The sequence below is a fragment of the Indolivaga macrotermitis genome, assembly GCF_900128985.1.
GTDB classification, from domain to species: domain Bacteria; phylum Bacteroidota; class Bacteroidia; order Bacteroidales; family Dysgonomonadaceae; genus Dysgonomonas_A; species Dysgonomonas_A macrotermitis.
In genome coordinates, this window is the sequence record NZ_FQUC01000019.1 from 1 (window position 1) to 57,671 (window position 57,671).

The 57,671-nt window shown below is 38.8% G+C and carries 54 protein-coding genes and 3 tRNA genes (1 of these 57 running past the window's edge); 27 read left to right on the forward strand and 30 right to left on the reverse strand.

Features of this window, described 5'->3' with window-relative positions:
- The first annotated feature begins 334 nt into the window (after nt 1-334).
- From BUC12_RS17645 to BUC12_RS17655, 3 genes are all read left to right on the forward strand, one after another.
- Complete coding sequence (locus BUC12_RS17645; protein ID WP_062178785.1) at nt 335-1,123, forward strand: aspartate dehydrogenase domain-containing protein; 789 nt, start codon at nt 335-337, stop codon at nt 1,121-1,123.
- Between the two features lie 159 nt (nt 1,124-1,282).
- A complete protein-coding gene (locus tag BUC12_RS17650; RefSeq protein ID WP_062178783.1) occupies nt 1,283-2,179 on the forward strand; it encodes a DUF2156 domain-containing protein in 897 nt (298 codons plus the stop codon).
- A complete protein-coding gene (locus tag BUC12_RS17655) occupies nt 2,176-3,003 on the forward strand; it encodes a GNAT family N-acetyltransferase (protein WP_062178781.1) in 828 nt (275 codons plus the stop codon). Before BUC12_RS17650 ends, BUC12_RS17655 begins: the two co-directional genes overlap by 4 nt.
- 11 nt (nt 3,004-3,014) lie before the next feature.
- Here BUC12_RS17655 and BUC12_RS17660 read toward each other — a convergent pair whose 3' ends face one another.
- From BUC12_RS17660 to BUC12_RS17670, 3 genes are all read right to left on the reverse strand, one after another.
- On the reverse strand, nt 3,015-3,842 hold the full coding sequence (locus tag BUC12_RS17660; RefSeq protein WP_062178777.1) for an MBL fold metallo-hydrolase: 828 nt from the start codon (nt 3,840-3,842) through the stop codon (nt 3,015-3,017).
- A 5-nt stretch (nt 3,843-3,847) separates the two neighbouring features.
- A complete protein-coding gene (locus BUC12_RS17665) occupies nt 3,848-4,795 on the reverse strand; it encodes an NAD(P)H-dependent flavin oxidoreductase (protein WP_062178773.1) in 948 nt (315 codons plus the stop codon).
- Nucleotides 4,796-5,326: 531 nt separating this feature from the next.
- Nucleotides 5,327-6,208 carry an EamA family transporter gene (locus BUC12_RS17670; RefSeq protein WP_062178831.1) on the reverse strand — a complete coding sequence of 294 codons (882 nt, stop codon included), beginning with the start codon at nt 6,206-6,208 and terminating at the stop codon, nt 5,327-5,329.
- Nucleotides 6,209-6,691: 483 nt separating this feature from the next.
- Here BUC12_RS17670 and BUC12_RS17675 point away from each other — a divergent pair, with 483 nt between their 5' ends.
- Complete coding sequence (locus BUC12_RS17675; RefSeq protein WP_062178770.1) at nt 6,692-8,032, forward strand: dihydroorotase; 1,341 nt, start codon at nt 6,692-6,694, stop codon at nt 8,030-8,032.
- 27 nt (nt 8,033-8,059) lie between these two features.
- Here BUC12_RS17675 and BUC12_RS17680 read toward each other — a convergent pair whose 3' ends face one another.
- Both BUC12_RS17680 and BUC12_RS17685 read right to left on the reverse strand, forming a co-directional pair.
- On the reverse strand, nt 8,060-9,034 hold the full coding sequence (locus BUC12_RS17680; RefSeq protein WP_062178767.1) for a Gfo/Idh/MocA family protein: 975 nt from the start codon (nt 9,032-9,034) through the stop codon (nt 8,060-8,062).
- Nucleotides 9,035-9,121: 87 nt separating this feature from the next.
- A complete protein-coding gene (locus BUC12_RS17685; RefSeq protein WP_157257511.1) occupies nt 9,122-10,531 on the reverse strand; it encodes an OmpA family protein in 1,410 nt (469 codons plus the stop codon).
- Nucleotides 10,532-10,789: 258 nt separating this feature from the next.
- Here BUC12_RS17685 and BUC12_RS17690 point away from each other — a divergent pair, with 258 nt between their 5' ends.
- The 5 genes from BUC12_RS17690 to BUC12_RS17710 all read left to right on the forward strand — a co-directional run bounded on the left by BUC12_RS17690 (nt 10,790) and on the right by BUC12_RS17710 (nt 17,865).
- Nucleotides 10,790-12,151 carry a DUF3329 domain-containing protein gene (locus BUC12_RS17690; RefSeq protein ID WP_139262113.1) on the forward strand — a complete coding sequence of 454 codons (1,362 nt, stop codon included), beginning with the start codon at nt 10,790-10,792 and terminating at the stop codon, nt 12,149-12,151.
- A 17-nt stretch (nt 12,152-12,168) separates the two neighbouring features.
- Entirely contained in the window at nt 12,169-13,053 is an 885-nt protein-coding gene (locus BUC12_RS17695) for a beta-1,6-N-acetylglucosaminyltransferase (RefSeq protein WP_062178757.1), read from the forward strand.
- Between the two features lie 124 nt (nt 13,054-13,177).
- Complete coding sequence (cysK, locus tag BUC12_RS17700) at nt 13,178-14,125, forward strand: cysteine synthase A (protein ID WP_062178754.1); 948 nt, start codon at nt 13,178-13,180, stop codon at nt 14,123-14,125.
- A 333-nt stretch (nt 14,126-14,458) separates the two neighbouring features.
- On the forward strand, nt 14,459-16,522 hold the full coding sequence (locus tag BUC12_RS17705; RefSeq protein WP_062178751.1) for a TonB-dependent receptor plug domain-containing protein: 2,064 nt from the start codon (nt 14,459-14,461) through the stop codon (nt 16,520-16,522).
- Nucleotides 16,523-16,527: 5 nt separating this feature from the next.
- The gene (locus BUC12_RS17710; RefSeq protein ID WP_062178748.1) at nt 16,528-17,865 is read left to right on the forward strand and encodes an HmuY family protein; all 1,338 of its coding nucleotides are present in this window, start codon (nt 16,528-16,530) and stop codon (nt 17,863-17,865) included.
- A 141-nt stretch (nt 17,866-18,006) separates the two neighbouring features.
- On the opposite strand, the gene BUC12_RS17715 is transcribed toward BUC12_RS17710, so the two are convergent.
- The 3 genes from BUC12_RS17715 to BUC12_RS17725 are packed head-to-tail and all read right to left on the reverse strand — an operon-like array spanning nt 18,007 to nt 20,378.
- Nucleotides 18,007-18,612 (reverse strand): type 1 glutamine amidotransferase family protein, encoded by a 606-nt coding sequence (locus BUC12_RS17715; protein ID WP_062178745.1) that lies wholly within the window; start codon nt 18,610-18,612, stop codon nt 18,007-18,009.
- 23 nt (nt 18,613-18,635) lie between these two features.
- Nucleotides 18,636-19,121: a DUF4251 domain-containing protein gene (locus tag BUC12_RS17720; protein WP_062178743.1), complete on the reverse strand. Its 486-nt coding sequence runs from the start codon at nt 19,119-19,121 to the stop codon at nt 18,636-18,638.
- Between the two features lie 57 nt (nt 19,122-19,178).
- On the reverse strand, nt 19,179-20,378 hold the full coding sequence (locus BUC12_RS17725) for an MFS transporter (RefSeq protein WP_062178740.1): 1,200 nt from the start codon (nt 20,376-20,378) through the stop codon (nt 19,179-19,181).
- A gap of 141 nt (nt 20,379-20,519) precedes the next feature.
- Here BUC12_RS17725 and BUC12_RS17730 point away from each other — a divergent pair.
- Nucleotides 20,520-20,592: transfer RNA gene (locus tag BUC12_RS17730), tRNA-Lys, on the forward strand.
- A 105-nt stretch (nt 20,593-20,697) separates the two neighbouring features.
- Entirely contained in the window at nt 20,698-21,213 is a 516-nt protein-coding gene (locus BUC12_RS17735) for a GNAT family N-acetyltransferase (RefSeq protein ID WP_062178737.1), read from the forward strand.
- A gap of 41 nt (nt 21,214-21,254) precedes the next feature.
- On the opposite strand, the gene BUC12_RS17740 is transcribed toward BUC12_RS17735, so the two are convergent.
- The gene (locus BUC12_RS17740; RefSeq protein ID WP_062178734.1) at nt 21,255-22,244 is read right to left on the reverse strand and encodes a DUF6268 family outer membrane beta-barrel protein; all 990 of its coding nucleotides are present in this window, start codon (nt 22,242-22,244) and stop codon (nt 21,255-21,257) included.
- 163 nt (nt 22,245-22,407) lie between these two features.
- Between BUC12_RS17740 and BUC12_RS17745 the strand changes: the two genes are divergently transcribed.
- On the forward strand, nt 22,408-23,274 hold the full coding sequence (locus BUC12_RS17745; RefSeq protein ID WP_062178732.1) for a helix-turn-helix domain-containing protein: 867 nt from the start codon (nt 22,408-22,410) through the stop codon (nt 23,272-23,274).
- Nucleotides 23,275-23,454: 180 nt separating this feature from the next.
- On the opposite strand, the gene BUC12_RS17750 is transcribed toward BUC12_RS17745, so the two are convergent.
- The 4 genes from BUC12_RS17750 to BUC12_RS17765 all read right to left on the reverse strand — a co-directional run bounded on the left by BUC12_RS17750 (nt 23,455) and on the right by BUC12_RS17765 (nt 26,755).
- Nucleotides 23,455-23,748, reverse strand: coding sequence for a hypothetical protein (locus BUC12_RS17750; protein ID WP_062178730.1), 294 nt, complete (start codon nt 23,746-23,748; stop codon nt 23,455-23,457).
- A gap of 716 nt (nt 23,749-24,464) precedes the next feature.
- A complete protein-coding gene (locus BUC12_RS17755) occupies nt 24,465-24,752 on the reverse strand; it encodes a hypothetical protein (protein WP_062178728.1) in 288 nt (95 codons plus the stop codon).
- Between the two features lie 114 nt (nt 24,753-24,866).
- Entirely contained in the window at nt 24,867-25,751 is an 885-nt protein-coding gene (locus BUC12_RS17760; RefSeq protein WP_062178726.1) for an AraC family transcriptional regulator, read from the reverse strand.
- Between the two features lie 65 nt (nt 25,752-25,816).
- Nucleotides 25,817-26,755, reverse strand: coding sequence for a YihY/virulence factor BrkB family protein (locus BUC12_RS17765; protein ID WP_062178828.1), 939 nt, complete (start codon nt 26,753-26,755; stop codon nt 25,817-25,819).
- A 133-nt stretch (nt 26,756-26,888) separates the two neighbouring features.
- Between BUC12_RS17765 and BUC12_RS17770 the strand changes: the two genes are divergently transcribed.
- Complete coding sequence (locus BUC12_RS17770) at nt 26,889-27,503, forward strand: hypothetical protein (RefSeq protein WP_062178724.1); 615 nt, start codon at nt 26,889-26,891, stop codon at nt 27,501-27,503.
- Nucleotides 27,504-27,577: 74 nt separating this feature from the next.
- Here the strand turns inward: BUC12_RS17770 and BUC12_RS17775 are convergent, their stop codons facing one another.
- From BUC12_RS17775 to BUC12_RS17790, 4 genes are all read right to left on the reverse strand, one after another.
- Nucleotides 27,578-29,434, reverse strand: a complete 1,857-nt coding sequence (locus BUC12_RS17775) for a hypothetical protein (protein ID WP_139262114.1) — start codon at nt 29,432-29,434, stop codon at nt 27,578-27,580.
- Between the two features lie 463 nt (nt 29,435-29,897).
- Complete coding sequence (locus tag BUC12_RS17780; protein ID WP_062178719.1) at nt 29,898-30,413, reverse strand: 5' nucleotidase, NT5C type; 516 nt, start codon at nt 30,411-30,413, stop codon at nt 29,898-29,900.
- Nucleotides 30,414-30,539: 126 nt separating this feature from the next.
- Nucleotides 30,540-30,613: transfer RNA gene (locus tag BUC12_RS17785), tRNA-Asn, on the reverse strand.
- 26 nt (nt 30,614-30,639) lie between these two features.
- Nucleotides 30,640-30,713 (reverse strand) — tRNA-Asn (locus tag BUC12_RS17790).
- A gap of 85 nt (nt 30,714-30,798) precedes the next feature.
- On the opposite strand from BUC12_RS17790, the gene BUC12_RS17795 reads away from it, so the two are divergent.
- The 3 genes from BUC12_RS17795 (at nt 30,799) to BUC12_RS17805 (ending at nt 34,521) form a co-directional block, all read left to right on the forward strand.
- Nucleotides 30,799-31,767, forward strand: a complete 969-nt coding sequence (locus tag BUC12_RS17795; RefSeq protein ID WP_062178717.1) for an adenosine kinase — start codon at nt 30,799-30,801, stop codon at nt 31,765-31,767.
- A gap of 427 nt (nt 31,768-32,194) precedes the next feature.
- Nucleotides 32,195-33,736, forward strand: a complete 1,542-nt coding sequence (locus BUC12_RS17800) for a glycosyltransferase family 39 protein (RefSeq protein WP_062178714.1) — start codon at nt 32,195-32,197, stop codon at nt 33,734-33,736.
- Between the two features lie 71 nt (nt 33,737-33,807).
- Complete coding sequence (locus BUC12_RS17805) at nt 33,808-34,521, forward strand: hypothetical protein (RefSeq protein ID WP_062178712.1); 714 nt, start codon at nt 33,808-33,810, stop codon at nt 34,519-34,521.
- A gap of 10 nt (nt 34,522-34,531) precedes the next feature.
- On the opposite strand, the gene BUC12_RS17810 is transcribed toward BUC12_RS17805, so the two are convergent.
- Nucleotides 34,532-35,053 (reverse strand): N-acetyltransferase, encoded by a 522-nt coding sequence (locus tag BUC12_RS17810; RefSeq protein ID WP_062178709.1) that lies wholly within the window; start codon nt 35,051-35,053, stop codon nt 34,532-34,534.
- Between the two features lie 215 nt (nt 35,054-35,268).
- On the opposite strand from BUC12_RS17810, the gene BUC12_RS17815 reads away from it, so the two are divergent.
- From BUC12_RS17815 to BUC12_RS17835, 5 genes are all read left to right on the forward strand, one after another.
- Nucleotides 35,269-36,108: a methylated-DNA--[protein]-cysteine S-methyltransferase gene (locus BUC12_RS17815; protein ID WP_062178705.1), complete on the forward strand. Its 840-nt coding sequence runs from the start codon at nt 35,269-35,271 to the stop codon at nt 36,106-36,108.
- 492 nt (nt 36,109-36,600) lie between these two features.
- Nucleotides 36,601-37,461: a hypothetical protein gene (locus tag BUC12_RS17820; protein WP_062178701.1), complete on the forward strand. Its 861-nt coding sequence runs from the start codon at nt 36,601-36,603 to the stop codon at nt 37,459-37,461.
- On the forward strand, nt 37,407-37,868 hold the full coding sequence (locus BUC12_RS17825; RefSeq protein ID WP_139262115.1) for a hypothetical protein: 462 nt from the start codon (nt 37,407-37,409) through the stop codon (nt 37,866-37,868). The genes BUC12_RS17820 and BUC12_RS17825 overlap by 55 nt, the downstream gene beginning before the upstream one ends.
- Entirely contained in the window at nt 37,852-38,082 is a 231-nt protein-coding gene (locus tag BUC12_RS17830) for a hypothetical protein (RefSeq protein ID WP_062178695.1), read from the forward strand. Before BUC12_RS17825 ends, BUC12_RS17830 begins: the two co-directional genes overlap by 17 nt.
- A gap of 6 nt (nt 38,083-38,088) precedes the next feature.
- The gene (locus BUC12_RS17835; protein WP_082141891.1) at nt 38,089-38,874 is read left to right on the forward strand and encodes a WG repeat-containing protein; all 786 of its coding nucleotides are present in this window, start codon (nt 38,089-38,091) and stop codon (nt 38,872-38,874) included.
- A gap of 241 nt (nt 38,875-39,115) precedes the next feature.
- On the opposite strand, the gene BUC12_RS17840 is transcribed toward BUC12_RS17835, so the two are convergent.
- On the reverse strand, nt 39,116-40,381 hold the full coding sequence (locus tag BUC12_RS17840; protein ID WP_062178689.1) for a DNA recombination protein RmuC: 1,266 nt from the start codon (nt 40,379-40,381) through the stop codon (nt 39,116-39,118).
- A gap of 175 nt (nt 40,382-40,556) precedes the next feature.
- Here BUC12_RS17840 and BUC12_RS17845 point away from each other — a divergent pair, with 175 nt between their 5' ends.
- From BUC12_RS17845 to BUC12_RS17870, 6 genes are all read left to right on the forward strand, one after another.
- On the forward strand, nt 40,557-40,907 hold the full coding sequence (locus tag BUC12_RS17845) for a hypothetical protein (protein WP_062178686.1): 351 nt from the start codon (nt 40,557-40,559) through the stop codon (nt 40,905-40,907).
- Between the two features lie 79 nt (nt 40,908-40,986).
- Nucleotides 40,987-41,835, forward strand: coding sequence for a bifunctional methionine sulfoxide reductase B/A protein (locus BUC12_RS17850; RefSeq protein ID WP_236689379.1), 849 nt, complete (start codon nt 40,987-40,989; stop codon nt 41,833-41,835).
- Between the two features lie 147 nt (nt 41,836-41,982).
- Complete coding sequence (locus tag BUC12_RS17855) at nt 41,983-42,534, forward strand: DUF5606 family protein (RefSeq protein WP_062178680.1); 552 nt, start codon at nt 41,983-41,985, stop codon at nt 42,532-42,534.
- Between the two features lie 113 nt (nt 42,535-42,647).
- The gene (locus tag BUC12_RS17860; protein ID WP_062178677.1) at nt 42,648-43,178 is read left to right on the forward strand and encodes a hypothetical protein; all 531 of its coding nucleotides are present in this window, start codon (nt 42,648-42,650) and stop codon (nt 43,176-43,178) included.
- Between the two features lie 8 nt (nt 43,179-43,186).
- A complete protein-coding gene (locus tag BUC12_RS17865; RefSeq protein WP_062178673.1) occupies nt 43,187-43,540 on the forward strand; it encodes an MGMT family protein in 354 nt (117 codons plus the stop codon).
- 2 nt (nt 43,541-43,542) lie between these two features.
- Complete coding sequence (locus tag BUC12_RS17870; protein ID WP_062178670.1) at nt 43,543-43,959, forward strand: Fur family transcriptional regulator; 417 nt, start codon at nt 43,543-43,545, stop codon at nt 43,957-43,959.
- 15 nt (nt 43,960-43,974) lie between these two features.
- Here BUC12_RS17870 and BUC12_RS17875 read toward each other — a convergent pair whose 3' ends face one another.
- The 11 genes from BUC12_RS17875 to BUC12_RS17925 form a co-directional block, all read right to left on the reverse strand.
- A complete protein-coding gene (locus BUC12_RS17875) occupies nt 43,975-44,865 on the reverse strand; it encodes a DMT family transporter (protein ID WP_062178667.1) in 891 nt (296 codons plus the stop codon).
- 71 nt (nt 44,866-44,936) lie between these two features.
- Nucleotides 44,937-46,145 carry an ABC transporter permease gene (locus BUC12_RS17880; protein WP_062178664.1) on the reverse strand — a complete coding sequence of 403 codons (1,209 nt, stop codon included), beginning with the start codon at nt 46,143-46,145 and terminating at the stop codon, nt 44,937-44,939.
- Nucleotides 46,146-46,157: 12 nt separating this feature from the next.
- On the reverse strand, nt 46,158-47,327 hold the full coding sequence (locus BUC12_RS17885) for an ABC transporter permease (RefSeq protein WP_062178661.1): 1,170 nt from the start codon (nt 47,325-47,327) through the stop codon (nt 46,158-46,160).
- Between the two features lie 6 nt (nt 47,328-47,333).
- Nucleotides 47,334-48,323: an HlyD family secretion protein gene (locus BUC12_RS17890; RefSeq protein ID WP_062178658.1), complete on the reverse strand. Its 990-nt coding sequence runs from the start codon at nt 48,321-48,323 to the stop codon at nt 47,334-47,336.
- Between the two features lie 13 nt (nt 48,324-48,336).
- A complete protein-coding gene (locus BUC12_RS17895) occupies nt 48,337-49,761 on the reverse strand; it encodes a TolC family protein (protein ID WP_062178655.1) in 1,425 nt (474 codons plus the stop codon).
- A 142-nt stretch (nt 49,762-49,903) separates the two neighbouring features.
- Nucleotides 49,904-52,375: a bifunctional UDP-N-acetylmuramoyl-tripeptide:D-alanyl-D-alanine ligase/alanine racemase gene (locus BUC12_RS17900; RefSeq protein WP_062178652.1), complete on the reverse strand. Its 2,472-nt coding sequence runs from the start codon at nt 52,373-52,375 to the stop codon at nt 49,904-49,906.
- A gap of 103 nt (nt 52,376-52,478) precedes the next feature.
- The gene (locus BUC12_RS17905) at nt 52,479-53,462 is read right to left on the reverse strand and encodes a GSCFA domain-containing protein (protein WP_062178648.1); all 984 of its coding nucleotides are present in this window, start codon (nt 53,460-53,462) and stop codon (nt 52,479-52,481) included.
- On the reverse strand, nt 53,462-54,562 hold the full coding sequence (locus BUC12_RS17910) for a hypothetical protein (RefSeq protein ID WP_062178645.1): 1,101 nt from the start codon (nt 54,560-54,562) through the stop codon (nt 53,462-53,464). Before BUC12_RS17910 ends, BUC12_RS17905 begins: the two co-directional genes overlap by 1 nt.
- A complete protein-coding gene (locus tag BUC12_RS17915) occupies nt 54,546-55,925 on the reverse strand; it encodes an MltF family protein (RefSeq protein ID WP_062178642.1) in 1,380 nt (459 codons plus the stop codon). The genes BUC12_RS17910 and BUC12_RS17915 overlap by 17 nt, the downstream gene beginning before the upstream one ends.
- 146 nt (nt 55,926-56,071) lie before the next feature.
- Nucleotides 56,072-57,103, reverse strand: a complete 1,032-nt coding sequence (gene trhO / locus BUC12_RS17920) for an oxygen-dependent tRNA uridine(34) hydroxylase TrhO (RefSeq protein ID WP_062178639.1) — start codon at nt 57,101-57,103, stop codon at nt 56,072-56,074.
- A 165-nt stretch (nt 57,104-57,268) separates the two neighbouring features.
- A protein-coding gene (locus BUC12_RS17925; protein ID WP_062178636.1) for an ABC transporter ATP-binding protein crosses the window boundary here: on the reverse strand, nt 57,269-57,671 show its 3' end. It continues 1,451 nt past the right edge of the window; the window shows 403 of its 1,854 coding nt (coding positions 1,452-1,854); the start codon falls outside the window, past its right edge — the gene reads right to left on this strand; the stop codon is at nt 57,269-57,271.

The window sequence follows — 57,671 nt, forward strand, 5'->3', positions numbered from 1 at the left end:
AATAGGAAAATTTGTATTTTAGAAAAATTCTGTTTAGTTAACGCAAGTGATGCGTCTCTCTCTCTCTCTCTCTCTCTCTCTCTCTCTCTCTCTAATATTTTAGCACACAACATCAAATCTAAACTGTTAAAATTTAGATTATTATCGATGTTCTTATGTGTGAAAACCTGAGTCATTCAGAGATTGTAATAGGTTGTTTACATGGCAAATATAAGAAATGTTTTGATTTTAACAAAAATACCCTTCGAAGTAGTACCTTCTCAATTTATCGTTATTGGTATATGAAATCGTATTACATTGACTTTGATAAATAACTTATGTATCTTTGTTTATTATGGAAAAACTGGTAATTGTAGGATGTGGGCATCTAGCCGAAATCGTAGTAGATGCAGTTATTAACGGCTTATTGCCCGAGTATGATTTAGTAGGGGTTTATTCCCGGACAAAAGCAAAAGCCGAATATCTGGCGAATAAGATGCAGCAGCAAGGAAGAACTTGCACCCCATGCAGTAGTTTAGTTGATTTGTTGGCGCTTAAACCCGATTATCTGGTAGAAGCAGCATCGCCTGCTGCAATGAAAGAACTGACATTGCCCGCTTTAAAAAACGGAACGTCTATCGTTACCCTATCTATAGGAGCACTGGCAGATACTGCTTTTTATAAGGAAGCAATAGAAACGGCAAAAGCAAATGGTACACGCATATATATAGCATCGGGCGCAACAGGTGGTTTCGATGTGCTCCGAACCGCTACCCTTATGGGCAATGCTTCTGCGCGCTTCTTTAATGAAAAAGGACAACGGGCTTTAAGAAGATCCGCTGTTTATGATCCGGCACTCGAAACAGAAAAGCGCATCGTTTTTTCAGGGACGGCCAGAGAAGCTATCGGAGTATTTCCTACGGGATTGAATGTATCGGTTGCCGCATCATTGGCATCCGTAGGGCCCGAAAAAATGCAGGTAGCTATGCAATCAACACCCGGATTTATCGGCGATACCCAAAGAGTAGAAATAAAAAACGATCAGGTACATGCTGTAGTAGATGTATACAGTGCCACGCCCGAGATTGCAGGCTGGTCTGTTGTCAGTACTTTGCAAAATATTGTTTCGCCCATAGTATTCTGACAATCAAGCTTAATCTATATGTTCTATATGAGATAGAGCATATAGATTGAAAATATTCCCCAATAAGAGATTAATAAACTTAATTTAGCATGGTTATTGCAACAACTTTCAGAAACCAAATGTTTATTTGGAAAACTGAGTAATTAGCTGAATTTTTTTATGATCAACTTTAAGCAAATAGAACTGACGGACAGAAAACAAATAGATTCTTGTCTGGAGAACAATACATACCGAGCGTGCGACTTTTGTTTTACCAACATGTTTACATGGAATGCTAAATTCAAAACACAGTACGATATAAAACACAAAACCCTGTTTTTACGATTCAACGAGATCGACGGTAAAACTTATTACATGATGCCCATAGGTCCGATGCCTGTGGAGGCAGCAATAGAAGAAATAATGGCAGATGCCGCCGCTTGTAAAATACCTTTTATGATGAAAGGAATTACCGAGGAGATGTGGCACGAAATAAATAAAGCCATGCCCGGCAAATTCGACTATTTCCACGAACGAAATAACGATGAATATATCTACCTTTCTGAAAAACTGATAACACTTTCCGGTAAGAAACTACAAAGCAAACGAAACCACATCAACCGGTTTATATCCGACAATCCCGATTGGGAATATTTCCCCCTGACCAGTAGAAAAGATCTGGATGAATGTGCTTTTATGCTCGATGAATGGGAAAACATCAAAGATGATAAAAATAAATCTCTCGCATACGACTATATAGCAACTAAACTGATGCTCGAACACTTTGATGAGTTGCAGCTTAAAGGCGGAGCGATAAAGGTGAATGGTAAAATAATCGCTTTTACGATTGGCGAACGGCTAACAAATGATACCTTTGTAGTACACGTCGAGAAGGCTTTTGCCGATATCAACGGAGCTTACACAATTATCAATCGCGAGTTTATCAAACACGAAGCTTCGGAATTTAAATATATCAACCGGGAGGAAGACATGGGATTGGAATCGTTACGACAAGCCAAATTGTCTTACCAGCCCGAAATATTACTCGAAGAAGGATTTTTATTACCTAAAAAATGATACAGTTTGCCAATACAGATACCACCCCTTTAGTACGTTCGATGTGGAAAACCTGCTTCGAGGATACAGAGGAATATCTGGATTTGCATTTCACCCGTAAGTATAAACCCGAAAATACCCTTCTATATTTTGAAGACGGAGTTGCCGTAGCTGCATTACAGATGCTACCCTACTCTATCCGTTTTTACGGTGAAGTTGTGTCCTTCTATTATCTGGCGGGATTATGTACCCTGCCCGAATACAGGAACAAAGGCTATATGGGACAACTTATAAATACTTCTTTCGAGGTAATGAAAGAACGGGAAGTTGCGTTGTGCGGACTGGTTCCTGCCGAAGAATGGCTTTTCTCCTATTATAGTAAATATGGTTTTACAGTTGTTTTCGATTCATCGGAAAACACTATTGAACTAAAACCCATGTTGAAGAGTAAAGACCCGTATTCGGAATTTGACAAAAAGTATCAGCAGTCAAACTTTACAGTTCTGAAAAACCGGAATGACTTCGAAGCCATCATAATTGATTATCTGGCAGAAGATTGCCCCCCTAAAGGAAACCTGAGGGGAATGGCAAGAGTGCTACTTCCCGAAAAGGCTCTCGGATTATTCGCGAAGAAAAATCCGGACAAGAACTTCAGTCTAAAAGTAGAAAACCAAGCATATAAAATAGAGAACGGAAAAGTTGATTACATCAACTCTTCCGCTCCCGATATAGATATTTCTTTGTTTACGCGATTGCTATTCGGCTACCATACATCTTTACTCGATGCTGAATACGCATCTCAGTTCGACGAACATCAGCCGGTCATCAACCTGATGCTGGAATAACAGTAACTTCTTCAAAATTCTCTCAAACCAGAGGGCTTTCCCCTGCTTAGGGTTTTGAGTACAATATCCTTTCCGACACTGATTCCTTTTTCCTTCAGTGCGATCTCGACTGTTTTATACGCCAATTCGGGATGATTATTGTCCTGACTAAGATGGCAAAGCCATACTTCATCTAACTGGTTACTATAAATAGAAGTCAGCAGTTCGCCCGTCAGCCTGTTACTCAAATGCCCCATGCCCGAAGTGATACGCTGTTTCAGATGCTGTGGATATCTGCCGTTCAACAACATTTCTTCATCATAGTTAGCTTCTATGATCAGGTGGTTGGCCGTTTTCGCAAATTCTTCGATAGTGGGGGTTATGCGCCCGACATCGGTAATCAGAACCACAGTTTTCTCGCCTATCTTTATCTGATAACCGACATTCTCTATTGTATCGTGCGGTACATCAAAAGCCGTAATCTGAAAGTCTTTTATGCTGAAAGGCATATTCTTTTCGATCACCCTTCGTGATGCACTTATACTTGATTCGAGATATTTAGACCGTTCAATACCGAAATGTACGGTTTCGGTAGCATAAACCGGAATATTGAGCTTTCCGCCCAAACCGCTTATCGACTTGATATGATCTCCATGATCGTGCGTAACAAGAACCGCAATAATGGTTTCCATTGCTACACCATAATCCCTCAGATACTTTTTGAGGGTACGCATGCCAATCCCGGCATCAATCAGAATACCATACTTCGATGTACCCAGATAATAACAGTTACCACTACTTCCACTCGAAAGGCTTATCAGACGAAATGCAGGTACCGATGTAAAAAGGTCATACTGCATACGAATTATAAAGAAAGGGTTGAAAGCGAATGCGCTTTCGCATTAAATTCGTCGACAATAGATTTCACAACCTCCGCCGCCGACGGTAAATCATTAATCAGTGAAGCTACCTGACCTATCTCCAGTTCACCTTCGACTAAGTCACCTTCGAAGATTCCTTTTTTGGAACGTCCGCGTCCGAGAAGTTCGCGCATCTCTTCGACAGATGCCCCACGATCTTCCGCCTCAGTTACCTTATTATAAAATTCATTCTTAATCACCCGTGTCGGGCTCAGTTTTTTCAATGATAGCATCGTATCACCCTCTTTCAAGCTAACACACAGTTTTTTGAATTCATCGGATGCCGAACTTTCCTGAGTCAGGGCAAAGCGGGTACCAATCTGTACGCCTTCGGCTCCTAAAGCAAAAGCAGCTAAAGCTGTAGTTCCCGTAGCAATACCTCCGGCAGCTATCAATGGAATCTGCAATACCTCGCGAACCTGAGGAATCAAAGTCAGAGTAGTAGTTTCTTCACGTCCGTTATGCCCTCCGGCCTCGAAGCCTTCGGCAACAACAGCATCAACTCCTGCTTCCTGACATTTGAGAGCAAATTTAGAACTGGAAACTACATGGGCTACAGTAATACCATGTTCCTGCAATTTCTTTGTCCATGTCTTCGGATTTCCTGCCGAAGTAAATACGACTTTTACTCCTTCAGCTATAATTATCTCGATGATTTCGTCGATATTGGGATATAGAAGGGGTACATTCACCCCGAAAGGTTTGTCGGTTGCAGCTTTACACTTTTGAATATGCTCACGCAAAACTTCGGGATACATAGACCCTGCCCCTATCAGCCCTAATCCTCCGGCATTACTAACAGCCGAGGCCAAACGCCAGCCACTGCACCAAACCATTCCTCCCGAAATAACCGGGTATTTAATCTTAAAAAGTTCTGTAACTCTATTGCTCATTATAATATATATTTTTCAATAAAGACAAAGATAATGTATCCCGATAAGGATAGCAAGCGATAGATAAGATGGATTTATATTAAATAGGAATCTATATTCGAAATATGTTCTTTTAAATAATTACTTAGTTTCCTTTTCTGCGAGCAATCAAAAATTGCTTATCCTCCTTTTAGATTTAGCCCTAAAAAGAGATCAAAAGTGTTTTAGTGTTTCGAATTTTTGTTTCTGTCCCATTTCATTCTCGTCTGTAAAGTTTGGACATCGTCGTAAAGCACGGGGTACCCGTTGTGAGAAGAAAGCGTTAAAAGACAAATAGAATTTGTATCAAACGTTTTTTATTTGTCTTAGCTTTCGAACACCTAACGGGTCGGGCTTGCAGGCGCAGTCTTAATCTTTTGCTTCGTTTTGTATCAAGGCAAAATGAAGAACAAACCCGATAGGGTGCGTTAGTAAATATAGTTAGAAAAGAGTAAGAATATTTTTCACCTACTGATGAGCATAATAAATATAAGCTTTTTACGACCTTCTAACTTAAATCTCCTTCGGCTTCTTTCCAAAAAGAATTACAAGGATCACCGACAGTAAAATAAGAACCAACCCGAAGAAACTCGACATACCGAAAGCCTCGTGAAAATAAAACACGCCGATACAAACGGCAACAAGAGGTTCCATCGATCCCAATATCGATGTGATAGTAGAACCGGCGTACTTAATCGCCAATATTAAGGTAAGATCGGAAAGTACTGTCGGCAGAAATGCCAATAAGACTAAACGCGTCCACGGCTGGACACCGGACACCGGGTCTATTCCGGTTGTAGTGAGGGCAAAAGTCATAAAGATCAACGCACCTGCCAGCAGGATATAAAAAGTCAAAACTTCCGCATTCATCGAAGAAACCGACGACTTATTAACACCTACTATGTAACACGCATAGCTGAAAATTGTAATTGCAGCAATACCTATTCCAGCCGGATTGATAACCCCATTGTTAGTCCAACAAAGCAGAGCCACACCAAGCAAAGATAAAATAGCGGTGAGAAGTAAAATAACAGAACGCCTCTCTTTAAAGAAGAATACCATTATCAAGCTTACCGATATCGGATATATAAAATGGATGGTAGTAGCTACACCACTGGGTATATATTTGTAAGAATAAATCAGACAAAGGGCAGTTCCGGCATAGAGTGTACCCAACCATGTCAAAGTAATTATATCTTTAACCGATACTTTCAGGTTTTCTTTTTTGACAAGGCAAACAGCACCCATCATTACTGTCGATATAAGAAAACGATAGAAAAGGATAGTGGGCAAACCTACCCCGTCCTCGTTCATCAAAGGGAGAGAAAATAAGGGAATTAAACCGAAAGTTCCGGACGAAATCAGGGCATAAATAATACCTTTTGCACTATTCAGGCTTTTCTGGGACATAACACTACTATTTGAACTTAATTTCACAATCGAGGCCTGAGACCTTCTTTATTACCTACAACTCAATACAAAGGTAAAAATATTATTTCCGTTTCCCCGGGACTATCAGTCATAAGGCCTCAGAATTTTTTATCGATTTGGTAAGTAAAACTGCAATAATCAGTTATACTGATCAAAGTATACTATCAAAATACTTGCCGGAACTTAAGATCAAGGCATTATAAATTTATCTATACAATAAAAACAGAAGCAATATGCGTATAAAAAATAAAATAACGAAAATAGAGTTACTTATGTCACCTTTGTCACTTTTAACAACAGAACTCACTCATTGTAAGATTATTACAAAGGTGACACAAAACTCACACGTGTCACCTTTTTGTCACCTTATTGTTACCTGTGTCACCCTTCATATTCTCAACAAAATAGTATCTTTGTCCACAGAATAATCATCAAACGCTATAAGCCATGTATTTGATACATAACGCAACTATTATAAACGAAGGTAAATCGGTCAAAGGATCCGTACTTACCGAAGGCGAGTTTATTAAAACTATATATAACAGCCCGAATGATGTGCCAACGGACATTCTGAACAGGGCTACTGTTATAGATGCAACCAATCTTTGGCTGGTTCCCGGAGTAATTGATGATCAGGTTCACTTCCGCGATCCGGGATTAACCCACAAAGGAGATATCACGACCGAAAGCCGTGCTGCTATTGCCGGAGGGGTTACTTCATTTATGGAGATGCCAAACACGAAACCACAAACAACAACTATCGAAGCACTGGAAGCTAAATTCGAATCGGCGGAAAGCCGTGCATTTTCGAACTACTCCTTTTATCTGGGGGCGACTAATGATAATCTGGCCGAACTGAGAAAAGTCGATAAAAAGAACGTTTGCGGCATCAAGATATTTATGGGTTCTTCGACCGGAAATATGCTGGTCGATAGCCGGCAAGCTTTAGAGAGAATCTTCGGTGAAATCGATATGATTATCGCTACTCATTGCGAAGAAGAAGAGATTATTCAAAAGAATATTGCTTATTATAAAGGTCTTTATGGAGAGGATCCTCACGTAAAATACCACCCATTGATACGCAGTGCCGAAGCCTGTTATCAATCGTCAGCCAAAGCTATCGAATTAGCCGACAAATACGGAGCCCGCCTTCACATCCTGCATCTTTCTACTGCCCGCGAAATAAGCCTTTTTGAGGCAAAACCGCTCATCGAAAAGAAGATCACAGGCGAAGTATGCGTACATCACCTTTGGTTCTCAGACGAAGATTACGAGAAATACGGAACACGGATCAAGTGGAATCCGGCAGTAAAAACATCCGAAGACCGGACGGCTATTATGCAAGGTTTATTGAATGGCAGGCTGGATGTTATCGCAACTGACCACGCCCCCCATTTACTGGAAGAGAAACTGGGCGGCTGCTTTAAAGCTGCTTCGGGCGGACCTCTTGTTCAACATTCATTACAGATGATGATTGAGTTGTCCAAACAAGGAAAGATAAGCAAAGAGGAAGTAGTGAACAAGATGAGTCATGCCCCTGCTGCATTATTCAGGGTACACAAACGGGGATATATAAGGGAAGGTTATTATGCCGATTTAGTATTAGTTGACCCAAACAAAGAATACACTATCACACAGGATAATATATTATACAAGTGTAAGTGGTCTCCGCTCGAAGGTGAAACATTATCGTCTACCATTTCCAAGACATTCCTCAATGGTGAAATTGCTTTCGACAATGGCCGGTTAAACGATATAAAAGGGAAAGCCCTGACTTTCGATAATTAAAAAAAGGAAAGAATAAATCTTTCCTTTTTATCGTAATATATCATCCATAACTTTAGATGTCCGAGCGCCACTTTCTCCGGTAGAAGGGCACTTTCCGATACCTCTAAGTTCGTCTACTATTGTCTGTATTAATGGTTGCTGGATATGTTCGGGGGTCTTAATTTCAAAGATTTGAGACTGCCCTCCAAAAGTTAATTTAACGGGAGAGAATGCAAAAGTACTAAAGCTGATATCACCCTTTGTTCCGGTTATAACGATAGAATCCTGAACAGAACTTTCTTCTACCACAAAGCACCACTGGGCAACGCCCTGCACACCCGATTTAAAGCGCAGCACAGCCGATATGGTATCCTTAACATCATAGAGTTTACCTAAGTTTGCAGAAAACCCTCTGGCCTCTTCTATTTCCCCTAATAAGAAATCGAGTATATCCAATGTATGTGGAGCGAGGTCATAAAAGTATCCTTCGCCCGCGATATCCTTATCTATTCTCCATGTATGATGGGATGGGTCAAAGTCCGTGGGCTGAGCCATCTTAAAATGCTTTACATCCACACATAATACATCCCCTAGCACACCTGAATCCAGTACCTCTTTCACTTTCACAAAGTACGGTAAAGCCCGTCTGTAAAAGGCAACAAACAACTTCTGATTCTCAGCCACTGCAACCTCTATCATTTCCTTACAATCAGCATAGTGCATCGCCATAGGCTTTTCGACATACACAGATTTCCCTGCCCTTAAAGCTTTCAGAGCATATTCCTTATGGGTACTCGGAGGTGTTGCCACATAAATAGCCTGCACTTCGGGATCTGATATCAGATCATCCGCATCTGCATAGTATTTAGGAACATTGTGCCGCTGAGCAAAGTCTTTTGCCTTTGCTTCATCACGTCTCATCACTGCTTCGAGATGAGAACCCTCTATTTTATAAAAAGCCGGTCCGCTCTTCTTCTCGCAGACATCACCGCAACCTATTATACCCCAGTTTATTTTATCCATAACGTTTAGTTTATATCTATACTGAATAAAACAAATGTCTCCCGGGCTTGTTTCCGAGAGACATTTTATATATTAATTGCTTTTCCTTTATTCTATCACAAATATTACCACACGATTCCATTCGTTTACCGTAAATGGCTGGATTCTATCTCCTGACCAATTAATAGAAACACGTGCCGGATTTATTCCATATCTTTCAATCAAAGCTTTCGATACTGCCTTAGCCCGACGTTCAGATAACTTCATATTATATTCAGGGTAAGCAGTTTTCTTATCAGCATAGCCGGTAACCACCACATTTACCTCAGGATGTTGATTCAAGTAATTAGCTGCTTTATCGATCTTCATCCACTCAGATTGATCAATCACTGATTTATCAATTCTGAAGAACACCGGATCCGGCAAGAACTTGATATCTTGTACTGGAGCAGTAGGTCTTACTTCTACAGGAGGGGGAGGAGGAGGACATGTAGGACATTTCTGATTAGCCAATGACTCTCTCAATATATTGATATCATTATTCAGCTTATTTATCAGTTTAGCATCCATTGGAGCTGCAACATCCCAGCTTGTTTTACCAAACTTATATGCGACTGACAGTGTTGCCTGAGCGATACCATCCATACTTTGATTATCTCCTGTTTGTCCATCAAATGAGTCTCCGACAACAGATCCTGAAACTTCAGCATGCAATGCAAATTTCTCACTCAAACGGAACTTACCAATAAGACCGGCATGAGCACCCACCAACATAATGTTATCATTACCCATGTGAGAGAATGAATTGTAGAAGCCAACACCACCGAAAGGGGTTAATTCAAAGAATCGTTTTGGATTATAGTTTCCAAAAAGATTGAATAAGTCGAACATGAAATCAACATTAAACTGGAAATAACGAACATGATCCATATACAAAGCACCATTTTCTCTACCTGGTATCCAATAATAGTTATCGCCATCCATTCCAATTATAGACTGATTATATCCAACACCAGAAGGTGTCGTCAAATCCCATCTAGAATTCCATGTTGGGTCCCAAGTCAGCATACCTGCACCAACAGTAGTTGGATATCCTGACGTACCAACAACGCTTTGACCCATATAGTTTTTAGTTCCATGGTTCCACTTTACGTATGTACCATAGCTACCATCATTGAATCCGTGCAATGAACCTCCTGTGAAATTCAGTCTCAATCCCCAGATCGGAGAGAAATATTTAGAAATTGAAATCTGAGGAGCAAAGGTTACCCTATCGGTGAAAGATCCTTTATTGTCATCAATACCCATCAATATCTGAGCACCACCTCCGACAGAGATAGTCCAGTTATCTTTGAAAGCATTCTTTTTCCAAGTTGTTTTATAGGTGTTATATGTTTGGTTAGGTTGACCATACTCAACCTCATCAGGAATAAGATCCCGACTAAATTCCTCTTGTGCTGACAATGAAAATATCCCGCAAGAAAACAATAACGATAGGAATAAAACCTTTTTGTTCATATCAAAACATATGTTAATGTTAATTCTAAAATACATGTAATACAGCGACAAAGATATATTGTTTTTTTTTAATGTGAAATACAAAATACATTTTTTTCTGATTTTAACGGAAGAATTAACCCTTAAAAAAGAGAAATATAACGATATACATATATATGTAAAGTAAATTATTTATATTTGCTTTCAACAATTTCTTAAGTGAAATATAACTATGATATGTTAATGAAACCCCTTTCCAAATCAGATAAAACCTCTATTTTGAGTAAAAATAAGTTAATCTCATTAGAAGCCAAATTCGAATTTATCGATGAAGGCGAAAGGGGTAATAAAGCACTATCCCGGTTGGTTTTCGCAGGATTACTTTTTTTTGTTTTTTTAACGTTATTAACATTAAATACTCTAACTCCCCTCATAGGAGACGATTACGTATACAGTTTTATATATCAAACCGACCAAAAATTACTCTCTTTCAATGATGTTATCAACTCCCAATTTAACCATTATTATAAATGGGGAGGAAGAACAGTTGTGCACATAATAGATCAATGCCTCTTACTTAATTACAGTCCAATTATCGCCGACACGCTAAACAGTATAGCTTTCATTGCTTACATAATAGCTATATACTTTCATATCACAGCCCGGAAAACTATCAATATAAACTTATTAGTAGTAATATTTACCCTTGTCTGGTTTATACAACCGGTTTTCGCTGAAACAGTACTTTGGCTGACCGGAAGCTCAAATTATTTATGGGGCACACTCCTCATATTATTATTCTTGCTACCCTACCGGTTTTATAAAAACACAAAACAAAGCATCACAAAAACAGTCCTATTTTCAGCAATTATGCTTCTGTCGGGAGTCATATCGGGATGGACAAACGAAAACACTGCTGCCGCTATGATCATTATGATTATCGCATACATATACTATTACAAAACAAAAAAATGGGATATACCCATATGGGCATATGCAGGACTCATCGGGTCGATCATCGGTTACACTTTAATGATCATAGCTCCCGGTAATTTCGTTCGGGCAAGCGAAGCTCCTTCTCTAAGCGCTTTTCTTATAATATACAGGCTACTGACCTATACCCAACGATTTATCGTATATCTGGGATTACTAAACTTTGCATTAATCATTGCATTAATTCTGTATAAAAGATTCAGCCCTCGTAACCCGAACAAAGATATTAAATGCATAATCATCTATTTTGTGGGTATCTTCGTTTCTATTTACATTATGATAGCTTCACCCAGTTTTCCTGCAAGAGCCTGGTTCGGAACTATCACATTCAACATTATTGCATTTGGTATCGTATATCAACAATTAAACAGAGACGAAATTCTAATCAGGAGAATAAAGACCTGTCTATTCATATTCCTTCTCATTTCTTTTTCTGCAAGTTATTATGATGCCTATAAAGACACCTCATGGATAAATCAAATATGGAAAGAAAGAGAAGCTATTATTGCAGAGAAGAAGCAAGCCGGTGAGACAACAGTCACATTCAAAGAATATCAGGCTAAGACCAAATTCGGACTAGGAGATACATACTATGCCCTACCTAACATTTCTAAATATTATGGCATAAACTTCGAATTAGAAAAATAAACTCAAAGGACTTTAAAATGCAGTCAGTTCTGATAACAGCATATAAAAACATACAACACCTCGAAGAAATCATCGATTTCTTCGACGACAACTTCAATATATACATACACATAGACAAGAAAAGCGTTATCCCTTCCGGAGCAATAGACGAATTATACAAAAAAGGAAATGTCAAATATATTTCCCGTAAATACAAAATAAACTGGGGAGGCTTGAACCATCTTCTGGCAATCCTCGATATCACCAGACAAGCGTTTGACAACAATGAAAACCAGTATTTCCACCTGATTACCGGGCACGATTACCCAATCAAGCCGAAAGAGGAGTTCGATATATTTTACCAAAAGAACAAAGGCCTCAACTTCATGGAATACCATCAGCTGCCATACGAACCGTGGCCTGAACAGGGGATGGACCGACTTTCGCGATACAATATGTATGATTTGATCGACGGAAGATCCGGGAAAAATGAAATCTTATTGAAACGTTTTTCCAAACTTCAAAAGTTATTGGGAATCAAAAGAAGCTTCCGTAAAGATTTCCCGCAACAGCATGGAGGCTCAACCTATTGGTCTTTAAGTAGAGAATCTATAGGGTATACATTCTCTTATCTGAAAGAAAACCCTTGGTTTCTCAAAAGATTCAAATATACATTTTGTGCAGAAGAAATATTTTTCCAGACAATTTTAATGAATTCCCCTCTAAAAGACAAAATCATAAATAACAATATGCGTTTCATTGTTTGGGAAAACAGGAACGGTAATTTCCCTGCAAACCTCGACCTGACTGATTATAACAATATACAAAATACGGAAGCCTTATTTGCCAGAAAGTTCGAATATCCTACATCCGGACAATTGCTCTCGCTGATAAAGAAAGACCTTCAACAAAAAACACAATAACTGTGTTAATATATAAAAGTAAGAAGACAACTTTTTTATTCGGGAACAAAAATACCGCAAACAAGGTATTTCAAAGCCAAACTCAGAAACGTACATTTGTATCAATAAACAAACAGAAAAAATTATGGGAACAATCGCAAAACAGTTGACAGACCTCATAGGTAATACACCGTTACTTGAACTGTCAAACTACGAAAAGAAACACAAACTGGAAGCTAAAGTTATTGGCAAACTAGAATATTTCAACCCAGCATCGAGTGTCAAAGACCGTATTGCACTAGCAATGATCTCCGATGCCGAAGAAAAAGGAATTTTAAAACCGGACAGTGTTATTATCGAGCCTACAAGCGGAAATACCGGTATCGGGCTTGCTTTTGTATCAGCTGCCAAAGGGTACAAGCTTGTGCTCACTATGCCTGAAACGATGAGTATCGAGCGCCGCAACCTCCTAAAAGCATTAGGAGCAAATATCGTATTGACACCCGGCCCTGATGGAATGAAGGGAGCAATAGCCAAAGCAAACGAATTGAAAGAGACAACTCCTAATGCTATTATCCTTCAACAATTCGAAAATCCTGCGAATCCTGCAATCCACAGAAAAACTACTGCGGAAGAAATTTGGAGAGACACCGACGGAAAAGTAGATATCTTTGTATCAGGAGTAGGAACAGGCGGTACCGTTAGCGGAGTTGGCGAAGTACTGAAACAACGTAATCCCAATGTAAAGATCATAGCTGTTGAACCCACAGATTCACCTGTTCTATCAGGAGGAAAACCCGGGCCACACAAAATACAAGGTATCGGCGCAGGATTTATCCCTAAGACATACGATGCCAGTGTTATTGACGAAATTATTCAAGTAAAAAACGACGATGCCATACTTACCAGCCGTGTTTTAGCCCGCGAAGAAGGTCTATTAGTGGGTATTTCATCAGGTGCCGCTGTATTTGCTGCGACCGAACTGGCTAAACGCCCCGAAAACAAAGGCAAAAACATTGTAGTAATATTACCTGATACAGGCGAACGTTATCTATCGACAGTGCTTTACGCTTTCGAAGAATATCCTTTATAAGAAATGGAGTAGAATTGTACTATAAAAAGCCGCACTTAGCAGCTTTATACTGAAAAACAGAAGATTGTTCATTTACAGTCTTCTGTTTTTCTCTTTTAGGGAAGCCCCATATAACGATATATCATTCAAGACCAATACAGACAGATAAAATCTCACTACATATAGTGATTGCAACGATTGGGTAATCATTTTACATTTGTCTACGTAAAATTTGCTAACCAACGGTAATCGGGTTATATCATATTTACCGTTGACAAATAGGGTTAGTACAGTAAACCGGACTTTAATCCAAGTTGACCTACACCTTAAACATTTATATAAAGAAATAAATATATGTCAAAACATGTATATGTTGCGATTGCCTTATGGGCAGTCGCCCTGCTATCTTTTGCTCAAAAAAACGAGACCGCAGACATCACTGCAAAAGATTACCACCTGAAAGAAGTCGTGGTCACAGGCCAGTTTATCCCCCAATCGATACAAAACTCAATCTATAAAGTAAAGGTTATCTCCAATCAGGAAATTCAGCAAAAATCAGCGACCGATATACAAAGCCTGTTAAACACGGAGCTCGGCATACGGCTATCCAACGATATGAATCTCGGCGAAACAGATTTCGAGATCATGGGTATGGGAGGCAATAATGTAAAAGTGTTATTAGATGGTATTCCTATGATAGACCGTTTATACAAGAAACAAAGTCTCAACCAAATAGATATCAATACAATCGAACGGATAGAAATAGTAGAGGGTCCCATGTCGGTTATATATGGTACTGACGCATTAGCAGGTGTTATCAATATCATCACAAAAAAAGGAATCCCTGAAAACGGCAAGAACCTATCAGTAGGAGCCAGAATACAGGAAGAAAGCATTGGTGACGAATACAACCTTTTCGACAAAAAAGGAATCCATAACCAAAGTGTAAATGCCCGATACTCGTTTGATAACGGATTATACATTAGCGGTAACTTTGCCCGTAACCGTTTTGGAGGATGGCAAGGAGATTCCATCGGGCGAAAAAAACAATGGCAACCCAAAGACCAATACCTCACCGGAGGACAGGTGGGTTTTCGTAAATCCAATTACGACCTATCTTACCGTTTAGACTATATGAATGAGAATCTATTGAACGAAGCCGATATCAGCACCCTGACAAATACTACTTCGAACAAAGAATACATCGTAAACAGATATACCCACCAGCTCCAGGCTAACTGGAAAGCCAGTAACTCATTAGATTTTGCTTTTGCCGGATCATATCAGGATTACAAGCGGCGGATAAGAACAACTAATATCGACCTGACTACAGGTAAGGAAACCCTTTCAACAAATCCCGAAGACCAAGACAAAACGACCCTCGACTCATGGTTCGGGCGTGTTATGGCTGTCTGGAAAATACGAAATAACCTTAGCTTTCAACCGGGTATAGAAGTACAATCCGACAACGGATTCGGAAATCGTATGGATGGAGAACACCGGATAACCAATACCGCTCTTTTCTTATCAGCAGAATATACTCCTCTTGACTGGTTAAGCCTCCGTCCGGGATTTCGATCCTCCTTCAACTCTGTGTATGACGCACCTTGGGCAACCCCGGCTATGAATGTCAAGGCAAGGATAACTGAATATATGGATCTGAGGGCATCGTATGCAAGAGGATTCAGGGCTCCTACCCTACAAGAACTGTATTACTCATTCCATGACAGTAATCACGATTTGTACGGAAACCCGGATCTCAAGTCGGAATATTCGAACAGTTACCAGCTTTCTTTGACTTGGCGTGCCATCCACAATGAACAAATAAGATTTACCACACAGTTGACAGGCTTCTACAACGATTTCAGAGACCGTATATCCCTGATCGAATCGAAAACCCAGATCGGATACAGCAAATACTATAACATTGACCGGTACAAAACACTGGGCTTCACTATCGAAAATAACTTATATTGGAAATATCTTCGGGCATCCCTCAACTTTTCTTACTTAGGCAGATACAACAAACTCTATGAAAACGAGAGTTACCAAGACGAAGATATGTCGCAGTTCAGATACTCACCCGAACTAAGTGCCAGCATCAGCTATACATGGAACAAGGTAGCCACATTTGCAGCATACTACAAATTCACCGGAGAACGAAAGGAATATGGTATCGCCGAAGATAATACACTTGGCCTGCTAGGTACAAACAGTTATAACTGGGCAGATTTTACAATATCACGCCCAATAGGCAAATTACTAACCATTGCCGGAGGTATAAAAAACATCTTTAATATAACCACCATCCGCAATACTGCCGGATCGGAAGAAATACATAACCAAGATACGGGAGTAAGCCAGATAGGCTGCGGCCGGTCTTATTTTATCGGATTATCATTTAATTTTCAAAAATAACTAATATGAAAAAATATCTTTATCTGAGTTTAATGTTCGCAGGATTATTCGTTACATCTTGTAGCGACGACGATCCTCCGCTTCCTGATAATACTATTAACTTTTCAGCAACTGAACTGGGTATTTCAGAAACCGAATCAAATAAATCATTTACCCTTAATATCGACAGGGCAGAAAGCTCCGATATAGCCGTTTCTATCGGGATTAATACCAATGGAATCGATTATGGCGATGATATAACAACTACCCCCGCAGCAACAGATAATACTATCAATGTTACCATTCCTGCAGGATCAACTTCAGCTACTATTATGGTAACCAAAGTAGCTGAACTTTTCGATGGAGATGAATCCATCAGTTTCGATATTAAATCAGTAAGCGGAGGCCTTGTCCTTGGAGATAAGAAATCACTTAAACTGACATTCAGTGCCATTGTATCCGAAGGAGCTTCGTTAACCCTCAACGGTGGAGAAGGTGGAGCAAGTGCAGTAAACTCGGTGTATGTCGATTTCAGCAGTAACGAACAAACATCTGTTGCACGCAATTCATGGAACCTCGGCTTTTATAATGGAAGTGAATTCGGCGTGATCTTAAACAACGTTTTACCTGCAACTGCTACAGCTACAGACCTGACAGTAGATGCAGTAATCTCTGAAGCGGATGAAACAGCTTATAAAACTGAACTAAGCTTAAATTATACCGATAAATTCGCCTATATTGACGATTTATCCGGAGAAATATCAGGAACAATTATCAAAGAAGGTAAAGTATATCTGGTGAATTTCGCAGAGCAAACCCCTCAGCTTTATAAAGTAAAAGTAAGCCAGAAAGATGCCAATACTTATACACTGCAATATGCAGCAAGTAACAGCTCAACCGTAAATAGTCTGGATATCCCGAAAGATGCAAAATATAATTTCACCTATGCTTCATTCGTAGATAATAAGATCGTACAGGTTGAACCCGAAAAAGAAAAATGGGATATACAATGGACACGTGCCGTTTATCATGCACAAGGAATTCCGTATGTATTCGCCGATATGGTCTTTATCAATAACCGCGCAGGCATAACAGCCGCTTCTGTAGAGATAACAAGCACCCTGAATTATACAAATGTATCAGTAACAGATGCTGCCAATGCTGCATTTTCGTCGGATGTAGATGTTATAGGTAGTAACTGGAGAGCCACTACCGGAAATAACGCCGGAGTTACCCAAACACATTTCTATCTGGTGAAAGATGCAGCCGGAAATATCTATAAACTACGCTTTTTAAAACTAGGAGTAGGTAGTGATGGCGGAACCCGCGGTTACCCACAGATTGAATATGCTTTGGTTAAGTAACCCAATACACTTCGAGTAAATTGGAGAGTCTAATACTTGATAAATATTTTTTGTACACTTTTATTTAATGGAGAATTGAGAATGAAACCCCTAAAGGGGAACTCCCCAAACCCTCTCTAATGGAGAGGGTTTGGGGAGAAATCATTTTCCACTAAATAAAAAACCATTTTTATAAAATGAATAACTTTCTTCAATTATTTCTGGCTCATCTGTATCCAGTGCATATAATATTTCGCGGCAAAATTCCAATTGAGCAGTTCCATTGGCAGTAACGATATTACCGTCGCGAACGGCTGGTTTTTCGATATAATGCGCATCACCGGTATATTTTTCGCCTGCTATATTTTTCAAATATTCGAGCGCATTACTTGTATGCTTTACATGATTGAGGAATCCATGTTTACCGAGAAAAACCGAAGCATTGCAGATTCCGGCAACCAATTTATTTTCCCGAATCATTTTTTCTACCAAAGGGACTAAGGATTCCGCTTCGGGCGAGAACCAGTTGTTATCTCCACCTACCAGCACCAATCCGGCACAATCTTCGGGAAAAGTATGTATGTCGTAATCCGGTAAAAGCCTGAATCCTCCTATAGAAATTATAGGTTCTTTAGTGAGAGATAGGGTTTTTGCGATATATTTAACCGGTCTTCCCGGTATTACTCCTGTATTTAAGCAAACAGCAGTATGTGCCGCTTCCCAATCGGCAAAACGGTTTAACAATACAAAAATGATTTCTTTTTTCATATTTATTTCATTTATATTCTTTTTCAATAAGTTCCATAAAAAGAAATAGACTGTCTATTGGTTGATATAACGGACAATGTACCATATCCACTATTACCCAAAGAAAGAATAAGTTTTAAGCCCGATTGCTGGATCTTCGATAAATCTTTCGGGACTATAGTTATTTCGGAAGTATTTTTCTTCTGTTCCACCTTATAGTCAAAATCTGTGCTCACGAAACTTATTCCCAGATTCCGGGCATCGGTTGGGGCAACATATGCACGTCCAAAGTATGGTAAACTGGCTTGAACCGAATCCGGAGATATTTTCAGATAGTAATTATCCGTCAAAGTAATAGACCTTCCGGACATAGGTGTAGCATTTCTCGCTGTAAATGTAAAATTGCGGCTCTCGATTTTTTCAATATTTGCATCCACTTTAGCCTGCTGCTCAGGCGTCAAAGCTTTTGTTTTACATGCAGCAAGTACTACCAAACAAAAAACAGATAAAATAAATGTCAGCTTTTTCATATCCCTTTTCTTTTTCAAACATTCTTATTGAAGTATTTGTTTTGTTCCACTTCTGTTTTAGTGTTGTTTTACTTTTCCGGCAAAAAGCCAGTGAGCAATAAGGGCAATCAAGACAAAACTGGTTCCAACGCCAACAGAACCATACCATCCAAACGAATTCCATGCCTTCCCGCTAATGAATGTTCCTAACGAGCCTCCTATAAAATAGCTCACCATATACACTGTATTCAGCCTGTTAGTAGCTTCGGGATTAGTCGAAAATACAATTGTCTGGTTTGTTATGTGCATCGATTGTAAACCCACATCAAGCAAAATAATTCCTACAATAAGGCCTGCATACGAAAATCCCCACATACCGAATATAATCCACGAAACGATCATCATTATAATAGCAGCCACTATCAGTATATTTTTATTCATACGGTCGGTCATCCGTCCAACGGCAGAAGCAGCAACAGCACCGCCGACTCCAACCAAACCCAGCATTCCGGCAATATCACTACCTGCAAAAAACGGCGGACGTTCCAGATGAAAAGTCAGAGTTGTCCAAAAGGCCATGAAAGAGCCGAATCCCAATGCTCCCCGAACCGATGCAAGCCGTAAACTCGGTACTGTCTTTATATAATGCAAAAGAGACTGCATAAGCTTCAGGTAAGTACCATGAAATGTCGGTTTTATATCAGGCAGAACTATCACTATAGCTATACCGAATATAGTAACAATTCCAATTGCAATATAGTATACTTCGCGCCAACCCCAATATTCACCGATCAGTCCGCTAAATACTCTGGAAACAAGGATACCTACAAGAAGCCCACTCATAACCAAACCTACATTTTTACCCTTTTCATCCGGTCTCGATAGTTGTGCGGCAATAGGAACAAACATCTGAGGGACAACCGAACTGAATCCGATCACAAAACTGGAAACAAAAGTTATATAAATATTGGTACTCACAGCGAAAGCCAAAAGAGACAGAATGATAACGATAAAATCAGCTATGATGATCTTCTTCCGCCGGAACATATCTCCTAATGGAATAAGCAGCAGTAAACCCATAGCATAACCTATCTGGGTAAGCATTGCTATATTATTGGCTGTAGCTTCAGAGACATTGAATTCTCTGGCTATTTTACCCAAAAGAGGTTGATTATAATAATTATTTGCGACAATCAGCCCGGCACCGATAGTCATTAGCCACAAAGTAGTTTTCGTCAAATAAATCCGGGAATTTCTATCTTCTTCTAATTCTCTCATTACCAAATAAACAAATACCTAAAAGACAATTTACGACACAGTTCTTCTCTTACAAAAATACACATTTTGCACATTTATCCTTTTATCTTTTAAATATTTATTATACATTTGCACTCGCTTTTCAAGAAAAGCAATACCGGAGATTCCGTAGCTCAGTCGGTAGAGCACATCACTTTTAATGATGGGGTCCTGGGTTCGAGCCCCAGCGGGATCACAGAAAAGAAAAGGTCATCAAATCGATGGCCTTTTTTGTTTATATCAATATATTTGCATTCGGTCAATTTATTTTACTTTTAAAACAAAACCTTTCTCTCATAAAATGGAATGTAAAATACGTCATTGGAAAATAGAAGATGCGGAAGATCTTGCAGAAGCACTGAATAACCAAAAGATTCTCGATAATCTAAGAGATGGGATACCATTCCCTTATACAGTAGAAGATGCTAAAGAATACATCACTACAATACTCAATGCGGATAAAGAAGCTATATACGCTTTTGCAATCACCGCCGACGACAAAGCAATAGGAAGCATAGGAGTATTCCGTCAGGTCAATATCCATTCGAAAACTGCCGAAATAGGATATTACATTGGAGAGCCATATTGGGGAAAAGGATTTGGGGCAACCGCCTTAAAACAAACCTGTGATTATATTTTTCAGAATACAGATATTATCAGAATCTTTGCCGAACCATTTGCTTATAATATCAGTTCGTGCCGGATACTAGAAAAATGCGGATTCGAATACGAAGGAACTCTCAGAAAGAATGCCATTAAAAATGGCATTATCCTCGATATGAAAATGTATTCGATCATAAAAGAAAAAGCCGTTTAATAAACAGCTTTTTCTTTTTCTATAAAATCCACGGATCATTCTTATTTAAAAAGGTTATACGAAAAACCAAGATTGAAGAAAGGAGTCATTGAGCGGCTAAATTCAACCAATGGATCACCATCTACACCTTTACGGTCTGTTTTATAAAATCCACTATTAATTACCCCCGAAGCACCACCACGGGCAATCAGGTAAAAATGCTTATTTATAATAAATTCATAAACCAGTTGGGGTTTTATTGCTGTACTGCTGTACAAACAAGTTTTAGGTAACCCTTCTATTTCAGGGCGCATATAGAAACGCTCTCCATCCATCGATGTTCCTAATGAAACACGGTGGCTGTCGCCAAGCTGATAACGCAAATAAACACTGCTTGGCAATGTTACATCAACGCTGAGTTTAGGATTAAACTGATGCCAGTAAGTAACAATCGGGAGCACCGGTATCTGATCATAAAGAGTCATACCATATACGCCAATACTAAAACTAGTGGTCGGAGTATTCTTTAGTAACATTACAGCTGAGAAAGTTCCTTCTACCTCTTCAAAACCTTTATCCCATCCGTCGCCCGAGATATTAGCATTCAGTATAAGATGTTTACTCCCTATTTTTGTCCGAAAAGCACCACTAAGAGTTCCTTTGTAATAATTATAAGCATCTTCATTTTTGGCAAATACGGAGGATACACTACTGGTTGTATTGTCAAGAGCTTCAAATTTATAGAAGTTAGCCTGACCGTTTACATAAAGCGAAAAATTCTTCAATAATACTACCGGCACTGTTGCTGCAAATTTTATAGTGTGGATATCCCTCATTTTTCCGTTTTCGATTTCCTTTTCGTTCTGTTTTAGCTTGTAATCATAAGACGGATTCGTTTCCCAATACAAGTTAAATGTACGCGATTTCGAAAAATTCCGGGCAACATAACTTCTCAATTCCCTGGCAAGAGAATCTTGTTTTGAAGTTTGAGCTGTTACTGTCATAACCTGACTTGCACATACAATGACCAGAGCAAATACTAATTTATTCATTTGTAGAGTTATTCATTTAAAAGTGATGATTATTTTAATCCGGAGACAAAGGTATTTGGTGTAATATGGATGCAAAAGGTCAAAAAAGATGCAATATTGGACTAAAGGTCGAATAATCATCAATATTCGAACCTAATAACCTACTTTTACAAAAACTGATATAATGAAAAAAGGCATACAATTATTCGATTGGCAGAAATACCTTAAAAGTGGGAATATAACTTCGATAGGTGACGATATTATCCTGTTGGAAAGGCCTATCATGGAGTCTATGTTCGACTATCCGTTCAAAGTAGATATGATAACTGCTTTCATTGGCCTATCGGGAAGAATCGAAGGCTCAATAAATCTGAAACACTACGTATCGGTTGCCCCATGTCTGACAATTATTTTACCGGGACAAATATTACAGCACGGATATATGAGTGACGATTTTACAGGCCTTTTTATAAGTATGTCTAAAAAGTTTATAAACAGCCTGAATTTAGGATCAAGTACTGTTTTATTTATGTCGATCAGCGAAAACCCTGTAGTCTCTCTGTCTGAGAAGGATCTGCAATCTACGGTTACTTTCTATAACATGCTGAAAGATACAATAGAAAGGACGGATAACCCCTACCGTATGGAAACTGTGAAATTCCTGACAATGGCTTTCTTCTTTGGAACCAGCTATCAGTTCCATAAAAAGAACAACGATGATAGGTCCAAATCGAAGCATGAAATTATGTTTGACAAGTTTCTGGGTCTTGTCAGACAACACTATAAACATGAACGGAGTATCGGTTTTTATGGAGATATACTTTGTCTTACCCCCAAATATTTATCGACCCTGATAAAAGCCAATACAGGAACAACAGCCAACGACTGGATAGGCCGTTATGTTATACTCGAAGCCGAAGCCCTGCTAAAGTCTACCAATATGACCATACAGCAAATAAGTGACGATCTGAACTTCCCTTCCCAATCTTTTTTTGGGAAATACTTTAAACGGCATACGGGTATGTCTCCCAGAGAATACAGAAATAAGTAATCGGAGCAATATATGGATTAATGATACCAAACTAAAATTTATTCCGGAAATGAGAATCAAAAAAGCCCAACCACATTATATAAGCAAATACAGCAGAGGCTACAATACATGTATCCTCTGCTTACATTAAAAAAGAATAAGCAGATATTATAAAAGCGCCTCCAGCTTATGTATTACCCATTAAACGGGAACAGACTCGCTTTTCAAAAACAACCGGGCATCGGTACACACACCGTTCTGAATAGAACAAGCCAGTGTAGCTCTCTCGGTACGCACCTCTAATACAAGCCCATAAGACTGTTTATTGAATGCAGGAGAAAAAACGTAAAAAATTGGGGAGTATTTATGTTTTGCGATAATTTGATCCACCGTTTTGCCCACATATAGATACATAATATTCATTTCGGGGGACAGCCGAAACGGAAGATAACGAATAAAAAACCGCACGAAGCGGAAGATCGAAGACTTCATCATAATTTGTAAGTTTGTGGGTTTGCTCTCCTCCTCGATGCAAACCGTTATACAATAAAAAGCGGGAGGACATCGCCTATTCGCAGAACAGGGAGTCCAAGCCCTCACGCACAAACAGGAAACACCTCCCACCCTATACTTTTTTAATATATAAGGCGGGACGGGCATTCTGCTGTTCTTGATGCGCGATTAAATTTTGGACTTTTGTTCTGCACCGAATCAGCTAAACGCTTATACCGTAAACCATTAATAACACTTTGCTTTAAACAGCAAGACAAATATACAGTTATTCTTCTATTTTCGTGTATACTATATGTTTCCGGTAGTGCTGTTTGAACCAAAAATGCGCATCAAGATAATCATAAAAAATAAAAAAACAACTATAATTTATAAGACATACAATAAGGGCATTGACCTATAGAAGACTATATGACTCTCAATCTCAATGCAGATAATAGCGACAGACTCTCTAAGATATAGCAGGTTAACTGAAATCAAATACAGCAACCTTTTATTAAATTGCATAGAATCCTCCCAGAAAAAATTGTTGATTATATGAAAAGTATAAAAGAAGGAAAAAAAATTTCAGCCCGGTCATAAATAGAGAATTGCCCTCACATAGAAAAATATGACACAGCGAAGAACTAAAAGCAAAACTGGAATAAAAAACTCCCGGATTAATTATCCGGGAGTTTTTGTTTATACAGGTAAGAATAAAATCAAGCCACTGAGTAAATCTTAATCTCAGGATTTTTATCAAAGAGAGGAGCCAACTCTTTCACTACATCGTTGTTGAACAGCTCTGTTGTCAGATAATTCTGTGCATCTTCCACACTTTTAAAGCCATGTAAGACCTGAACATCTTCGTCTCTTATAAGCAGTTCTTTTTGAGTAGCGCCTTGTATCTCGTCCAAAAACGGTTGTTTATATTTACTGTAAACCGCAGCTGCTGCAGGACGATTGGAATCCGAAACATACATTGTAATTTCTAAAAATGCCTTTGTCATCTTATTTTTTTTTATGATTAAAAAAATATGGTAGATACTACCTTTTCTGATGGCACAAAGGTCAGTTTAAGTACAAATACGGGCAATGGATAAAATGGAATATAAATGGTAGAATCAGGAAACAGCCGATCTGAACTCGCCCGGAGACATCCCGACATGCCTCTTGAAGAACTTCACAAAATAAGAAGGGTCTTCGAATCCCAAGTCAAAACCAACTTCATTTACAGTTAATCCCGAATGGGTAAGCAAACGTTTTGCTTCGAGTATCAAGCGGTCATTTATTATCTCCAAAGGAGTTTGAAACGAAACCGATTTTGTATAGTTTGTCAATGTTTTGGCTGATACATTCATCAGTCCGGCATATCCGTTCACTGAGTGTATAGTACGATAACCTGTTTCGAGCAACTGCCTGAACCTGACAAACGAAATATGATAAGGATTATTAACCGAGAGTTTTTTATTCGTGCGTCTCTCTCCTATACGCTGGATAGATATCAGGAACAGATTTAAAAGATGTTTCAGGTAATCTTTATGAGCAAACTCGTCTTCCAGATTCAGTTCCGTCCGTATCTGGCTAAAAATCTGCTTTAAGCTTTCCAATTGTTCTTCTTTCAGGACAAAGCAGGGGTCACTCTCAAACGAATTGAAGATAGTATACTTCAAAAACACACTGACCTCGTTCTCATCGGCAAGGAATGACTCACTGAAATGAAGAATATACCCATCGCAAATACTATTATCAAAGTAATGAATCTGCCCCTTCGATACAAAGAAAACAGTGTCCTGATGGAAATCATATTCTTTAAAATCGACAAAATGCTTTCCATAGCCTTCTGTAAACCATATAATCTGGTAAAAGCTATGCATATGCGGTTTAGCAGCACATCCGTCACTATCCATCAGATATTCATCCAAAGAATACAGTTCAAGCTGGAGTTTTTCAGGATGGTTTTCTTCCAAATGATATTGCTCTATATTATTTCTTTTCTCGGATAACATTTCAGCTACTTAGTTATAGCCACAAATATATAATGTTCCTGTAATTGAAAAAAGACTAAGCCCGGTCATTTTGTAGAGGTATCCTCCTCGTGTATCTCGATAACCCTTGTGGCTACGGCATATTCGTCGGGAATAATCTTCCCTCCCATTTCATTAGCCCATGCTTCTGTAAACTCCGCACCGATATAGATTATAATGGCTGAATAATAGATCCACGTGATCAGTACAGCCATAAATGCAGCGGCTCCGTATACAGTTCCAACATTGGCGATACCTATGTAAAAAGATATGCCCCACTGCCCTACTAAGAACAGTACTGTAGTTACAACAGCTCCAACAAATATATCTTTGCTCTTTATTTTGGCATCAGGCAGTATCTTGAAGATCAATGTAAAAATGATTGCTGTAATCGCGATGTTTATCAGTACTCCCACTGTATTGACCGCTATCTCTGCTATCTCAGGATAATTAGACATAAACCTGTCGCTCAGACTAACAATTATATTTGAAATGCTAAACGTAATCAACAGAATAAAGGCAAACACAAGTATGATAGAAAAAGAAAGCATCCTGTTTTGAATATACTTGAGCCATCCCTTTTTAGGAACTGCTTTTATTCCCCAAATAGTATTCAATGAACCTTGTATTTCGGCAAAAATAGCAGTTGCTCCAAATATCGAAACTCCCAAACTGATGATGGTTGCAAGTGTAGACGAATCTGTTTTTTCCGCATTTCCGATAACGTCTCTCAACTGTTGTACGACCTCTGTTCCCACAATGGGCTCTAATTGAGTATATAACTGGCTGGCTAAATCCATATGGAGAAACACACCGATAGTAATAAGAAGCGAAAGAAATGGTATCATCGAAAACAAAGTAGCATAAGCCAACGAAGCGCTTAGCCTCGTAATATTGTCGTCGCTAAATCCCTGAATAGTATTCTTTATAATCTTTACCAGTACAGAAAAAGTAAGTTTCTTTCCGGTTTGCTGTTCACTTTTCATAGATGTGTTTTTTATAGAAACAGTGCTGTATTTTCTTTTGTTCAACTTAAAAAAAACGATACATTTTTTCATAAAAAGACACGATACATATTGTTTTTCATTAGCTTTACAAAAACTCTCTAAAATCTCATTTATGAGAAAAATCTTATTTATTTTATTTATATTACTCCCTTTTCTATCAATACAATGTCAAACAGAGACAGATAGTATATTCGTTTTTATCGGTGAAAAGATAAAAGTGGAACAATTCACTCCTCAAGTAGAACCCGATGCCATACTCATGGATGCTGCATTCGAAGCCGAATATAAAGTTTTGAAAGGCATATATGGCTATTATCCACATGACACGATCCATTTCGAAGCATATGACCATTATGGTTTTCCTCCTTTCGGAAAATACAAGAATGTACTTCTATTCCTCTTTCAGGCTCAGGGCGAATTTTTCCATATGAAATATCAATTCTTCCCGCTTTACAAGACTAAAGACGGAAGATGGGCCAGTTGCTATTCGACCGATTACAACAGAGAAGATATACAAAGGACGGATCTAAAACCCGAAATCATAGATTTTGCCGAAGAGGTATCGTTCGATATAGAAGGCCTTTCGGACGAAGCGGTAGCCGAATATTATCCATCACCCTATTTCATGATAGAAGGAAACAAGGCAATTGCTGTATGGGGTAATTATGTCGAGGACTTATTCGAGCTGAAAAAGCAAGGGGTACTGAATGCAAGGGGCTACTTTTGAAGATTCATCCTTAATCAAAAATAACATAAAAAGAGGATTATTTTTTAATCCTCTTTTTTCTATAAATACAAAGCTTATCTCGGAGTATTGTATCCGTCATTTTGAGCAAGATCAATAGCCCAAGCCATTATATTGGCAAAGAAATGCGAGTTATAAACCGTATAGCTGGAGGCATATCCGTATGCTTTTGTCAAAGGTTCGAAATTAGCATTATAATTCAAAGGACAAATGGTATTATAATTTCCTGCACCTAATTGCCGCGACCAGAATCCACCGTCACCACACCAGAATAAGTTCAGATTCCTGAATTTGCATGATGTGATTTCATCCGCACTTCCCTCAAGAGCATTGGATCCAGGGTTGCGGTAAATCCCATTCGAATATACATCCACAAAACCTATGGGAACTCCGGTTACACATACAGTATTAGAAGCATCTTCGCCCCAGTTTTTCTCACGCACATCGCCAAACGGACCATTTAATATAGTAGATTCCACTATATAATTAAAAGTAAAAATAGAACCGGCGCTTCTGGCAGCTGTTGTAGCTGCAGCTACAGAGGTTATATTAAGCGTACGGTTAAATAGTCGCTTTACTGCATCCGGAGCTTCTATAAAAGCTAACACAACTCCCTTATTTTCCAGATACCTGATCAGAATATCTATCGAGTTATCATCCGGAGTCCAGTTATAGGCACAAACAATAATATCAGGCCTTTCGGTATCAATATAATTCTGCAATTGAGTGGAAGTTGGAGAAGCAACTGTCGCAACAGGGCTACCATTTATAAAATCGAAACCCTCAGCTTTTATTTTACTATAAGATTCTGTCCCAAAATTATAAAGAGAATTCATCATTTTACGTCCACCGTACCCATACGTACCGGGATATAAACTGGTGGGAGGTAAAGCCAGGTTATAACCAAAATTATCATCTCCCCCGCGTCCGATACCCAATATTTTCATTTTACGATAAGCAATGTCCACAAAAGCGACACATGTCGCAACAGATGTGGCACTATTGGAGGTGATAATTAATCTTTTCCTGTCAAAGGAAGTAGGATCTCCCGAGCCTTTTAAAACAACAGTCTGGGTACCCCCTGCAAGAGTCCCCGTTCCGTAGAAACTAATTCCATCCACTTCATTAGTTGAAATTATATAAGTTGCACCATTTGCCGAAGCATCTACAGTCAATGTCAGAGTTATAGTATTAGTATTATCCAGTAATTTATTAACAACATACACTCCATTTACGACAACATCATCGCAATTCATTATATAATTAGGCTTAACAGACGAATCTTCGATCTTAATCCGAACACTACATTCCGAATCTATACCATCCAGGTAAAATTTCACGAGATCTCCTTCCCCTCCGGCAATTGTATGGTTCCGTGGAGTTCCTGCACCTTGCAGAATAAGATTAAAAAAACCTGTTGTTAGAAACTCACCCGATGCCATAAAATAATATCCGTTATCAGGCTCGGTCACTGCAGTTACAATGTAAGATCCCGGCTTGGTAACCTCTACCTGTACCCTGATATAATGGCTTCCATCCAGAGATTCGTTACTGAGATATTGCCCATGCACCTGAATGGATTGGCAATCCATCGTAAATTGAGCCTTTCCCAGCTTTCCGCAAACGCTTTGCCATTCGCTTTCCAATCGCGAATAATAATTATAACAGTCTTCATCAATGTTATAGATGAGAATACCATTATCATCATCTACATCCACGATCACCATCTGATCTCTCTGTTCTGTTCTTAAACGGGGAATAAGTATTCCTCTGGGAATAGTGTCTGTCCCATTTACAATGTTCTTTACATCAAATTCGGTTAATCGGTGGGGACTCTGAGTATTGATCCCGACCTGAGCTTGTGATATCATTGAGATAACAAGCCATAATAATGCTAGATAAAATTTTTTCATAGTATTCACTTTAATTTTCCATATCTCACTCTCTGGATCTGGCAATCAAAACAACACCGGCTATACCAACCAACGGTTACCCCTAAAACAATAATATTTATTACCAATCATAACCTGTGCAGGATTTATAAAACAAACAATACATCTATCCGATATTACCCGTTTTAAAACAGCATTGATGGTAAGAATATATACAATCCGGTAAGTATTAAAATAATAGATTCAGTTAAAATCAAATCAATTGGAAATTGATCGCAGAAGACATATTACTCCGGTGTTTTTCTTCTCCTATTACATAGATTAAGTGTCTATGTAATAATAACCTAAAAACTATATAACACATATATAGCCGAAAAGTATTAGTAATAACCCCTCTTTTTTTGTTAAAAAAACCAAGACAGAATTATTTTTTTAACAAAGCTAAACACTTCAAATAAAAAAGGTATCTTATTTAAAAGCTCTTTTACAAAATATCAATTATTTGCTTCCAGCCGTCTATTCTTTGCCATTCGGGCTCATTATGGAAAACATTGTGTGGTTGTGTAAAAATAATTTTCTTTCCATCAAAAAAGTTCAGGTTCTTTGGATGGTCGTCTATCATAATGTCTCCTTTTATCGAGTCTTTCTGTCCACAAAGAATGATCTGACGCCAAGATATAAAGGGATAAAACTCTCCCAGCCAGTCTACTTTTTCTTTTAAGCTGGTCGGGAACTCCGTTGCCGAAGAAACGATCAAGACTTTGTATTTATCATTCAGATATTTCAAGCCTTCTATACTGTCAGGTATTTGTGGAACCGTTCTGAAAAAACCTTCGGACCGGACAATCGATTCAAAATGAGGAAATGCTTCCGACTCCAATATCCCATGCATAGATTTTATATCTAAATATTCGCCTGTTAATTCAAATTCTTTATTTATAAATTGCTGGTAAACGTCGGCCAAAACACCATCCATATCCACTAAAACCTGTTGTTGCATTCTATTCAAATTTTATAATATCCCTATTACTAATAGATCTCCTATTAGCAAATCTATCAATATTTAAATATTAAATCAAATACCAATACAAAAAAAGGAGCCATAAATATGACTCCTTTCTTTTTGCGCTCCCTCCTGGGCTTGAACCAGGGACCCCCTGATTAACAGTCAGATGCTCTAACCAACTGAGCTAAGGAAGCAATCCAAAAATCTTTTTACATTAAAGCTCTTCAGGCTGGGCTCGAACCAGCGACCCTCTGATTAACAGTCAGATGCTCTAACCAACTGAGCTACTGAAGAGTGTTAATACTTTATTTCAAAAGCATGGCAAAAGTAGGTCTTATTTCCGAAATATACAATATCTTTGCACTAAAATTTTAAATAAATGAAAGTATTAGGAATGGGAAATGCCTTGGTTGATGTCTTGGCATTAATAGATAATGACACCTTACTATCTCAGTTAGAGCTACCTAAAGGCAGCATGCAGCTTATCGACGAACAAAAGAAAGAAGCATTACATAAGGCTATGGAAAACATGGATACTTTCTTAGCATCAGGCGGATCGGCATCCAACACTATAACCGGCATAGCAAAATTAGGTATAGGTACCGGATTTATCGGTCGTGTAGGTAAAGACTTTTACGGAAATTACTATAAAGAAGACCTCGAAGGATATAATGTAAAATCGCAACTGATTGTTTGTAACGAATCTTCGGGTGTAGCTACAACCTTCGTTTCGAAAGACGGGCAACGTACGTTCGGCACTTACTTAGGTGCAGCCGCCGGATTATCAGCTGAAGACCTTAATTCTGAAGACTTTGCCGGATATGATTATTTTTATATCGAAGGCTATCTGGTACAAAACCTCAGCCTTATCCGTAAAGCAATACTGTTAGCTAAAGAAAACGGACTGAAAGTCGTTCTCGATATGGCAAGCTACAATGTAGTGGAAGCCAGCAGAGACTTTCTGCTCGAAATCATTCCCGAATATGTAGATATCATATTTGCAAACGAAGAAGAAGCTAAAGCCCTTTGTAACACCGAACCCGAAGAAGCCCTAGAGCAAATAGCCGGAATGGTAGATATAGCAATAGTGAAAATCGGCGAAAAAGGTTCTTTTATTAAACGGGGTGATGAAAAGGTATTCGTGCCTGCCTTAAAAGTAAACTGCATAGATACAACAGGAGCCGGAGACTTGTATGCCGCCGGATTCTTATACGGGCTCATTAACAATATGTCTCTTGAAGAAGCCGGAGAAGTAGGAACCCTACTTGCAGGAAATGTTATTCAGGGAATGGGACCTAAAATGGATTCGGAAAAATGGGATGAATTAATTGCGATTGTAAAGAAGTAACAGATACTGAAGATATATACAAAGTAAAAAGGTGACATAAACGTCACCTTTTTCTTTTATCGTAATATTACAATCTTAAACTGCAAGTTAATAATCAGGCATTTATATAAAACAGAAAAGGTTGTCATCACGACAACCAATCTTCATTGTTAACCTTAAATCTAATACCATGAAAAACACAGTACAAATATAGATGTTTTATGTTATACAACATAATTTTTATACTTGTTTTTTCAAAAATTAACTCTATTTATCAAAATTCGAATTAAAAAAGCATTTATCCGGCTCGGATATACGTTTTTTAATAATATAAAGCTCTATAAAAGGGATCAAAAAGAAGTCCTCCGCAGGTGTGATTATACTAACCGAATTGATACTTATAAAAGGACAGTCAATCTTTTACCTATAAAGTTGAAAACGAAAATTTATGGAAAGCAAGAAAACATATGGTTATAAAAGCTACTTAATCCTATCAGGCTTCATTATCCTGAAATTCATAATTCAGTATCATATGATAGCACAGGGTTATGAGCTGCACAGAGACGAGTTTTTACATCTCGATCAGGCGCACCATCTCGCATGGGGATTTGTTTCGATCCCTCCTTTCACCTCATGGACATCTTTACTCATATACCATCTTGGGAATAGTATTTTCTGGATAAAATTCTTTCCGGCACTTTATGGAGCGCTAACCATATTAATCGCATGGAAGACAATAGAGACACTAAAAGGAAGCCTATTTGCATGTATATTAGGTGCAACGTCGTGTTTGCTATCTGCCTACCTGCGAATAAATACCTTATATCAGCCCAATTCGTTCGAAATCCTCAGTTGGGCATTCTTATTTTATTGTATTGTACGATACATATCATCCGAAAAAGATAAATGGCTTTATTGGTTTGCTATAGGTTTGGCATTTGCCTTCTTGAACAAGTATAATGTTATGTTTCTCACAATCGGCATCTTTATCGCCGTTTTACTAACCAAACACCGTAACATTTTCAAAAATAAGACAATATACATTGCTGCATGTATCTCTTTAGTTATAGTTAGTCCCAATCTTATCTGGCAAATTAGTAACGGACTACCCGTAATCACGCACATGAAAGAACTAAGCAGTTCGCAATTGGTAAACGTAGACCGCATATCATTTCTCAAAGAACAATTTCTATTTTTCCTTCCGTCATTTTTTGTAGTCATTTCAGGAATAGCCGGACTCTTTTTACATAAACCTTTTCGGCAATACAGGCTGATTGTATATACCTATATTCTTACAATATGCCTGTTTCTCTTTTTCAAGGGAAAGCCATATTACGCTTTGGGGCTTTATCCGGTATTAATTGCTTTCGGAGCCGTTTACATAGATAATCTGACAGGACAGAAATGGAGAAAACTGGTGTACCCGGTATTAATATCCTTCATTGTAGGAATAAGTATTCTTTATATACCTCTTATTTGCCCTATATTTTCACCCGAAAAAATAGAGAATGACCCGGAAATAACGGGACTCTACCAAAAAAGCGGGCAACTTAGATGGGAAGATGGGAAAGAGCATCATATACCACAAGACTATGCAGATATGCTTGGCTGGAAAGACCTCACCAAAAAAACTTTACAGGCATGGGCTACGTTTGATCCACAACAACAAATGAAGACTCTTATATTATGTGATAATTACGGACACGCAGGAGCAATAAATTATTACAGTAACAGAGCCATAGAAGCGACATCAATAAATGCCGATTACGCAGACTGGTTTCCGGGAAAAGAAAAAACGATTGAAAATATTATACAGGTAGGAGGAAAGATATCCGATAAATCTTACCACTATTTCGATACAATTTATGAATCCGGCAGTGTCGAAAACCGCCTTTCGAGAGAATACGGAACTCCAATATTTATATTAAAAAGGGCAAAGTTGCCGATTAATGGAGAATCGTTAAAACAAATACTATTAAATAAGGACTAAATATATTTATAGAGAAACAGTATCCAATTGTTTTGTACATTTGTATATAGCACACTATAAATAATTAATTTATGAGACAGTTTTTATTAATAATATTTGCCTTTACTTCATTTCTAAATATTTCGGCTCAAGACAGGGTAAATAAACCTTTACCTACCATATCAGACCAGACCTTAGTCGTGCTAAACAAAGCTTTAGGCTGTTATTATTTCGAAAGCACAGGACAATGGCAGGAGCATGCGAACAATATCACAGGAGTAGATAACTTTACGAAACTCGAATTCAGGGAGCTGACCTATCTCGGAAAGACCTATCTGGTCTTATTGAAATACTATATACAAGGAGATCATAGATACCCTACCCTTAAACTTGATTATAGAGAAGCTGAGTATATACGGTTTTATGCGATGGAAAAAGAGGATTACTTATCGGCTATAGATGAGTGTGGCACCGATTGTGTTATAAGAATAAAACCGATATACAGCACTTCTATGCTAAATGCCTTCGGCCCATTCGCTACTTTCGGTCGATTTAGTGTAGACTTCTTTGATGCTAAGAAGGAACAAAAAGACAATATGTATATACAATTCAAAAAATATCCGGAGAAGAATATAGCCCGTTTTATTATTTATACAGACTGGAAGAACTCAAGGAACGAATACATCCCCATGCTCAATAAAATGAGTGATCCCAATAATGTCAAGCTAGGTACAGAAGAACTTTATACTTCTTTTTATTATGAGACTACCCTCGATTCGTTCGATAAGTTCTTTTATTTAAAGTGATAGAAATATATTATATCTCTCCATGTAAGTCAATCTCGAAAAGGCAACAGTTTGGTTCGTCTTGATAATGACTAGGCAATGTTGCTGTGTCTGTCAATCTGGACATCCCTAAAAAATTAAATCCTGCCGAAGTATAATGCTTTATCAATTTAGTGTTATTGCCTAATGTATCTAAACGAATAAATGGTTTTCTTATGTTTTTTCCATATTGTTTTGACCATTCTACAATTTTGTCAATGTACCTCTTTCCTCGAAAATCAGGATTGTTACATATCCGGTGAATATAAATCGAATCATCTTGATCTTTGTCGCCCCAAATTTCTTTGTCTCCAAATGTAATAGCCCAATTGCAGACAATTACATTATCAATAGTCATTTTCCATTGCCGTCCTTCAGTTATTTCATTTTCAATAAACGATTTCTGAAAAAATGGCCAGACTACCATTTGCCTTTGAATCTGGAGGTTTCTTGCTGCTTCATACAGTGATAAAATTTTATTAGTATCAGTCAATACGCAATTTTCGATTTTCATATTTTAAAATGTTTTTTAACGTGTTGCAAAGATCAGATTTGTCCATAACTTGTAAAACCCGATTCTTGCTGAAAGCAGGAACATGAAAGATTTGTAAAATAACATAGCTAGGGAATATAACTGATGAAAGAGGAAAACAAGGTAAGCAAGAATCGGGTTTTCTTCATAAGCTCATCATTATATCTTTGTATAAGAAATTAATAAAACAAACGAAAATGAACTCTCAAGAAAGATTAGATTATATACGGATTGCAGAAGCGATTGAATATATCCGCGAGAACTTCAAAAATCAGCCCACGTTAGAAGATATTGCAGGCAAAGTTTGTTTAAGCCCTGCTCATTTTCAACGTTTATTTACTGCCTGGGCAGGTGTCAGTCCTAAAAAGTTTCTGCAATACATCAGTATCGAACATGCGAAAAAAATTTTGAAGGAAAGCACACTATCCGATGCCGCTTTTGAAACGGGACTTTCAGGCACAGGCCGTTTGCATGATTTATTTATCAATATTGAAGGAATGACACCCGGAGAGTACAAGAATGGCGGAGAAAGCCTCTCTATTAATTACAGCTTTGTGGAAAGTCCGTTTGGTAATATTATTGTCGCTGCTACGCCCAAAGGTATTTGCCATATGGCTTTTGCAGATGAACCGGAGAATGCTTTTCGTACCTTGAAAGAAAAATTCCCAAATGCCAGATATTCCCAGATGGTGGATAGAATGCAACAAAATGCCATATTTATCTTCACTCAGGATTGGAATAAACTGAGCGAAATAAAATTACATTTAAAAGGTACAGAATTTCAATTGAAGGTATGGGAAACTTTGTTGAAAATACCAATGGGTAGCTTAAGCACTTATGGTGATATCGCTTCAAAATTGAATAACCCGAATGCTTCGCGAGCCATAGGTACTGCGATCGGCAATAATCCGGTAGCCTTCCTGATTCCTTGTCACAGGGTAATCCGTTCGTCAGGAGAATTGGGCGGATATCATTGGGGACTTACCCGTAAAACCGCAATTATCGGATGGGAAGCTGCAAAAACCTATAGAAGTTAGAGTATAGAAACGAACCATTATAAAATAAGAAAAGGTTGTCATCACGACAACCAATCTTCATTGTTAACCTTAAATCTAATACCATGAAAAACACAGTACAAATATAGATATTTCATGTTATACAACATAATTTTTATACTTGCTTTTTCAAAAAAATAACTCTATTTAGCAAAATTGGGATCAAAAAAGCATTTATTTTACCATTTTATTGCCTGCTTTGTAGGGGCGTATTGCATACGCCTAAAAATAACATCAGACAAACGGATATATACAATACGCCCATACAAACCGGATATGTTGCCATTGACTTACTTAATTCTTTTGAAAAAGAACAGTGGATTTTGAATCATCAGAATTGAGTATCCTGAATATTTAGTATTTTCAGAGCAGAATAGAAACAAAGAATTGACAATTATTATGATGATACCAATTTAACCGTTCTTCCGACCTCTTGAGAAACACTCAAACTGCACTTTTCTAAAAATAAAACGAATGACAAAAAATAAAATCGCAAAGAGAAAGTTAGTAATCATATTAAGCGCACTTGCACTATCCATAAATAGCTATGGACAAAATTGGGCTGATAGTATATTTTATTCAAGTCTTCGCCCAAATGAAGATTTACAATTACAGACACTCTACACAGATACCCTTGAGTATATTGATTACGATGACAACTATGATAATTTCCTTATATCTGTAAAAAAAGACGATAAAACATTTGGAGAACTTATCTGTAACGATATTCACCAAATAGTTTCCGATTTGAATCTGAAACGTGGCGATATTATAGAAATGCAGTGGGCAATAGACAGTCTTCGCCCCGAAGGCGACAAAGAATTGCTCTGCTTTAGGGAATACGCCATAGAGATAACCAAAATAAAAGACGGCGAAAAAAGAATCGTGCCCACCGAAGAAATAGAAACAGAGGAAGCAACAAACAAAAGAATATTTGAGGTAAGTTATCAGTCGGGGAGCACAACAAAATATACGCTAAGAAAGATAGGATTAGAAGTCGATAAGCCAATAATAAGCGTGAAATTTTGGGCAGAAAGATATATAAATGGAGAATGGAAATTTGCCACTTCCGACTACTATTATCTCTACTACAAAGAAAATAAGATACAGAAAATTGAAGACCCTGGATTAAGCGATAACTTGTTGAAAACTAATCCTACCGAATGGGTAACAGCTTCAAAAAATTTGCAAACGAATTACCCTCTATGCTTGATGAACAAACAGAAGATGCCGAAAAAATTCGGGAATTATTATGGGATTCAGGAAAAGATGTTGCTATTTTGGTTGAAGACTCTGACGAAAGTGAAGTTATTGCTATTGAGGTTGTGGAAGTAAATATAATCGAAGAAAGACGCAAACATTGGAAAACAGGCGAATTTCTTGACGAAATGGAAAGGAAGAAAATCATAATTCCTTTACTGAATGACCATTTAGAAATTAAAGAAGGAGGAGAATTTCCTTGTATTGTACACGTATTACGGGGCAGTAGTTCCTATTTTGAGATAAAAAGGCGAGACGGAAAATACGTGATTGAGAACAAAAAATACGATACAATAGGCGAAGGAATAGAAGATTATTTTAAGAACGACTATTTCAAACATTTTTATAAAAATGAAGAACAAAGGGAACAAATATGGGAATCATTTGTCAGGGATGGTAGTTTGCAAAGAGCGATAGACTTCATAAATGAAATTATTGATGACGAGTTTCTTGATTCTCCATTGAATGAAATTTACGGATAGAAAACAACTGAATGAGATAATGATGGCATTAAAAAACATAGTAATCATTCTAAGCCTTCTTGTGTTGGTTTCATGTTATGGGCAAACAGAAAAAGCACAAACGAAAAGCCCACCAGAACAACAGCAAAATGAAAATTCATTAGAGGAAAGATATGATCATATTGAGACATTTTTTCACCAAGACCTAAAGGTGGTAGCAAAAAATGGTAAATAGGGATTTATCGACAGAACAGGGAGTGAAGCTATTCCTTTGAAATATGATTATGCTTGGGCTTTCCAATCGAATAAAGATTACGCTCAGGTAAGATTAGATGACGAAACATTTTTTATTGACAAGGTAGGACAAAAGCTGGACACCGACAGTATTGATGCACTTGAATGGCAAGAACGTATGGATGAATTTAACGTCAATCCTCTTGTTTCGGCAAAAGAAGTAACGAGAATAGCTCCCATCATTAAAAAATGGACTGATTTTTACAAACTTGATTTTACAGCAGCACGGCTTATAAGTCGTAACGATAGCGCTTGCATAAAATGTCCCTCCTCCCCCGAAACAGATGGTGTAAACTATCGGGAGTTTGAAAAAGGAGTTGATACAGGCAAGCGTACAGATGTAGATTATTCACCTGACAAACAATGGTACGTAGATTTGGGGATAATGTACGACGAAATGGACGGAAAAAAATATTTCATAGGTTGGGACGATTGTCAATCAATATACCTTATTGACCGTAAACGAAAACACCAAAATATGATTATGTGGAATGGAAGTTCAGGATTAGCAGAAGGTGTATTTTGGAAATCTAATGATCTGTTTGTGGTTGTAGGATATGATCATAATTGTCGATTTATAAAAGTATTTGATATTGTAAACGAAACAATAAGTCATTACCAAATAATACTTAAAGAAGACAATATCGGTGGATATATGAATAAGGTATACCTGAAAGAGAAAGGAATAATTACAGAAGACGATGCCGGATACGATAAATATATGAATCAATAATTATTCTATATACATCTTCTTTTTTCCATGTAGGCTATGCCAACCTGTCTTTTCAACATGTGTAACTCTCTTATTTTTAAACTATTTACACTAATTTATATATAAAACAGAAAAGGTTGTCATCACGACAACCAATCTTCATTGTTAACCTTAAATCTAATACCATGAAAAACACAGTACAAATATAGATATTTTATGTTATACAACATAATATTTATACTTGTTTTTTCAAAAATTAACTCTATTTAGCAGAATCTCCACCCGGAAGATCCTTTTGAGCCTTCACTCCAAGTTCTTTTAACATTTCGGCCTGCCTTATCAGGTTACCACTGCCATCTCTCAGTTGCCCGAAAGCCTTGTCATAACTCTTCTGTGTACGTTCGATATTCTTACCTACATCCTGCAAAGTTTCTACAAATCCTGCAAACTTATCATAGAGTATAGCTCCACGACGAGCAATTTCCTGTGCATTACGGCTCTGATATTCACGTTTCCAGAGATCAGCAACCACCTTGAGTGACGCAATAAGATTAGTCGGACTTATTAGTAAGATGCGTTTCCGGTAAGCATAATCCCAAATAGAAGAGTCGAGCTGCATCGCCAGAATATAGGCAGGTTCGTTAGGGATAAACATCATCACAAAATCAAGCGAATCAATATAATCCTGATACGATTTGGAACTCAGCTCATCAATGTGTTTTTTGATAGATAGAATATGCTCCTTTTCTCCCACCAAACGCTCTTCATCCGTTTCCGATTCAACATAACGGACATAGCCGTTCAGCGAAACCTTCGAGTCAATCACAATCTTACGTCCTCCGGGATAAACAACTACCACATCGGGCTGCAATGCTTTATTTTCGTCATTCAGAATTCGTTCACCGTTCTCGTTAGTCAGTATTTCCTGTGTAAAATATTCCTCTCCCTTTTTCAGCCCCGATTTTTCGAGGATCGACTCAAGAATCATTTCACCCCAGTTTCCCTGAATTTTATTATTCCCTTTCAAAGCCTTAGTAAGGTTATTCGCATCTTCACTGATCTGGTAATTTAGGGCGACCAGTTCGCGTATACGTTCTTCGAGCGAAAAACGTTGCTTGGACTCTTTATCGTAAGTTTCCTCAACCCGGGTTTTGAACTCGGTCAGCTTTTCCCTCAACGGATTCAGTATCGACTCCATATTCTGGCGGTTCATATCAGTAAATTTCGATGTTTTTTCTTCCAGAATACGGTTTGCCAATATCTGAAAATCCTTATTCAGCTGTTCGCGGGTGTTCGCCAGTTCTTCTTGTTGAGTAGCAAGCAACGCCTCCTTAGATTGCAGCGAAGCTTCCAGCAAAGCCTTCGTCTGTACCGATTCTATCTCGCGACGTTGAAATTCGGAAGATTCATTTCTCAGCCTTTCGTTTTCCTGCTTCAATTCTTCTATCTGCTGCTTTCCTGAGCGATACACCCAAAAAACTGAAAATAAAGCAAATGCAATAATTATAGCAATATAAATAAACTCCATACCGACTTATTTGTTTTATCATATATAATTCACATCATAAAGTTATAACAATTAAGTAACAGAGGGAAACCGATCTCCAAACTTTTTAAAGTAAACCAAAAGACAATATAAATAACCCGGATATCTTTTTTCAAAAAAATGTGATTTACTTTGTAGGGCATTGAGTAATATACAAATGAAGATACTTTACAGCAAACATTTTCCGCCAAAGGGATTCGCGGCTATTAATCTTTTCGGGATAATTATAGGAAGAAAAGAATACGGTAGCTTAACGAAATACGAGATTAATCACGAGAAAATACATACCTCGCAGATAATCGAACTGCTTTGGATATTTTTTTACTTGCTATACGGAATGGAGTGGCTTATCAGAATCGTACAGTACCGCCATCCTTTAAAGGCATATTACAATATATCGTTCGAAAGGGAGGCGTACCATAACGATAAAGACCTGGATTATTTAAAAAACCGCCCATGGTACTCTTTTATAAACTATTACAGGCAACCCAACGATGGAAAAGACTAGATTTATATTTTATATCTTATTACTTCTAAGCATAGGTACCTCATGTGCCCAAAAGACAGAACAATCAAAAACAAAGACAATGAAATACAATGAACTGACTCCCGAAGAAGAACGGGTAATTATCGACAAAGGAACTGAATACCCTTATACAGGGGAATACGTAAATAACAAAAAGGAAGGCACTTATGTCTGCAAACGATGCGATGCTCCATTATACAAATCATCAGACAAGTTCGATTCTCACTGCGGATGGCCGTCTTTTGACGACGAAATACCCGGAGCCGTAAAACGCATCCCCGATGCAGACGGATTACGTACCGAGATTGTTTGTGCCAATTGCGGCGCACATTTAGGGCATGTATTTCTGGGAGAAGGATTCACTCCTAAAAATACAAGACATTGTGTCAATTCCATTTCAATGAAATTCGTACCCGAACAAAACGCTAACATCCGTAAAGCATATTTTGCATCGGGCTGCTTCTGGGGAACCGAGTATTATTTCATGAAAGCCAAAGGTGTAAAACACACAGCTGTAGGATTCATGGGTGGGCATGTAGATCATCCGACATATCAACAGGTTTGTGAGAAAAACACAGGGCATCTCGAAACAACTGAAGTGGAATATGATACAAAGAAAACCGGTTACGAAGAATTAGTCAGATTGTTCTTCGAAACACATGACTTTACCCAAACCAACGGGCAAGGTCCTGATATAGGTCCTCAATATCTGTCTTGTATTTTTTACACAACAGATGAAGAAAAAGAAATCGCCGAGAAATATATCGCGATACTTACCGAGAAAGGATATAAGGTAGCAACCATGCTGAAACCGGCTTCTACATTCTGGAAAGCCGAAGATTATCATCAACAATATTACGAACATAAAGGAACAAAACCTTATTGCCATGTATATAAGAAAATTTTCTGATCGTATAAAACCCTGTTTTAAAGAAAAATAAATCATTTTTTGTATTTTATCATGGCTCAGAATTTTTATATTAAAACAATCACATTATTTTTGTGCACTGTTTAAAGCCCTTAGGCTCGTATTTCATAAAAATTAAAAATAAGATTTATGTTGAAAACTATTTTATCTGTATCAGGCAAGCCAGGATTGTTTAAGCTAATCTCCAATGCTAAGAATATGGTTATTGTTGAATCATTGGCAGATAAAAGAAGGCTTCCTATCTATGCAAGAGATAAAGTCGTTTCTTTAGGAGATATTGCCATGTACACCGACGAGGCCGAAGTGCCTTTGAGCGAAGTGCTGACTAAAATACAAGAAAAAGAGAATGGAGGACAATGTTCCATCGCTCCTAACTCCAAACCTGAAGAGTTAAGAAAGTATTTCGCCGAAATACTTCCTACATATGACCGTGAGAGGGTTTATGATTCAGATATCAAAAAACTGCTTACATGGTATAACCTGCTCACTACTGCCGGAATTCCATTTATTGAAGCTCCCGCACAGGAAGAGGAGGGTGTTAAAGAAGAACCCATAGAAGAAACTAAAGCAGAGAAACCTGCTAAAGCGGAAAAAGGAGAAAAGACTGAGAAAAAGGAGACTAAGAAGAAAGCAGCTCCAAAAGCAAAAAAAGAAGACAAAAAGGATAAAGAAAGCAAATAAAAGGCTTCTTGCTCCGACATATACCAAAACGCTGCCTCCAAAAACAGGTAGCGTTTTTTTATTTTACTTCAATATAAATAGTACTTTTGGGTTATACTATAAACAATACCCTTATGGACAAAGAACCCGAAAAAATCCGTTTGATAAAAATTATCAGGGGACTGTGTATTTTTTTTATACTTGCCCTTATCGTATCAGGGATAACTGCATTTCCGCTTGAAACAGAAATGAGGATAGCCTGCAATATTCTGGGCATAGACACCACCCTCTCTCCTGATGAGTACTCAGGACTGCAATACTGGATAGCTACAGTATATGCCGCTCTTCTCGATACAAACCAAGCATATCCGTTTCTCGCTTACGGATTCGACTGGCTTGCATTCGCCCATATTGTTATAGCAATAGCATTTGTAGGTGTGTATTTAAAGCCCGTACAAAATATATGGGTAGTACATTTCGGCATGATTGCCTGTATTGGGATCTTACCTCTCGCGTTCATTTGTGGACCGATCAGGGAAATTCCTTTTTACTGGACGCTTATAGACTGTGCATTTGGCGTATTCGGAATTATTCCGCTATACTTTTTACATAAATATATCAAGAAACTCGAAGCCCTATTGGGATATACTCCCCGTGAATACTGATTTACCTGATGACAGATAAGGAAAAACAAGAATTTGCAGATGCTGTTTACGAAATAGTTCGTTTGATACCTTACGGACGGGCGACCAGCTACAAAGCTTTAGCAAAAGCTGTAGGTTATCCAAGCCATTCGCGATTGGTCGGACGCATTATGTCAAACTCCGATTCGGCAAACAACAACATTCCGGCACACAGGGTAGTAAACAGCCAGGGGATACTTTCGGCAAAACAGGCTTTCGGGAATTCCGGCGAAATGCAACACCTGCTGGAAAATGAAGGTATATCTGTAAAAAACGACCGGATACAAAACTGGAAAAAGGTATTCTGGAGCCCTATAGATGAAATAAAACTACAATCAGAGTAACAATGGAAGAACTAAATCACATAGCCCGTCTCGAAGCCCGGAATATAAAGCCTACAGCTGTAAGGCTCCTTATATTCAAAGCAATGATACAACAGAAACAAGCTTTCAGCCTGTCGTCACTCGAAAGCGTTCTGGATACAGTCGACAAGTCTACCTTATCGCGAACTATTACCTTATTTCACAACAACCTGCTGATACATAGCATCGATGATGGATCGGGTTCAATGAAATATTCGGTATGCAGTTCCGATTGCCAATGTTCAATCAACGACCTGCATGTACACTTTAATTGTACCAACTGTAAACAAACATACTGTCTCGAAAGTATATCTATCCCGAAAGTCCAGTTACCTACAGGTTTCGTTTTACAAAGCGTAAATTTTGTAATGAAAGGGTTATGTAATAAATGCCAGAAATAATCAGGCGCAAAAAACCTACTCCGAAACAGGCTTCAGCCGTTTCCGTTCAGATACTACATTGATCATTTGGAGGATAGTAGACAATACAATCAATCCTAAACCTATATAGAATGCATAGTTCAGTTCCTGAGCCTCATTAAAAAGAATCATTGCAAGAATAATACTATATACAGGCTCCAGATTATAACTCAGGTTAACCGTAAATGCCGAAATAACTTTCAAAGCCTGAATCTGCAATATACACATCAGGATTGTACAAAACGCAGCAAAGACCAAAAGATATGCAAAATCCTGCATGGAAGGAGTAAAACTTTCGACCGGAAAGCTGTATAAATAAAATGGCAGTAAAATACTCAGACAGAGAAAGCCTCCTACCAGTTCGTAGAGCAGCATGGTTGTAGAAGAATAATCCTTTCCCACTTTTTTATTCATTATCGTAAACATAGCACATAATGCCGAGGAAATCACACCGAGAATGATCCCTGTCTGATAACGCATATCCAGATTAAAGATAAGTATGATACCCGATACAGTGATCAGGCTTAAAAGAAGCTCTTTGAGCGATATTTTATGCCGGTTGATAACAGGTTCCAGTATAGCAGTAAAAAAGCCGACCAGCGAAAAGCAAACAACCCCTATCGAAACATTCGAAGCCTTAATACTTCCGTAAAAGAAAATCCAATGCATTGCTAACAGAAAGCCGACCCCTCCGATCCGGAGCATATCGCGGAAAGGTAACAAGCGGAATTTTTTCCACAAGGCAAGCAATATAAACAACATCAGAGACGAAATAAGCATACGGTACCAGACCAACAAGCCTTCGTTCAGGGAAATAAGTTTACCGAATATACCTGTAAATCCGGCTAAGAGAATAGATACATGAAGCTTAATAAATGCCTGTTTCATTTAGAATCTGAATTCGAGGCATCAAAGGTAGATGTTTTCCATTGATTTCGATTCAATGAAATAACGCATTATCAGAATTTAGTGATCGAAGGATGTTTTCCTTTGTATTTAGGATCATAGTTATCAATCCACCAATAATACATCAGAGTAGCTAATATACAATAAACGACAGCATGCACCCACAAAGTAACGAATTCGAACCACACATCGGGCAAAGTAGCACCCATTGTATTAATCTTTACAAACCCATGAATACCGGGAGTCGAAGGCAGCAAATAAGCTACCGCTTTCAATGGTTCGGGTACAGCCGGCCAAGGCCACGAAATACCAGATAAGAATAAAAACGGCAAACTGGTAAATACAATCAAAAGCATAATAAACTCGCGCTGCGAAGAAAAATAAGAAATGGTCATTGCGAAGAATGATGCAGCAAGTATATAAGGAAAGAGAAAAACGGCAATCGTTTCGGGATTTCCGATCTGGGGCAGATCGAAAATATATGGCACAACCCTGAGAATCCATGCCGAAGACACAAAATAGATCATACTATAGCAGAAGCCCTTTCCGATAGTCAGTTTCAACGGATGAACATCCTTTCCTTCCGATACAAGTGATGCTACCGTAAAACGTTTCTTATCGTTATGTGTACCCACAATAGTTCCCACCCCTAACAATAAAGTTTGCTGGATTACCAAGATAAGGATAGCGGGTACAAGAAAACTGGCAAAACCGTTCGATACGTTATAGAAAGGTACCCATTCGTAATCCACAGCCTGCATGGTGGCAGCATCCTGTTCCTGTGTTCCATACCCCATATCTTCGACCCTGATATTGGCTCCCATATCAAGCGAAACTTCGGTACATGTCAGCAACAAAGCTTTGTAGTACAACATACTGCTTATATCGGAATACAGTGACACTGTGGTTTGCTTATTCGTATTCAGGTCAGTACTGAACGAACGGGGAATAACAATAATACCATAAGCTTCTTTGCGGCGCATAGCCTCTCTAGCTTCTTCCATATTCGCAACTGTTGCTACAACATGTACATCGGCAGCACCATCGACCTTACGGACAAACTCGCGGGATAAAGACGTATTCGATTCATCTACAACTATAGCCTTTACTTCGTGAACAGTCTCATTGTTATACAAAAAAGCATACAGCACAGGGTACAACAGAGGTACTATAACGAGAAGAAGAATCACAGCAGGATCCCGAAAAACGACTTTCATTTCATTTTTCCAGACATAATATATATCGAGCAGTAATTTCTTCATAACGACTAAAGCTTATTCTTCGTAAATATCTTCGTAAAGAAAAGAACCTATCCTTCCTGTAAATAATAATCCGACCAAAAAGAAACCCAACAATGCTGCATAATGGTATGCCGAATATCCCATCGCTATACCATTTAGTGCCTGATCGACATAGATCAGGAAGAAATGACGGAGTGGGAATAAGAAACTCAATCCATAAAGCATAGGACTCATCGCTATAGACGGAAACGAAAATCCGGTAATAGAAAACGAAATCATCCCCAAGAGACTTGCTCCACTCAATGCCAAACGGTAATTGATGAAAACTCCCAATAATATTAGGCCGAAACCCTGTGCAGCCAAAATCAGGAATATATAAGCCAGACACATAGGCCAGAACCCCGAATTGAGAGGGAAATGATTATATCCATACATCACCGACATAAAGAATAGTGACAGAATAAAGAATAAAATAGTATATGGCAGTAATTTACCCATAACAGCTTTCATCTTAGACCCTCCGGCTAATTCCAGTAATTTTTTACCAGTACCGGATTTCACCTCTGCCCCGAAAGCAGATATAGTAAACATCGACAATATCAGGAAAATAACGCCGGGAATCATCACATTATTCAGATAAACCGAATAATTGAGCATAGGGTTCCCTATCACATGGGCATCTATTACAATAGGTTGCAAAACAGGCATCAATTGCCCTTCGGTATAACCTTGTGCCTCTCCCATCTTCAATCCTACAGAAGCAGAAGCCAGTACACTGATCATTTTCATATCCTGAAAGAGAAGCGAACCCGAAATAAGGAAAGCATTATTGGTATAAAAAACGATTTTCGGGCGGTCACCCGATACGGCATCTTTAGCAAAATCACGGGGAATGGTAAATATACCATATACCTGAGCACGTTCCATCGAAGTGCGTGCCTCCTGAAACGAAAGGCTCTTGAATTCGATATTGGTTTTCGCAAAAGCATCCAATTGACGGACAAGCGAACGGGATGTCGAAGAATTATCCAGATCAACCACCGCAATAGGTATCTTGGTCGGGAGCCCCTCATGCATCATATACATAAGTATACCGAAAGTGAGTAGAGGCGCAACAACCATCCCCCAAATACAAATTTTAGAAGATATTATCCGCTTGCACTCACGTACAAAAACAACCCACATACCGGTATTCTGGCTCATCAAACCTTATCTCTTAATTATGATAGACATACCCGGCAACACATCCGGCTGGTCTTCTACAAAACGGCCTCTGACCTCGAAAGTCTTGCGATCAAAACCGCCTGTAGTCTTGGTCGCCTTCCATGCGGCATAAGAACCAAGGTCTTTCATATAATATATTTTCAGCTTTACATCTTTATCCAAAGCAGGTACGAATGCATTAATTTCTCCTCCTACTTTAAAATCAACCAACAGGTCTTCACGAATATTAAAAGTACCCCATTTGTCAGACAAATCCATTACATTCATTATAGGCGCACCTGTTCCAACCAATTCTCCTACATTAGGGAAACGGTCTGAAATACGGCCGTCGACAGGCGATATCAGATAAGTCTCGTTAATATAAGAGTCTACTTCGGCTACAGCACCTTTTGCCTTAGCGACCATCGCAAGGGCAGCTTCTTTATCTTCACGCTGAGCTCCATTGACAGCCATATCGTACTGATATTTTGCTGCTTTCTCGGTAGCCATAGAAGCTTTATAATTGGCTTCAGCCTCATCCCGTTTTTGTGTGGTGGTTACCCCTTTCTCATATAGATTCTGAACACGGACATACGATTTATATGCAATATCTGTTCCTACTATGGCTTTTTGCCACATTTCGTAAGCCGATTGCAATTGTTCGGAACGTGTTCCCCGTTCAGCTTTTGCACTTTGCGCGGCAGCACCCTGTTCGGCTGCATTAGCCTGAGACAATTTAGCTACCACATCCGGTGCACTAAGTATTGCGAGTGTATCTCCACGTTTTACATAATCGCCTTCCTGCACAAAAAATTTCTCGATACGCCCCGGAACCTTACTCGAAATACGAACCTCGGTTATCTCAGCTTCACCCTGTAATGTATTGTCTTCCTGATTGAGAAAGAAAAAACCATAAAGGGCCGCAGCTATTATTACCGCAGCAAAACCCAGAATGGGGATAAGTTTAGACCCTGATTTATTATCTTGTACGCTCATATTTTTAGGGGATTTATTTTTCTGTTAAATTACGTCCTAATGCTTTGTTCAAATATACTTTACACAATTTTATATCGATTTTCGAATCGATCAGTTCCGAATGAGCCGACAGCCATGCTGTATGAGCCGCAATAACATCCGAAGCCGGAATAACTCCTTCTTCGAAACCCACATTTGCATAACGCAGGTTCTCATCGGCTTTCTCCATATTTTTTTCTGACGATGCGTATTTCTTATAGGCCTCGCTTAGTTTGAAGTTCGACTGGTTGACCTGCAGTTCGATCTTTTCTTTAGCCTCATCCAACTGGTATTGCTGGATACGGGTTTCGGCTTTTGCCGCATTGTACTTAGCCGAACTCGACATTATGTTTAAAGGAACTTTAAGCGTAAGACCCAAAGTCCACATACCTCCGAATTTAGTATCGAATCCATCGAACCCACTCGGATTGGTATACAGGTAACTGGCCATAAATGCGAGATTAGGCATAAACTCGGAACGTGCCACCCTTTCTTTTCCTTTATATATTTTAGTAGCCAGTTCGAGGCTTTTTAATTCGGAACGGTTAGTAAGCGCTTCCTCTACCGAAGCCAATTCGGGTACAGAAGGAATTTGAGTTTGTATATTATTCTCCTCGTCCAGCAACGATATATTTTCTTCGATAGGTAAACCGCAAAGCTGATTCAATGCCATACGGGATAATGCCAACCCATTATCTACTTTAGTCAGGGCAACATCGGCCTCATTCAATTTTACCGAAACCGACAACACATCGGCTTTAGTAGCCACACCTTCTTGTTCCATAATCGAGATATCGGAATGCATCTTCTCCAGAAGGTATTTATATGATCCTGCTAATGTCTTTTTATCTGCTAATGAGACCACTTGCCAGTAGGCTGCGTCTACCTCGGTAATTATATCCTGCAGTTTAGTATCTTTCTGTGCTGCAGCTAGTTGCTGCGAATTTTTCATTATATCGTTATAAGCGACTATTTTCCCTCCCATAAACAGGGGTTGAACCAAAGTAACCCCACCGACCCAGATATTTTTAATATCGATTTCGCCAATACCACGTATCTTGTTGCGTATATCATCCGATATAGGAATTTCTGTTCCCGGAGGATAAGGTAAGGTAATGCCTATTGAACTCAGATCCGGAACAGTTATAGATGCCGGTATAGCAGACGACGGAATCAATTGCAGATTCTTTTGATTACGCAAATATGCACCCATCAGGGAAATATCGGGTAAATATTTCGAAAAAGCTTCTTTCTTGTTATAGTAAGCTACACGCTCCTGTTCGGACGCTATCTTGAGATTTTTATTATTCTCAATAGCCAGATTTCGAACCTCGTCGATACTTAAGGTTCTCTGTCCGGATACGAATGGGACAGATGCGGTTGTTAAAAATAATATCCCGAGAAAAAGTTGTTTATACATACACCGGTTAATTTAATTTCGGGTCTGGAACTAGCACTATCAGATAATTTAACTTATGATAAATAACGCAAGGTTATACAATTTGTTCAGAATAGTATAATAACCTTGCGTCTTTTTTTATTAAAATTTAAAATTTTGCTTTCTACTCCCTGAAATAGATACGTTTTACACGGGACGATACCGAAGTCAGTATCTCGTAAGGAATAGTATTAATCGTTTTTGCCAGGTCTGTTACAGAAAGAGAATCTCCGAAGATAATCACCGGATCTCCTTCTTTAACATCGAGCCCTGTAACATCTATCATCGACAAGTCCATACAAATATTTCCGACAAAGGGTACCAGTTTATCTTTGACCAATACATGTCCTGCCCCGTTTCCAAACTGGCGGCTCAATCCATCGGCATAACCAATACGGAGGGTAGCAATATCCGAATCATGTTCAACTTTTCCTTTCCGCCCATAGCCTACAGTTTCGCCGGCTTCTATATGTTTGATTTGTAATATAGTTGTTCTCAGTGTACAAACATTACGTAATCCGCTCAATCCGCTGGCACTGACCCCATACTGGCTGATACCCAGCCGAACCATATCCATTTGCTCTTCGGGGAAACGTTCTATCCCTGCCGAATTCAGTATATGCTTCCATATAGGATAGTCTAATCCTTGCTGCAAAGCAGCTGCTAATTTTTTGAATGTCGATATTTGCCCGGTTGTAAATTCATCAAAAGCCCAGCTCTCACTAGCTGCCAGATGGGAAAATGTAGATACTACGCGTAATGCCTTCTGCGACAACAGACGCTCTACCAATCTCGGCAGATCTTCTTCTGTAAAGCCCAGACGGTGCATACCTGTATCCATCTTTATATGAATAGGAAAATCGGAAATACCCCGGCGTTGCGCCTCCCGGATAAAGGCATCCAATATCCTGAAATTGTAAACTTCGGGTTCGAGATACGACTCAAATAGCTGATTAAATCCACCTACTTCGGGATTCAATACAATGATAGGGGTTTTGATACCCGATTTTCTCAGCAGGCTACCCTCTTCTGCAACAGCTACTGCAAAGTAATCGCACTTATGGTACTGCAACATTTTGGCAACCTCAACCGAACCCGATCCGTAAGCATCGGCTTTCACCATGCAAATCATCTTAGTCTCAGGATTCAGCCGCGACCTGTAGAACTTGAAATTATGTACGATCGCATCCAGATTTATATCCAGAACCGTTTCGTGTGTTTTCTGTTCTATCAATTCGGCTATACGCTCAAATTCGAAGCTACGTGAGCCTTTCAGAAGGATAGTTTCGGCATGGAAGTCATTCCAGATACCCGATTCGATAAACTCTTCGGTAGTTTCGAAAAATGCATGAGGTATATTTTCGAATATCTGTTGCTGTTTCGATATATGCTTACCGACACCGATAATCTTCTCCACATTGGCAGCCCGTGCCGAATCTAGTACCGACCGGTAAAGTGCCTCATCGGAATACCCTGATTGCAAGATATCCGAAAGTATCAATGTTTTCTTCTGTGAATCTTCGGTTGCCTGCTGTCCGAGAAAAGACAAGGCTATCTTCAACGAGTTGATATCCGAGTTATATGTATCGTTCACTATTATATTCTGGTTCTTACCCTGACGCACATCCAGACGCATGGCCACCGGTTCGAGCTGGCGTACTTTCCGTTGGATAATTTCGATAGAAGTAGTCAGATAAAGGGCTACAGCTATCGCACTGGTTACATTCTCAATAGAAGCATCGTCTACAAAAGGTAGCTCTATCGTAAAAGGCAGTCCCAAAAACGAATAAGTTATATACGATACCGTATCGGTACGGTCTACACTCTGTATCAGTAACGGGCTGGACGATCTTAAGTTATAAGACCACGTAAAGCGTTTTTGCGATAGGCATGCCGATGTCATACATTCATCGAGCAACGGATTGCCTTCTTCGCAAATTATCACATCGCAGTTGATAAATAATTCGAGTTTTTCGAGACATTTTTGTTTCAGACTTTTGAAATTCTCCTGATGCGCATCCCCGATATTAGTAAACACCCCGATAGTGGGCTGTATAATCCTTTGTAGTTTAGCCATTTCGTTGGGCATGGATATTCCTGCCTCAAAAAGCCCCAACTCGGTATTCTCATTCATCTGCCAGACAGACAGGGGTACTCCTATCTGCGAATTGTAACTCCGGGGCGAGCGTGTAATACGACGCTCCGAACCAAGCAACTGGTATATCCATTCTTTCACTATGGTTTTACCATTACTGCCGGTAACAGCTATTACCGGAACATTAAAATGATCGCGGTGAAAAGTCGAGACAGCCTGCAAAGCCTGTAATGTATTCTTTACAAGCAGGAAATTGACGTCTGTCAGGGTCTCCCACTCGGGAGCAAGCGAGTCCACAACAAAATTACGGATACCTAATTTATAAAGTTCTTCTACGTACTTATGCCCGTTATTATTCTTCGTTTTCAAGGCAAAGAACAGGGTTTCTTCGGGGTTAAATACTTCGCGGCTATCGGTCAGCAAGTGACTGATATTATACTCGGGGTAAGTTACGCTTTTTATTTTCAGCGTTTTTGCTATATCAGCTATATTATATGCCATTTTTTCGGTAGTTTGGGTATCTTGTTCATTCTACTTTTACACAACAATACCCGACTGAATTGAGTTCGATAAAGGGTTACTTTTTAATAGAAAAAAACACCGTTTAGCGGATTTTATACTCCAATGATTCTATTTCGTTCTGACAATCAAAACCGGGATGTTTTTCCCTGAAAGAATAAAGCTTCGACAGTGTTTGTTTCAGAAACTGCTGATGCTCGGGAGTATCCTCGTTAAAAGGGCGATGTTCGATCGCTTTATGGAGACTTTGCCATTGCTTTATAATCTGTTTTGTTGTATCATCGAAAAATGTATCTGCAAAAATACTCCAAATATATCGAATAGCCATATCATTCGGGTGAATCATATCGTCGGCATAAAAACGATAATCGCGTAACTCATCCAGAACAATCTCATAAGATGGGAAATAAAACACCGACGGATACATCTGTTGTAATTCATCAATAGCCAGAAGCAACACAGACTTACTCAACTGATTGTTGTGTGCCCCGTCTTTCCAGTGACGAATAGGGCTGACTGTAAATAAGATTTTCAGATCAGGATTTACAACCTGTAACCTGTCTATCAAAGATTTCCAATCTCGAACGATGTCACTTACCGACAAACGGAAATGGTCGAATTCCGAAGCAGGCACTTTATGGCAATTTGCGACAATATTGCCGGATTCTTTCAGGCGGTATACATACGATGTTCCAAACGTGATAAGCAAAATATCCGCTGTACGGATATCGGAAGATGTTTTTTTGCGGCCTGAATTTATAACATCCAAAAACCGCTGTTTATCGGTTTCACAAAATTCGCTGTGATGGAGGAACGAACGGTATACTCCTTCATGCTTAAATATGTCAGTCTCTGTAAAAACTTTCTCATCCAGTAATAAGCGGATAGCCTGACTGATAGATGCCGGATTGTACAGTACCCCAAAAGGATTCAGATTTACAGGGAACTTATTGTCAACAAAGTTCTTTCCTATATTTTCGGCAAAACATGAGCCGAACAATATCAACTTGGTCTGATAGCCAATATCTAATGGCGAACGGGGTATATCTATTTTCTTTCTAAATTCCATCAGTTGTTGTATAAATGCATTTTTAAATAAGGACGCAGATCGGTGTAGGAGATAAATACCTCTTTTTCCCACGCCCCTCCACCGAGGGCATACATCGGGAATACAAAGACCAAACCTGTGGGAAGGGTATAGAAAGTATGGGGTTCATCAAAATCTTTGGAATCCAGTTCATACTCGCGTTCTTCCCATACCTGAGCCTTTACTTTCTTATAGAAAAAGTCGTTGAAATCATCTGATTTCATATTTACGATATCATCTAAAGGTATAAGTTTCCCTGTTTCGACACTGAAATTATAATAATCAGTATTGTACATACCATGTGCCCCTCCCATATAAGTATCCTCAAGTTGGCGAACAATAAAAACAGTCGAATCCATAAAAACAGGTTCTACAAGTGATGTATAACCACAATTATAACAATCATCCTCAGAGCCATAAAGCACTTTTTCATCAATAGAGTGCTTAAAATTCAGAGTCTCGGTATAATTCTCACCCAAAGTCAACTTCCGAAACTGCTCCGAAGCAAATACCTTACTATATAAACCGGACGCCGTTTTCGGTGTAAAGCTAAACTCATAACCATAGTTATATTTCATCTCTTTGAAAGCGGAACAAAACTTCAACCGATATGAGTATTTATCATAAGCTCTGAATCCAATCTCTGTCCGGTAAAGGACATCTCCACCCAGTGTAATTCGGTCGGATCTGATTTCCATACCATCGGGTGCACTGCTTATTGCCTCCCTCCCTAATTGATAGAAAGAAGTATGATATCTGTAATTATTATCCTCGACTCCCATACGGCAAACAAGGATCAATTGAGCCTTTTGCTCTTCATAGATACCTTCATATACTTTTATAAAGGGGTCACTTATCCACACAGTATCCTTATCTCCAATCGGGTAGGGTTTTCCGCGCAGTATCTGTTTTTCAAAATTGGTCGGAATAGGTACTTCTTTAAGTTCGGTTACATATTCCGATTCTTTATTTTCGGAAGGCTTTTCTTTATTTTTCGATCCACAGCCCGGTAATACCAGTCCGGAGATGAAAAGGATTAAATAAATTACTATTGTGTATTTCGGTTTATTTTCCTTTCTCATACATATCCCTAAACTTATTCCAGTTCTTGGTTACCTGATTTACATAGTTAACCACTTCCGAACCCCGGAGATAGCCGTTTTTACATACCGAATCGGTATAATATTCGGGTTTACTTTTCAGCTCGATATATTTTTCGACACTACCATCCCATTTGTACGGATCGTCGCCATACTTACGTGCCAATGCCTGAGCATCTGCAATATGGCCGTTTCCTCCATTGTAGGCCGCTAATACAAATTTGAGGCGCTGCTCTTCGCCCGGTACCCTTTTAAAGATATCATTCAACCGTGCAACAAGCCCTGCCCCGACCTTGATACTCACTTCGGGATTAGTCAATTCTTCAGGAGCCGCCCCAAACGAAGCAGCAGTGCGTGGCATTAAGCCCATCAGACCGACAGCCCCTGCCCACGACGAGAGATTGGTTTTAAACCGGGATTCTTGATAAGCTATCGATGCCAGCAAAAGCCAGTCGTATCCGGCTACGCCTTCATATTTTTTGAATAATGGATCGAAAGGTGTTATAAAGCCTTTCGGCAAATCTTTTGGTATTTTATATTCAACATCAAGCATTTTACTTAGCTCGAAATACTTTTTGGTGATATCTTTATATATCGGTTTCCGGCTGTTTTGGGCAAACCAAGCGTTCAGCGAATCCGCTAGTTCCGGTGTATCTTTACGCACAGCCCACGATGAACGCTGTTCAAAACTAAGGGGCAAAGAGACATCGATATTGCGGTAATATGTTTTGTTTAATTTGGCAATATACTCATCTGCCACTGTATAATTTATTTCTTTACGCGCAACCATCCCGATAAGGTCTTCGACGGTTATCGTATCTTTTTCTACATCTTTAATCAGGATACCTTTTCCCAGTTCGGCATCCAGATTCAAAAGCCGCCTGTGGTATTTGGTATCGTGTTTTACATATACTTCTTTTCCTATAAGCTGAACAACGTCGGTTACCATCGAGTCGCGTTTACCTGTACGCTGCACCAGTACCTGATGCGATATCTGTTCGAGCCCGCAGTATATAATAGAATCTTTGAGCTCGTTTTGTACAGTCACAGCGGAAGCGATAAGGTCTCCTTCGCCATTTTCTAACATCTGCAAAAGCCGTGTCGAGTTTTCGGCTACTTTTATATTCAGCTTCAGCCCATGGTAGTCGCAAAACTGTTTAACAAGGTCATAATCGTAACCCATAGCCTCATCTTTATATATAAAATACGAGGTAGAGCTACTCATGGTTATCACATTCAGTTCACCGGTCTCTTTGATTTGTTTAAAATCATAAGTTCGTGTTTTATGCTCTGCGCAAGATGTTGTTATCAGCAGAAGAACGGCAATAAAATACAGTTTATTCATTTGTCGTTTTATAAATAAGTTGTTACGATTTCAAAACACACTACTAAATACGCACAATTACTTAAAATATAACGGCAAATATAAAAAATCTCTGCTATTATCGTGTCAATAACAGCAGAGATATATAAAATAGGTAAAGGACTGTTTTATCTGAATACTTTTAGTTTATCCGATTTACCTTTACGATATATCATTGCATCATTCCGAATGCCTTTACGTAGTTTTTTCTGGGTATCGGCAGGAAGCAACACAATGTCTTTGCACTCGTCAGAGCAGCATCCGTGCATTTTTTCGGCACATTCGGGACACTGGATAAATAACAGATGGCAGCCTTCGTTGGCACAATTAGTATGAGTATCGCACGGTTTGCCACATTGATGACAATGTGCAATCACATCATCGGTGATGCGTTCGCCTAAACGGTTATCAAATACGAAGTTTTTACCTATAAATTTACTATTGAGCCCTTCGGCCTTTATCTGGCGGGTATATTCGATGATACCTCCTTCAAGCTGATACACATTCTTAAATCCCTGATGTTTGAAGTATGCACTGGCTTTTTCGCAACGAATACCTCCTGTACAATACATCAACAGTTTCTTATCTTCCTTATGCTCTTTGAGCATATCATCGATAATCGGCAACGATTCGCGGAATGTTGTGACATCCGGAGTCACAGCCCCTTCGAAATGTCCGATCTCGCTTTCGTAATGATTACGCATATCCAGAACTATCGTATCGGGATCATCCATCAGTTCATTAAATTCTTTGGCTTTCAGGTGAACCCCGATATCTGTCACATCAAAAGTATCGTCATTCAGGCCATCGGCAACCACTTTTTCTCGGACTTTGACAGTCAATTTCAGGAATGATTTGTTATCCTGTTCAACAGCTATATTTAAACGGATATCTTTCATAAACGGATATGTATCAAGATATTCTTTAAAAGTTTGCAGATTTTCGGCCGGTAACGACAATTGGGCATTTATGCCTTCGTGTGCGACATAGATACGACCGAGAACACCGAGTTTGTCCCACTCAAGAAACAAGTCGTCACGAAACTTTTGTGGATCATTGATATGCGCATAAGCATAAAAGGATAGGGTAAGCCGTTTTTGTCCGGCCTCGTCTATTAGTTTTGCCCTTTCATCTGCGCTCATTACATTGTACAGTTGCATATTATACAGTGATTTTATGAGTAATTTATGAACTAAATAAAATTCTAACTAATTAGAATTAAGCGCAAAGAAAAGGCAAAAAGATGGAATCTTCCTGCCTATCAATTATTGATAATTTTGATATCTATGTATTTAATTATAAAAGACGTCTAATAATAAACTCTATTAAAAATTCTGCATATCGCACAACTTACGGTAATATCCGTTAAGGTCGTAAAGCTCATCATGATGACCACGCTCTACTATACGCCCTTCGTGCATCACACAAATTTCGTCGGCACTTTTGATTGTCGACAAACGGTGGGCAATTACAATAGTAGTACGGTTCCGCATCAGATTCTCTAAAGCTTCCTGTACCAGGCGTTCCGATTCGGTATCGAGAGCAGATGTAGCCTCGTCCAGAATCAGTATCTGAGGGTTTTTCAATACGGCACGGGCAATACTCAGGCGCTGACGCTGACCTCCGGACAGTTTACCACCACGGTCACCGATATTAGTATCGTATCCGTTTTCACTGGCTGAAATGAAATCATGCGCATTGGCTACCTTAGCTGCTTCTTCAACCCCT

Excerpts from the sequence above, each read along its gene's own strand:
- BUC12_RS17645 (WP_062178785.1), top strand. The coding sequence starts at position 335 with ATGGAAAAACTGGTAATTGTAGGATGTGGGCATCTAGCCGAAATCGTA.
- BUC12_RS17650 (WP_062178783.1), top strand. The coding sequence starts at position 1,283 with ATGATCAACTTTAAGCAAATAGAACTGACGGACAGAAAACAAATAGAT.
- BUC12_RS17655 (WP_062178781.1), top strand. The coding sequence starts at position 2,176 with ATGATACAGTTTGCCAATACAGATACCACCCCTTTAGTACGTTCGATG.
- BUC12_RS17660 (WP_062178777.1), bottom strand. The coding sequence starts at position 3,842 with ATGCAGTATGACCTTTTTACATCGGTACCTGCATTTCGTCTGATAAGC.
- BUC12_RS17665 (WP_062178773.1), bottom strand. The coding sequence starts at position 4,795 with ATGAGCAATAGAGTTACAGAACTTTTTAAGATTAAATACCCGGTTATT.
- BUC12_RS17675 (WP_062178770.1), top strand. The coding sequence starts at position 6,692 with ATGTATTTGATACATAACGCAACTATTATAAACGAAGGTAAATCGGTC.
- BUC12_RS17680 (WP_062178767.1), bottom strand. The coding sequence starts at position 9,034 with ATGGATAAAATAAACTGGGGTATAATAGGTTGCGGTGATGTCTGCGAG.
- BUC12_RS17685 (WP_157257511.1), bottom strand. The coding sequence starts at position 10,531 with ATGAACAAAAAGGTTTTATTCCTATCGTTATTGTTTTCTTGCGGGATA.
- BUC12_RS17695 (WP_062178757.1), top strand. The coding sequence starts at position 12,169 with ATGCAGTCAGTTCTGATAACAGCATATAAAAACATACAACACCTCGAA.
- cysK (WP_062178754.1), top strand. The coding sequence starts at position 13,178 with ATGGGAACAATCGCAAAACAGTTGACAGACCTCATAGGTAATACACCG.
- BUC12_RS17705 (WP_062178751.1), top strand. The coding sequence starts at position 14,459 with ATGTCAAAACATGTATATGTTGCGATTGCCTTATGGGCAGTCGCCCTG.
- BUC12_RS17710 (WP_062178748.1), top strand. The coding sequence starts at position 16,528 with ATGAAAAAATATCTTTATCTGAGTTTAATGTTCGCAGGATTATTCGTT.
- BUC12_RS17715 (WP_062178745.1), bottom strand. The coding sequence starts at position 18,612 with ATGAAAAAAGAAATCATTTTTGTATTGTTAAACCGTTTTGCCGATTGG.
- BUC12_RS17720 (WP_062178743.1), bottom strand. The coding sequence starts at position 19,121 with ATGAAAAAGCTGACATTTATTTTATCTGTTTTTTGTTTGGTAGTACTT.
- BUC12_RS17725 (WP_062178740.1), bottom strand. The coding sequence starts at position 20,378 with ATGAGAGAATTAGAAGAAGATAGAAATTCCCGGATTTATTTGACGAAA.
- BUC12_RS17735 (WP_062178737.1), top strand. The coding sequence starts at position 20,698 with ATGGAATGTAAAATACGTCATTGGAAAATAGAAGATGCGGAAGATCTT.
- BUC12_RS17740 (WP_062178734.1), bottom strand. The coding sequence starts at position 22,244 with ATGAATAAATTAGTATTTGCTCTGGTCATTGTATGTGCAAGTCAGGTT.
- BUC12_RS17745 (WP_062178732.1), top strand. The coding sequence starts at position 22,408 with ATGAAAAAAGGCATACAATTATTCGATTGGCAGAAATACCTTAAAAGT.
- BUC12_RS17750 (WP_062178730.1), bottom strand. The coding sequence starts at position 23,748 with ATGATGAAGTCTTCGATCTTCCGCTTCGTGCGGTTTTTTATTCGTTAT.
- BUC12_RS17755 (WP_062178728.1), bottom strand. The coding sequence starts at position 24,752 with ATGACAAAGGCATTTTTAGAAATTACAATGTATGTTTCGGATTCCAAT.
- BUC12_RS17760 (WP_062178726.1), bottom strand. The coding sequence starts at position 25,751 with ATGTTATCCGAGAAAAGAAATAATATAGAGCAATATCATTTGGAAGAA.
- BUC12_RS17765 (WP_062178828.1), bottom strand. The coding sequence starts at position 26,755 with ATGAAAAGTGAACAGCAAACCGGAAAGAAACTTACTTTTTCTGTACTG.
- BUC12_RS17770 (WP_062178724.1), top strand. The coding sequence starts at position 26,889 with ATGAGAAAAATCTTATTTATTTTATTTATATTACTCCCTTTTCTATCA.
- BUC12_RS17775 (WP_139262114.1), bottom strand. The coding sequence starts at position 29,434 with ATGAAAAAATTTTATCTAGCATTATTATGGCTTGTTATCTCAATGATA.
- BUC12_RS17780 (WP_062178719.1), bottom strand. The coding sequence starts at position 30,413 with ATGCAACAACAGGTTTTAGTGGATATGGATGGTGTTTTGGCCGACGTT.
- BUC12_RS17795 (WP_062178717.1), top strand. The coding sequence starts at position 30,799 with ATGAAAGTATTAGGAATGGGAAATGCCTTGGTTGATGTCTTGGCATTA.
- BUC12_RS17800 (WP_062178714.1), top strand. The coding sequence starts at position 32,195 with ATGGAAAGCAAGAAAACATATGGTTATAAAAGCTACTTAATCCTATCA.
- BUC12_RS17805 (WP_062178712.1), top strand. The coding sequence starts at position 33,808 with ATGAGACAGTTTTTATTAATAATATTTGCCTTTACTTCATTTCTAAAT.
- BUC12_RS17810 (WP_062178709.1), bottom strand. The coding sequence starts at position 35,053 with ATGAAAATCGAAAATTGCGTATTGACTGATACTAATAAAATTTTATCA.
- BUC12_RS17815 (WP_062178705.1), top strand. The coding sequence starts at position 35,269 with ATGAACTCTCAAGAAAGATTAGATTATATACGGATTGCAGAAGCGATT.
- BUC12_RS17820 (WP_062178701.1), top strand. The coding sequence starts at position 36,601 with ATGACAAAAAATAAAATCGCAAAGAGAAAGTTAGTAATCATATTAAGC.
- BUC12_RS17830 (WP_062178695.1), top strand. The coding sequence starts at position 37,852 with ATGAAATTTACGGATAGAAAACAACTGAATGAGATAATGATGGCATTA.
- BUC12_RS17840 (WP_062178689.1), bottom strand. The coding sequence starts at position 40,381 with ATGGAGTTTATTTATATTGCTATAATTATTGCATTTGCTTTATTTTCA.
- BUC12_RS17845 (WP_062178686.1), top strand. The coding sequence starts at position 40,557 with ATGAAGATACTTTACAGCAAACATTTTCCGCCAAAGGGATTCGCGGCT.
- BUC12_RS17850 (WP_236689379.1), top strand. The coding sequence starts at position 40,987 with ATGAAATACAATGAACTGACTCCCGAAGAAGAACGGGTAATTATCGAC.
- BUC12_RS17855 (WP_062178680.1), top strand. The coding sequence starts at position 41,983 with ATGTTGAAAACTATTTTATCTGTATCAGGCAAGCCAGGATTGTTTAAG.
- BUC12_RS17860 (WP_062178677.1), top strand. The coding sequence starts at position 42,648 with ATGGACAAAGAACCCGAAAAAATCCGTTTGATAAAAATTATCAGGGGA.
- BUC12_RS17865 (WP_062178673.1), top strand. The coding sequence starts at position 43,187 with ATGACAGATAAGGAAAAACAAGAATTTGCAGATGCTGTTTACGAAATA.
- BUC12_RS17870 (WP_062178670.1), top strand. The coding sequence starts at position 43,543 with ATGGAAGAACTAAATCACATAGCCCGTCTCGAAGCCCGGAATATAAAG.
- BUC12_RS17875 (WP_062178667.1), bottom strand. The coding sequence starts at position 44,865 with ATGAAACAGGCATTTATTAAGCTTCATGTATCTATTCTCTTAGCCGGA.
- BUC12_RS17880 (WP_062178664.1), bottom strand. The coding sequence starts at position 46,145 with ATGAAGAAATTACTGCTCGATATATATTATGTCTGGAAAAATGAAATG.
- BUC12_RS17885 (WP_062178661.1), bottom strand. The coding sequence starts at position 47,327 with ATGAGCCAGAATACCGGTATGTGGGTTGTTTTTGTACGTGAGTGCAAG.
- BUC12_RS17890 (WP_062178658.1), bottom strand. The coding sequence starts at position 48,323 with ATGAGCGTACAAGATAATAAATCAGGGTCTAAACTTATCCCCATTCTG.
- BUC12_RS17895 (WP_062178655.1), bottom strand. The coding sequence starts at position 49,761 with ATGTATAAACAACTTTTTCTCGGGATATTATTTTTAACAACCGCATCT.
- BUC12_RS17900 (WP_062178652.1), bottom strand. The coding sequence starts at position 52,375 with ATGGCATATAATATAGCTGATATAGCAAAAACGCTGAAAATAAAAAGC.
- BUC12_RS17905 (WP_062178648.1), bottom strand. The coding sequence starts at position 53,462 with ATGGAATTTAGAAAGAAAATAGATATACCCCGTTCGCCATTAGATATT.
- BUC12_RS17910 (WP_062178645.1), bottom strand. The coding sequence starts at position 54,562 with ATGAGAAAGGAAAATAAACCGAAATACACAATAGTAATTTATTTAATC.
- BUC12_RS17915 (WP_062178642.1), bottom strand. The coding sequence starts at position 55,925 with ATGAATAAACTGTATTTTATTGCCGTTCTTCTGCTGATAACAACATCT.
- trhO (WP_062178639.1), bottom strand. The coding sequence starts at position 57,103 with ATGCAACTGTACAATGTAATGAGCGCAGATGAAAGGGCAAAACTAATA.